47 protein-coding genes, 1 tRNA gene and 1 pseudogene (1 of these 49 running past the window's edge) are annotated in these 44,712 nt (G+C 58.7%); 29 read left to right on the top strand and 20 right to left on the bottom strand.

Going from position 1 to position 44,712, the window contains the following annotated elements:
• The 4 genes from GH784_RS12145 to GH784_RS12160 all read left to right on the top strand — a co-directional run.
• Positions 1–560, top strand: partial view of a dipeptide ABC transporter ATP-binding protein gene (locus GH784_RS12145; protein ID WP_153793432.1) — the 3' portion only. It extends 1,180 nt beyond the left edge of the window; the window shows 560 of its 1,740 coding nt (coding positions 1,181–1,740); the start codon falls outside the window, past its left edge; its stop codon occupies positions 558–560.
• The gene (locus tag GH784_RS12150; RefSeq protein WP_025595260.1) at positions 557–1,636 is read left to right on the top strand and encodes an LLM class flavin-dependent oxidoreductase; all 1,080 of its coding nucleotides are present in this window, start codon (positions 557–559) and stop codon (positions 1,634–1,636) included. The genes GH784_RS12145 and GH784_RS12150 overlap by 4 nt, the downstream gene beginning before the upstream one ends.
• Before the next feature lie 192 nt (positions 1,637–1,828).
• On the top strand, positions 1,829–2,932 hold the full coding sequence (locus GH784_RS12155) for an LLM class flavin-dependent oxidoreductase (protein ID WP_003518064.1): 1,104 nt from the start codon (positions 1,829–1,831) through the stop codon (positions 2,930–2,932).
• A gap of 112 nt (positions 2,933–3,044) precedes the next feature.
• Entirely contained in the window at positions 3,045–4,226 is a 1,182-nt protein-coding gene (locus GH784_RS12160; protein WP_025595261.1) for an acyl-CoA dehydrogenase family protein, read from the top strand.
• Between the two features lie 25 nt (positions 4,227–4,251).
• Here the strand turns inward: GH784_RS12160 and GH784_RS12165 are convergent, their stop codons facing one another.
• Positions 4,252–5,772, bottom strand: coding sequence for an MFS transporter (locus GH784_RS12165; RefSeq protein WP_025595262.1), 1,521 nt, complete (start codon positions 5,770–5,772; stop codon positions 4,252–4,254).
• 142 nt (positions 5,773–5,914) lie between these two features.
• On the opposite strand from GH784_RS12165, the gene GH784_RS12170 reads away from it, so the two are divergent.
• From GH784_RS12170 to GH784_RS12190, 5 genes and pseudogenes are all read left to right on the top strand, one after another.
• Complete coding sequence (locus tag GH784_RS12170; RefSeq protein WP_003518061.1) at positions 5,915–6,772, top strand: LysR family transcriptional regulator; 858 nt, start codon at positions 5,915–5,917, stop codon at positions 6,770–6,772.
• Between the two features lies 1 nt (position 6,773).
• A pseudogene (locus GH784_RS12175) lies at positions 6,774–7,259 on the top strand (aromatic-ring hydroxylase C-terminal domain-containing protein); the annotation flags it as partial.
• Positions 7,260–7,404: 145 nt separating this feature from the next.
• Entirely contained in the window at positions 7,405–8,187 is a 783-nt protein-coding gene (locus GH784_RS12180; protein WP_060642179.1) for a pyrroline-5-carboxylate reductase, read from the top strand.
• Positions 8,188–8,230: 43 nt separating this feature from the next.
• Complete coding sequence (locus tag GH784_RS12185) at positions 8,231–9,076, top strand: PhzF family phenazine biosynthesis protein (protein WP_153793433.1); 846 nt, start codon at positions 8,231–8,233, stop codon at positions 9,074–9,076.
• Between the two features lie 27 nt (positions 9,077–9,103).
• A complete protein-coding gene (locus tag GH784_RS12190; protein ID WP_019566599.1) occupies positions 9,104–9,700 on the top strand; it encodes an NUDIX domain-containing protein in 597 nt (198 codons plus the stop codon).
• A gap of 145 nt (positions 9,701–9,845) precedes the next feature.
• On the opposite strand, the gene GH784_RS12195 is transcribed toward GH784_RS12190, so the two are convergent.
• Both GH784_RS12195 and GH784_RS12200 read right to left on the bottom strand, forming a co-directional pair.
• A complete protein-coding gene (locus GH784_RS12195) occupies positions 9,846–10,769 on the bottom strand; it encodes an SMP-30/gluconolactonase/LRE family protein (RefSeq protein ID WP_025595266.1) in 924 nt (307 codons plus the stop codon).
• A gap of 35 nt (positions 10,770–10,804) precedes the next feature.
• On the bottom strand, positions 10,805–11,518 hold the full coding sequence (locus GH784_RS12200) for a GntR family transcriptional regulator (RefSeq protein ID WP_003518055.1): 714 nt from the start codon (positions 11,516–11,518) through the stop codon (positions 10,805–10,807).
• A gap of 106 nt (positions 11,519–11,624) precedes the next feature.
• Here GH784_RS12200 and GH784_RS12205 point away from each other — a divergent pair, with 106 nt between their 5' ends.
• From GH784_RS12205 to arsH, 14 genes are all read left to right on the top strand, one after another.
• Positions 11,625–12,677, top strand: coding sequence for a Gfo/Idh/MocA family protein (locus tag GH784_RS12205; protein WP_013761993.1), 1,053 nt, complete (start codon positions 11,625–11,627; stop codon positions 12,675–12,677).
• Positions 12,670–13,686, top strand: coding sequence for a Gfo/Idh/MocA family protein (locus GH784_RS12210; protein ID WP_025595268.1), 1,017 nt, complete (start codon positions 12,670–12,672; stop codon positions 13,684–13,686). The genes GH784_RS12205 and GH784_RS12210 overlap by 8 nt, the downstream gene beginning before the upstream one ends.
• On the top strand, positions 13,683–14,756 hold the full coding sequence (locus GH784_RS12215; RefSeq protein ID WP_025595269.1) for a Gfo/Idh/MocA family protein: 1,074 nt from the start codon (positions 13,683–13,685) through the stop codon (positions 14,754–14,756). Before GH784_RS12210 ends, GH784_RS12215 begins: the two co-directional genes overlap by 4 nt.
• A 22-nt stretch (positions 14,757–14,778) precedes the next feature.
• Entirely contained in the window at positions 14,779–16,047 is a 1,269-nt protein-coding gene (locus GH784_RS12220; RefSeq protein ID WP_025595270.1) for an ABC transporter substrate-binding protein, read from the top strand.
• A gap of 57 nt (positions 16,048–16,104) precedes the next feature.
• A complete protein-coding gene (locus GH784_RS12225; RefSeq protein WP_003518048.1) occupies positions 16,105–17,073 on the top strand; it encodes a carbohydrate ABC transporter permease in 969 nt (322 codons plus the stop codon).
• On the top strand, positions 17,066–18,109 hold the full coding sequence (locus GH784_RS12230; RefSeq protein WP_003518047.1) for a carbohydrate ABC transporter permease: 1,044 nt from the start codon (positions 17,066–17,068) through the stop codon (positions 18,107–18,109). The genes GH784_RS12225 and GH784_RS12230 overlap by 8 nt, the downstream gene beginning before the upstream one ends.
• A 23-nt stretch (positions 18,110–18,132) precedes the next feature.
• Positions 18,133–19,212, top strand: a complete 1,080-nt coding sequence (locus tag GH784_RS12235) for an ABC transporter ATP-binding protein (RefSeq protein WP_112492825.1) — start codon at positions 18,133–18,135, stop codon at positions 19,210–19,212.
• A gap of 38 nt (positions 19,213–19,250) precedes the next feature.
• Positions 19,251–20,975 carry an L-arabinonate dehydratase gene (gene araD / locus GH784_RS12240; RefSeq protein WP_003518044.1) on the top strand — a complete coding sequence of 575 codons (1,725 nt, stop codon included), beginning with the start codon at positions 19,251–19,253 and terminating at the stop codon, positions 20,973–20,975.
• Between the two features lie 15 nt (positions 20,976–20,990).
• On the top strand, positions 20,991–21,788 hold the full coding sequence (locus GH784_RS12245; RefSeq protein WP_153793434.1) for an NAD-dependent epimerase/dehydratase family protein: 798 nt from the start codon (positions 20,991–20,993) through the stop codon (positions 21,786–21,788).
• A 34-nt stretch (positions 21,789–21,822) separates the two neighbouring features.
• A complete protein-coding gene (locus GH784_RS12250) occupies positions 21,823–22,542 on the top strand; it encodes a ribonuclease activity regulator RraA (protein ID WP_003518042.1) in 720 nt (239 codons plus the stop codon).
• A 261-nt stretch (positions 22,543–22,803) separates the two neighbouring features.
• Entirely contained in the window at positions 22,804–23,160 is a 357-nt protein-coding gene (locus GH784_RS12255) for an ArsR/SmtB family transcription factor (RefSeq protein WP_003518041.1), read from the top strand.
• A complete protein-coding gene (arsB, locus tag GH784_RS12260) occupies positions 23,160–24,218 on the top strand; it encodes an ACR3 family arsenite efflux transporter (protein ID WP_111788747.1) in 1,059 nt (352 codons plus the stop codon). Before GH784_RS12255 ends, arsB begins: the two co-directional genes overlap by 1 nt.
• 2 nt (positions 24,219–24,220) lie before the next feature.
• Entirely contained in the window at positions 24,221–24,646 is a 426-nt protein-coding gene (gene arsC, locus GH784_RS12265; protein ID WP_003518039.1) for an arsenate reductase (glutaredoxin), read from the top strand.
• The gene (gene arsH, locus GH784_RS12270) at positions 24,621–25,349 is read left to right on the top strand and encodes an arsenical resistance protein ArsH (protein WP_003518038.1); all 729 of its coding nucleotides are present in this window, start codon (positions 24,621–24,623) and stop codon (positions 25,347–25,349) included. Before arsC ends, arsH begins: the two co-directional genes overlap by 26 nt.
• Before the next feature lie 4 nt (positions 25,350–25,353).
• On the opposite strand, the gene arsK is transcribed toward arsH, so the two are convergent.
• From arsK to GH784_RS12285, 3 genes are all read right to left on the bottom strand, one after another.
• Entirely contained in the window at positions 25,354–26,565 is a 1,212-nt protein-coding gene (arsK, locus tag GH784_RS12275) for an arsenite efflux MFS transporter ArsK (RefSeq protein ID WP_153793435.1), read from the bottom strand.
• Positions 26,552–26,923, bottom strand: coding sequence for an ArsR/SmtB family transcription factor (locus GH784_RS12280; RefSeq protein WP_112178648.1), 372 nt, complete (start codon positions 26,921–26,923; stop codon positions 26,552–26,554). Before GH784_RS12280 ends, arsK begins: the two co-directional genes overlap by 14 nt.
• A 141-nt stretch (positions 26,924–27,064) precedes the next feature.
• Entirely contained in the window at positions 27,065–27,988 is a 924-nt protein-coding gene (locus GH784_RS12285) for a LysR family transcriptional regulator (protein ID WP_153793436.1), read from the bottom strand.
• A gap of 112 nt (positions 27,989–28,100) precedes the next feature.
• Here GH784_RS12285 and GH784_RS12290 point away from each other — a divergent pair, with 112 nt between their 5' ends.
• Genes GH784_RS12290 through speB form a run of 5 tightly spaced genes read left to right on the top strand, consistent with a single transcriptional unit; the run spans position 28,101 to position 32,017 of the window.
• Complete coding sequence (locus GH784_RS12290; RefSeq protein ID WP_153793437.1) at positions 28,101–28,943, top strand: transporter substrate-binding domain-containing protein; 843 nt, start codon at positions 28,101–28,103, stop codon at positions 28,941–28,943.
• Between the two features lie 19 nt (positions 28,944–28,962).
• Positions 28,963–29,613: an amino acid ABC transporter permease gene (locus tag GH784_RS12295; RefSeq protein ID WP_003518032.1), complete on the top strand. Its 651-nt coding sequence runs from the start codon at positions 28,963–28,965 to the stop codon at positions 29,611–29,613.
• Complete coding sequence (locus GH784_RS12300) at positions 29,610–30,260, top strand: amino acid ABC transporter permease (protein ID WP_142851562.1); 651 nt, start codon at positions 29,610–29,612, stop codon at positions 30,258–30,260. The genes GH784_RS12295 and GH784_RS12300 overlap by 4 nt, the downstream gene beginning before the upstream one ends.
• A 1-nt stretch (position 30,261) precedes the next feature.
• Positions 30,262–31,044 carry an amino acid ABC transporter ATP-binding protein gene (locus tag GH784_RS12305; protein WP_019566613.1) on the top strand — a complete coding sequence of 261 codons (783 nt, stop codon included), beginning with the start codon at positions 30,262–30,264 and terminating at the stop codon, positions 31,042–31,044.
• Positions 31,045–31,063: 19 nt separating this feature from the next.
• The gene (gene speB / locus GH784_RS12310) at positions 31,064–32,017 is read left to right on the top strand and encodes an agmatinase (protein ID WP_019566614.1); all 954 of its coding nucleotides are present in this window, start codon (positions 31,064–31,066) and stop codon (positions 32,015–32,017) included.
• Between the two features lie 210 nt (positions 32,018–32,227).
• Here the strand turns inward: speB and GH784_RS12315 are convergent, their stop codons facing one another.
• The 6 genes from GH784_RS12315 to GH784_RS12340 form a co-directional block, all read right to left on the bottom strand.
• Entirely contained in the window at positions 32,228–32,902 is a 675-nt protein-coding gene (locus tag GH784_RS12315; RefSeq protein ID WP_003518022.1) for a 4-carboxy-4-hydroxy-2-oxoadipate aldolase/oxaloacetate decarboxylase, read from the bottom strand.
• Positions 32,903–33,003: 101 nt separating this feature from the next.
• Complete coding sequence (locus tag GH784_RS12320) at positions 33,004–33,840, bottom strand: ABC transporter substrate-binding protein (RefSeq protein WP_019566615.1); 837 nt, start codon at positions 33,838–33,840, stop codon at positions 33,004–33,006.
• A 30-nt stretch (positions 33,841–33,870) separates the two neighbouring features.
• The gene (locus tag GH784_RS12325) at positions 33,871–34,632 is read right to left on the bottom strand and encodes an amino acid ABC transporter ATP-binding protein (RefSeq protein WP_003518020.1); all 762 of its coding nucleotides are present in this window, start codon (positions 34,630–34,632) and stop codon (positions 33,871–33,873) included.
• The gene (locus tag GH784_RS12330) at positions 34,629–35,387 is read right to left on the bottom strand and encodes an amino acid ABC transporter permease (protein ID WP_003518019.1); all 759 of its coding nucleotides are present in this window, start codon (positions 35,385–35,387) and stop codon (positions 34,629–34,631) included. The genes GH784_RS12325 and GH784_RS12330 overlap by 4 nt, the downstream gene beginning before the upstream one ends.
• Positions 35,384–36,091, bottom strand: coding sequence for an amino acid ABC transporter permease (locus GH784_RS12335; RefSeq protein WP_003518018.1), 708 nt, complete (start codon positions 36,089–36,091; stop codon positions 35,384–35,386). The genes GH784_RS12330 and GH784_RS12335 overlap by 4 nt, the downstream gene beginning before the upstream one ends.
• Complete coding sequence (locus tag GH784_RS12340) at positions 36,088–36,867, bottom strand: SDR family oxidoreductase (RefSeq protein WP_003518017.1); 780 nt, start codon at positions 36,865–36,867, stop codon at positions 36,088–36,090. The genes GH784_RS12335 and GH784_RS12340 overlap by 4 nt, the downstream gene beginning before the upstream one ends.
• Before the next feature lie 210 nt (positions 36,868–37,077).
• Between GH784_RS12340 and nac the strand changes: the two genes are divergently transcribed.
• Positions 37,078–37,983 carry a nitrogen assimilation transcriptional regulator NAC gene (gene nac, locus GH784_RS12345; protein ID WP_153793438.1) on the top strand — a complete coding sequence of 302 codons (906 nt, stop codon included), beginning with the start codon at positions 37,078–37,080 and terminating at the stop codon, positions 37,981–37,983.
• 45 nt (positions 37,984–38,028) lie between these two features.
• On the opposite strand, the gene GH784_RS12350 is transcribed toward nac, so the two are convergent.
• The 8 genes from GH784_RS12350 to GH784_RS12385 all read right to left on the bottom strand — a co-directional run bounded on the left by GH784_RS12350 (position 38,029) and on the right by GH784_RS12385 (position 44,412).
• Entirely contained in the window at positions 38,029–39,234 is a 1,206-nt protein-coding gene (locus tag GH784_RS12350) for a pyridoxal phosphate-dependent aminotransferase (protein ID WP_065703391.1), read from the bottom strand.
• A gap of 49 nt (positions 39,235–39,283) precedes the next feature.
• Entirely contained in the window at positions 39,284–40,051 is a 768-nt protein-coding gene (locus tag GH784_RS12355) for a 5-oxoprolinase subunit PxpA (protein ID WP_013761974.1), read from the bottom strand.
• 30 nt (positions 40,052–40,081) lie between these two features.
• Entirely contained in the window at positions 40,082–41,077 is a 996-nt protein-coding gene (locus GH784_RS12360) for a 5-oxoprolinase subunit C family protein (RefSeq protein ID WP_025595281.1), read from the bottom strand.
• Positions 41,074–41,781, bottom strand: a complete 708-nt coding sequence (gene pxpB / locus GH784_RS12365; protein WP_025595282.1) for a 5-oxoprolinase subunit PxpB — start codon at positions 41,779–41,781, stop codon at positions 41,074–41,076. Before pxpB ends, GH784_RS12360 begins: the two co-directional genes overlap by 4 nt.
• Positions 41,778–42,206, bottom strand: coding sequence for a hypothetical protein (locus GH784_RS12370; RefSeq protein WP_025595283.1), 429 nt, complete (start codon positions 42,204–42,206; stop codon positions 41,778–41,780). Before GH784_RS12370 ends, pxpB begins: the two co-directional genes overlap by 4 nt.
• Positions 42,203–43,591: an acetyl-CoA carboxylase biotin carboxylase subunit gene (gene accC / locus GH784_RS12375; RefSeq protein WP_025595284.1), complete on the bottom strand. Its 1,389-nt coding sequence runs from the start codon at positions 43,589–43,591 to the stop codon at positions 42,203–42,205. The genes GH784_RS12370 and accC overlap by 4 nt, the downstream gene beginning before the upstream one ends.
• Entirely contained in the window at positions 43,591–44,025 is a 435-nt protein-coding gene (locus tag GH784_RS12380; RefSeq protein WP_060642168.1) for an acetyl-CoA carboxylase biotin carboxyl carrier protein, read from the bottom strand. The genes accC and GH784_RS12380 overlap by 1 nt, the downstream gene beginning before the upstream one ends.
• A gap of 310 nt (positions 44,026–44,335) precedes the next feature.
• A tRNA-Met gene (locus GH784_RS12385) sits at positions 44,336–44,412 on the bottom strand.
• Positions 44,413–44,712 lie beyond the last annotated feature (300 nt).

A 44,712-nucleotide genomic window follows, 5' to 3' on the forward strand; every position in this document is an offset into this window, starting at 1 on the left:
ACCAGAACCCGTTTACCTCGCTTGATCCCACCTGGAGTGTCGAACAGCTGGTGCGCGAGCCGCTTGATCGTTTCAAGATCGGAACCCGTGCGGAACGGCTCGAAACTGTTCGTGAGGCTTTGGCCAATGTGGGCTTGAGCGAACACCTTCTCAACTGCAAGCCGACGGCCCTTTCGGGTGGCCAGCGCCAGCGCGTTGCCATTGCAAGGGCGCTGGTTCTCCGACCGGATGTGATCGTGCTCGACGAGCCGACCTCCGCACTTGATGTCAGCGTCCAGGCAGACATCGTCGATGTGCTGCTCTCGCTGCAGGCGAAGCTCGGCCTGACCTATGTTTTCGTCTCCCATGATCTGGCACTGGTACGCCAGCTCGCCCACACCGTTTCGGTGATGCAGCGCGGGCGTATCGTCGAACATGGAACGGTCGTCGATATCTTCGACAATCCGCAGCACCCCTATACCGCGTCGCTGCTGGAATCGATCCCATCCGGTGCCGCAGCCATCGCCCGTGCGCCACAGCCGCTGCCCCGGCGGGTTCACGATAAGGAAAAGATCGCATGACCATCGCTGCACCCATCGATACTGCGTCCACGTCCTTCCGCCCCAAACAGCGGCTCGGCTTCAATACCCGCGTATCTTTCAGCGACGATGCCGGGCCGGCGCAGGGGCTGCGTGAGGGTATCAAACTGTTCAAGGCTGCCGAACAACTGGGCTACCAGTCCGGCTGGGCCTATCAGCGGCATTTCGATCACTATCTGTCCTCACCGCTTCCGTTCTTCGCCGCTGCCGGCCAGCATACCCGGCATATTACGCTCGGTTCTGCGGTCATCCCCATGCGCTATCAGGATCCGATCCTGCTTGCCGAGGCGGCCGGCACGACCGACCTTTTGATTGATGGGCGACTGGAACTTGCCATTTCGACCGGCGCAAACGCCGCCTTTGACGCGGTATTCGGCACGGTCGACACCGATGCCCGCACAGAGGCCAGACGTCGTCAGGCCCGCTTCCTCTCGGCAATCGCTGGCGATGTCCTGCACCGTGTCGAAGGCGGCCAATCCAACCCGGAGGGCACGGCACTGCGTGTCACGCCGCATAGCCCGACACTGCGTTCGCGCATCCGGCAGGGTGCAGCAAGCATTGCTTCGGCTGTGCAGGCGGCGGAACTCGGCATCGGCCTTATCTCGGGAACCGTCCAGCACGATCAGGCAGAAGGCGAGAGCTTCGGGGAATATCAGGCCCGCATCATCGAGGCCTTCCGTTTCACATGGCGCAAGACATGGACAACGGAACCGCCTCCGGTCGCCGTCGCCGCCTCCATCCTGGTTGGCACCACGGCCGAGCTTCGCGAAAAATACGCCGCCTATGATCTGGAGCGGCGTACCAAGGGTATTGCCGCGTCTCGCCCCAAAGGCGCTCTCGAACAGGCAGCCCAGCCAGCGGGGTTTCAAATTTCGCCCGTTTTCCAGGGCACGCCCGATCAGGTGCTGGCATCGGTATTCAACGATCCGGGCCTTGCAGCAGCCGATGAGGTCGTGCTGTTTTTGCCGCCTGCCTTCGGTCTCGCCGAAAACATACAACTGCTGACCGATCTGGCGGACACGGTGGCTCCGAGCCTGGGCTGGTCGCCCACCTTTTAACCGTTAGGGCACCGAGCGATTGCCACTTCGTGGCAGCGACTTGAAGACGGAAACGCGGCGGCGGTTGCTGGTCCTATATCGAAGGCCGTCACAGGGAATATTTTCTACATATTCGATAGAAAAAGAAAGACCTGTCTTCCTCGTTCCTGCGCCGCGCCCTAACATGCTTGCATTGAACCTGAAGGAGCGCCCATGTCCGCGGAATTTATCAGCGTAAGCTTTCCCAATGCATCGAACGATCTAAACCCCGTTCCAGACGCACCTGTGGATCCTGTTTTTCTGGAGCGCTATGCCCGCGCCCTTGATGATTACGGTTTCAACTATACGCTGATCCCTTACTCCTCATCGTCTTTCGATCCTTTCACCCTGGGCGCCACGGTGCTCGCGCACACGAAAAACATCAAGATCATCGTCGCCCTGCGGCCGAACACGGTTTATCCCACAGTTGCGGCCAAGTCGCTCGCGACGCTCGATCAGTTGAGTGGTGGACGTGTCGTGGTGCACTTCATTGCCGGCGGCAGCGATGAAGAACAGGCGCGTGAAGGCGACTTCCTCAACAAGGAAGAACGCTATGAGCGCCAGGAGGAATATATCCGCATCCTGCGCCTGGCCTGGACCTCGAAAGAGCCCTTCGACTTCGACGGAAAATATTACCAGTTCAAGCAATTCCGCAGCGCGGTGCGGCCCACAAACGGGCTTATTCCGATTTCGCTCGGCGGCTCCTCGGACGCCGCCTATCGCATCGGTGGTTCGCTCTGCGATATCTTCGGCCTGTGGGGAGAGCCGCTTGCCGAAACCAAACAGCAGATCGAGCGGGTCTATGCGGAAGCCGCAAAGGCGGGCCGCACGGATCGCCCCCGGATCTGGGTCACATTCCGGCCGATCGTCGCCGAGACGGACGAGCTTGCCTGGGAAAAGGCTCACAGAACTCTGGATCGGTTGAACGAGAACCGCCAGAAAGGTGTAACACGCGCACCGCTCAACGCGCCGCGCCCGGCCAATGTCGGTTCGCAACGGCTTCTGGAAATCGCCGCACGCGGCGATGTGCATGATCGCGCCCTCTGGTATCCGACGGTCACCGCCACCAATGCCAGCGGCGCCACCACTGCGCTGGTCGGTTCGCCACGCACCATTGCGGATTCCATCCTCGACTACATCGATCTTGGCGCTGACCTGATCTCGATCCGCGGCTACGACAATTACAACGACGCGGTGGATTATGGCCGCTACATCCTGCCGCTTGTCCGCGAAGGCATTCGCGAACGGGAAGACGCGAAGAAAAAGACCGCTGCATAATGCCGCGATCCGGCCCGGTCGCCTGACCGGGCATTTTTTTGAAGTGCAGACGGAGCCAATCGCCCCTGATGGGGAAATGGTATTCCCCACAGCCAGAGAGCCTCGACCACGCATGTCTCATGACCCAACTGTCCTAGACGCAACCGCTCGCATCCTTGAACAGGCCGCACCGGATGCGGACCAGACTGGCCAGTTTCCCTGGACGGGTATCCGTGCCGTTCACGAAAGCGGCCTCCTCGAAAGCACGGTTGCGACACGTTATGGCGGCCAAGGAGCGACGCTTGCCGATACCGCCCACATTCTCGCGGCACTTGGCCGGGGCGATCCTTCCGTGGCGCTGATCAGCGCCATGACGATCTTTACCCATCTCGCCCAGGCCGCGAAAAACCACTGGCCCGAAGATCTCTACCGGCGGCTTCTGATGGACGCCAAACAACGGCCGTTGCTGCTCAATGCCGCGCGTGTCGAGCCGGAGCTGGGGTCGCCGGCGCGCGGTGGCCTGCCCGCGACGCTCGCCCGCCGGACAAACAATGGCTGGTCTATCACGGGCCGAAAACGCTTCGTGACGGGCGCATATGGTCTCACGCATTTCCTTGTCTGGGCGCATACTGACGAAACGCCGGCGCGGGTGGGAACATTCGTGGTGCCGAACGGGTTGCCGGGCATCAAGGTCATCGAGAACTGGCAGAGCCTCGGCATGCGCGCTACGGGATCGCACGATGTCGAATATGCCAATGTCGAAATCCCGGCGGAAAACGTCATCGACCTCGTCGATCCATCGGTCGCCCAGCAGGACAACCGGGCGCATGCGGCACTCACGCTGGCTTTGACAGCGCTTTACCTCGGCGTAGCAGAAGCCGCTCAGGCCAAGTTCATCCGCTTCGCGCATGAGCGTGTGCCGGCCAATCTCGGCCATCCCATCGCCCGCACGGAACGTTTCATAACGCTTTCAGGCGAAATCGATCTTCTGGTCTCCGGCGCCCGCCAGATCATTTTCGGCACGCTCGAAAACAACAATGGCGATGCGGAAGGATTCATCAGGGCAAGGCTGCTTGCCGGCCGGCAGCTGCGTGATGCCGTCGAGATCGCAGTGCGCGGCATCGGCAATCCAGGTCTTGGTAGCGAACTGGGCCTCGAACGACATTTCCGCGACATCCAGACGGTGCTCGTCCATGCGCCGCAGGAGGATACGTCGATTGCGATTTTGGGCCGCTCCGCCTTTGGCCGCTGGAGCCGCGAGGAGACTGCGGCCGCCCAACCTTCGGCAGGACTGCAAATCCTGAAATCCGCCTGACTATCGTCCCAGCGCCCGGGCACCACTAACCGTGGGCAAGCTTTCGCGCCGGGCCGAAAACCACAAAGCTCAGAGCGGCGAGCAACCAGACACTGATGCCAGCATAAAGCATGACCAGACCGAAACCGTCCGCGAGTGCCTGATGGACGAGTGCATCCGAAACACGCTCCACCGACGATCCCGCGGTTCCCGCCGCGATCTTCTCCGCGAGCGAACGCAGGGCGGGCAAATCCGCGCCGGACGGCAGGTTGGCCCTAAGCGACGACCAGACGCCCTCAACCAGAATGAAGCCCATGATCGGGATGTTGATGGCAAGCGAGATCATTCGCGCGCTCATGTCGATGCCGGAGGCCATGCCGGAACGGGCAGCGGGAACGGCACCGGTTGTCGTATTGGTGACCGGCGTGTTGGTGAGGCCAAGCCCGACACCGGACAGGATGCAGCCGGGCAGCATGGTGAGCCAGCTCGCATCTGCGACACTGCTGCCAAGTTTCATCAGCATGAAACCGAGACCGATGGTGAACAGCCCGGCCGGGACGACAAGACGGGGTTGATAACGCAGCGACAGACGCTCGGCCAACGGCGGTACGACCAGCGCTGGCAGCGTATAGGCAAGCAGACCGAGACCGGCGGTGACGCTGTCATAACCAAGGCCCGCCTGAAACCAGATCGGCAGATAGATCATGAACGGCCAGAAGCTGATGTTCATCGCCGCCGAGCCGATAATCGCGCCGGAAAATGGCCGGATGCGAAATACGGAGAAATCGAACATCGGCCTTGGAGTGAGCTTTTCGACGATCACGAAGGCGATAAAACTCGCGACTGATAGACCAAGGATCAGAAGTGCCTTTGAACTGGCAAAGCCGAGTTCCGGTCCTTGGGTGATGAAAAACGCAAGGCAGAACACGGCAACCGAAAGTGTGGCGATACCGGCAAGATCAAGACGGGTCGCATCCGGATCACGCGATTCTTCCACACCGCTTGCGGCAAGGAACAGTGTCAGGATGCCGAGGGCCACGTGAACGAGGAATACCCACTCCCAGCTCCACAGCGCAACGATGGCTCCGCCGATGATCGGCCCGAAACCCAGCCCGACGCCGGAGACAATACCCCACCAGCCGAAAGCCATTCCACGCTCGCGGGCCGTGCGGAACTGATGTGACAGAATGGCGATCTGGCATACCAGCATCGCTCCACCGCTTAGTCCCTGAAGGAAGCGTGCGCCGATCAGCACCGCCACGCTTTCAGTCATGCCGCAGGCGAGGGAGGAAATGGCGAAAGCGACGATGGTCGCGATGAAGACGCGTTTGCGACCGAAGCGGTCGGCCAACGCGCCGGTTGCCATCAGCACCATCGTCACGCCGATCGTATAGGCGTTCATGATCCACTGCAGCTGCCGGAAATCCGCGTGCAGCACCTGCTCGAGCGTCGGCAGGATCGCCGGCACGCTGGAGATTTCCAGCCCGAACATCAGAGCGGAGAGACAGACGGCAGCGAGCGCAATGGTACTTCTACTCCGGGTTGGGGCGGTAACGGCAAGGGTCATTCTTCAGCCTTTCGTGGTTCGGACTGAAGCATCAGAAGACATGCACGCTTCGATCCGTGTTTTGCAGAGTCCAAGGCAAATTAGTGAAAGCTTGACCATAACTGAATTGGATGCTTGGATATTTCAGAGACAACAAATTTGGATGATTAAAGTGACCACTCTGGATGTGGATGCCGTTCAGGCTTTCGTCACCATCGCCGATCTGCAGAGCTTCACCCGCGCTGCCGAAACGCTCGGAACCACGCAGGGTGCCATCAGCGTCAAGCTCAAGCGACTGGAAGACCGGCTCGGCCAGCGGCTTCTTGAGCGGACGCCGCGTTCGGTGCGGCTTTCCGCGCAAGGCGCCGTGTTTCTAACACCAGCCCGCGAATTCCTTGCCGCGCACGATCGCGCCATGGCAGGGCTTTTTTCCACGCGCCGACGCTTTGGCCTTGGCATCGCCGCCCATGTTGCCGGGCCGGAAGTGCCAACGCTGCTGGCGCGGCTCAACGCGCACGATCCGGGACTGACGATAGAAGTGCGGATGGACAATTCCCGCACGTTGCTGGATGCCTTCGACCGCGGCGAGATCGATGCTGCAATCATCCGGCGCGAGGATGACAGGCGTGATGGCGAAGTGCTCGGGCCAGAGCATTTCGGCTGGTTCGCAGCCCCGCAATTCGAGCATCGTCAGGGCGAGCCGCTGCGACTGGCAGCGCTTTCGCCCGCCTGCGGTGTACGTGACATCGCCGCTCGTGCTCTTGATTCCGCCGCCATCGCGTGGACGGAAGTCTTTCTTGGCGGCACCTCATCGATGGTGACCGCGGCCGTTTCGGCAGGTCTCGCCATTTCGGCATTCTCCTGCCGCCTGGCGCCACCCGGTACAATCGAGGTCAGCCAGCGTTTCAGCCTCCCGCCGCTGCCTTCCACCGAGATCGTGATGTTCTCGACCCTTACCGACAGCAGATCCCGTGAGGCGCTGCGCACACTGGCCGCCGCTTTCCGGGAGCATCGGCCGTGACTGTGAGCGACACCCAGTGGGTGCACAGGTCCTTGACTGGTCGCGCGCCCAGGTCGCACTGATGCGCCCAAGCCGGAGTACACGGGCGCTGGAAGCCATCATCCGCGATCTCATCGAGACCCGCGACGGCGCGACATATTTCGCCGAGCGCGTATGGGGCATTTCCCTCCGCTACGAGCTAGGCGGCAACGATCCGCTGGTGGGCTGAAGCGTTCCGGACTTCGCACTGGCGGACGGGAGGAGCACCGGCGAACTTCTGAGAGAGGGCAAAGGTCTGCTTTTGAATTTTAGCGTGGACGCATCGCTTGAAGCGCTGGCAGGCCGCTGGAACGGCCGGATTTCCTATGTCGCCGGCAATGCCATCGATCAATTGGGCTTGAGCACAGTCCTGGTGCGCCCCGATGGTATCGTCGCCTGGGCCACGGAGTCTGCTCCGGACAAGGAGAAATTCGCAAGGGCAGCAGCCCGTTGGTTCGGAGAGATTTAACGGGTATGTGAGGTGGCCGATCCGGTTGCCACGCCATTTCTTCGGCAGATATGCCAGCCCCCGGCAATCTAGAGATTGTTTCATTGCCTTCCTGCGTCAGCCGTACCGATGTATCGTTCCTTCCTATCAATGCAATGGAGTCATCATGTCCCTTCCCCAGAAAATCGGCTTTATCGGAACCGGCGCTATCACCGATGCGATGGTGCGGGGGCTCCTCAGCACGCCTGCCGCCGTGCCGCATATCATGGTGTCCCAACGCAGCGCGGATATCTCGGCCAGGCTTGCCGCCGATTTCCCGCAGGTGATCGTCTCCAGCGACAATCAGGCGATTGTCGACGGCTGCGATACCGTCGTTCTGGCCATCCGCCCGCAGATCGCCGAGGACGTCATCCGGCCGCTGCGGTTTCGCGAGGGGCAGAAAGTCATAAGCGTCGTTGCCGCAACCGGTCGACATGCACTGCTTGACTGGATCGGCGCGGATGTGCGCCTGACCCAGGCGATCCCGCTGCCTTTTGTCGCCCGCCGCAAAGGCGTCACGGCCGTTTACCCCTCCGATGCGGATACCGCCGCGATCTTCAACGTGCTCGGAAATGCGGTGGAATGTGAAACAAAGGCGGAATACGACCTTCTCGCCGCCGCAAGCGCCCTGATGGCAACCTATTTCGGCATTCTGCAACAGACGACGGAGTGGTTGGCGGAAAACGGCCTGCCGGAAGAAAAGGGCCGCGCCTATCTTGCACCCCTCTTCGCCGGCCTCTCCGAAGTGGCGCTGCTTGCCGGCAAGGACACGGACTTTACCGATCTCAGCCGCGAATTCGCCACCAAGGGTGGCCTGAACGAGCAGGTTCTTCAGGACTTTGACGGCAATGGCGGTTCGAGCGCATTGAAGCGGGCATTGAGCCGCGTGCTGGAACGGATTACGCAGTAGACAGTGCGCGCCGACAATCGATCCGAACTGAAAGAACGATGCAATGACCTTTACAATCCATATGATCGATGTATTCGGCTCCGGCCCGCTTTCTGGCAATCCGCTGGCGGTCGTCATGGGTGCAGACACCTTGACCACGGATGACATGCAGCGATTGACGCGGTGGTTCAATCTGTCCGAAACCACGTTTCTGCTGCCGCCCACCCACCCCCAGGCTGATTACCGTGTCCGGATATTCTCACTGGACCGGGAGATGCCTTTTGCCGGACACCCTACGCTCGGCACTTGCCATGCCTGGCTTTCCGAAAACGGCCTGCCCAAAAGCGAAACGGGCATCGTTCAGGAATGCGGTGCCGGTCTGGTGACGATCCGGCACGCGCATGGTCGACTTTCCTTTGCCGCTCCGCCCCTTATCCGTTCAGGCGCGCCGACACCCGCAGAGCTGGAAGAGGCCCGGCTGCTGCTGGGAATAGAGACACGCGACATCGTTGATGCCGCATGGATCGACAATGGCCCCGGCTGGTTGGGGATCAGGCTGGCATCGGCTGAGAAGGTGCTTGCCCTTGAGCCGGTCCGCAGCTGGCCCGGCCGCATTGACATTGGCGTCGTTGGTCCGCACGCAAATGGCGGCGAAGCCGCCTTCGAGGTTCGCGCCTTCTTCAGCGATCATCTGGGCGCCATCGCCGAGGATCCGGTCACCGGAAGCCTCAACGCCTCGCTGGCGCAATGGCTGTTTGCGACAGGCGTGGTCGCGGAAGACTATGTCGCCGCCCAGGGCACACGTCTTGGCCGTCAAGGCCGCATTTACCTGACCCGCGATGATACCGGCCAGATATGGGTCGGCGGCGAGACACGCACGCAAGTCGAAGGCCGGCTGCACGGCCTTTGAAAAGACAGATAATGACGAGGTGACTTGATGAATAGCAGTGTTTACCGCCCGATTTCGCAACGCGTATTGGCGGATGATTGGGGACGACTGACCAAATATGAGTATGAACTTCAGCTAAGGGACGGAAGCTGGCAACGGCAGACCCGGGAGGCGTATGATCGCGGCAACGGAGCGACATGCCTGTTGTACAACCCCGCAAACGACCATGTTTTGCTCACCCGCCAGTTCCGTTTGCCGGTTCTCTTGAACGGCGGCCTCGAGTCGCTGATCGAGACACCGGCGGGGCTGCTGGAAGGCGCTGAACCGGCAGCGCGCATGCGTGCGGAACTGATGGAGGAGACCGGTTATGAGGTTTCCGAACTCACCCATCTGTTCGATATCTATATGAGCCCCGGATCGGTCACCGAATACCTCGCCTTTTTCTACGGCGAATATGCCGAGAACCATAAAGTGGGCACAGGCGGCGGCTCCGCGGACGAGGGAGAAGACATAGATGTGCTGGAAATCGCTCTGCCAGACGCTATGCAGATGATCAGCCGCGGCGATATTCGCGACGCCAAGACCATCATTCTGCTGCAGCACCTCACCATCCGGCTTTTGCAGGAAAAGCACGGAACACGCTGATCTCGACCGCAATATCTACCAATGCGGAAGCGATGCTGATTACGGCCAGACTACAGGATCAACAGGACGAATTTGCCTGACGTAGACTGGCCGAAACCCATCACTTGCGTTGGGCAACAAAGATCAAAGACTTACGATTTGGGCTTCACCTGCCATCCTCAAAACGGAATGCGGGAAAGCCCTTGATGCCGGACGGAATGACCCAAACGCCACCGGAAAGAGGTACCTCGCTCAGCCTGTCTTGCGTCATGTTATGGCGGTGCGATGTCACGAAAAGCGAGCCGAAATCCGGCCCGCCAAAGCAGGGCATCGTTGGATGCGGAACAGGCATCCTTACCGTCCCGATCTGTTGACTGCCGTCTTCCGAGAAAATGTTCAAAACGCCGGCAGAGACACCCGCGCTCCAATATCGGCCGCTTATGTCAAGACATCCACCATCGGGCCTTCCGGTCTCTTCCTGCATTTGTGCGACGAGCACACCTTCATCAAATACACCGTTGGTTTTGTCGAAATTCCGCCTGCGTATCCATTTCTGCACGGAATCGCTTTGCCACATGACGGAACCGTCCTGCGAAAAAGCGAGGCCGTTGGGACATGTCAGTCCGGTCTGGATACGTTCGGCCCCATTATTCGTAATACGCCAGAGCTCTCCATGGGGCTGCATCTGCGAGAGCGGGACATTGTGCATGGTACCAACCCAGAAAGCTCCATCCGGACCGACACGTCCGTCATTCAGCCGGCAGGCGATGCCTTCAGGTGCGGGAATGGAATGAAGTGTGCGCCGCGCGCCGCTTTCCGGATTGAGGATGAGTATATCCATTCCGCAAGCGGCAATCAGATCACCGCTCTGACAGAGCCCAAGACTGGAGACGGTTTCCGGGAACGTCCATTCACGATACTGGACGCCGCCCAGCCCAGCTGAACGTAGCTTCTTGCCAAGAATGTCACACCAGAACAGGACCTGACGTCTTTCGTCCCACACCGGGCTTTCCGCAAGAATGCTGATTTGGTCGCACAGGAGTCCTGCCTGATCGATCGCAGGCGCGTTGTCGAAATTTGCTGTTGTCATTTTCTGTCTGAACCGTTGAATTGCGCAGCGTGGCGTTATTCGAAATATTCCTGATGTGCTTCGAAGATCTGCGACAGAATGCCGAGGACGCGGCGGAGATGCTGGCGCAGATAATCCACCGCGCTCTCCTCCTCACGCGCCTTTATTGCATTGTAGACGGCCTCATGCTCCGTCAGCAGTCTGGCCATGTGTGCTTCGTCGGTAATCGCCAGCGCTCGCAGGCGGTCTAGCCCAGCCTTTTCCCGGATCAACAGGGTCTCCAGCCTTTCGAGGCCGGTTGCGGCGGCAAGGGCGCTGTGGAACTGGTCGTCATGGATACGGAAGGCCTTTTTGTCGCCAAGCTCCATCGCCACACGCTGGCCTTCCAGCGCATGCAGGATTTCCTGGTCCGCTTCGGCCGGGATGCCGGTCTGGCAGAGCCTGCGGGCAGCGGCAACCTCCAGCGCCTCACGAATGAACTGCGCGCTGCGGATATTTTTGTCCGACAGTCTCGAGACATAGGTCCCGCGGCTCGGCAGGGTGACGATCAAACCGTCATCTCGCAGCCGGCTCAACGCCTCGCGCACCGGGGTGCGGCTGGAGTTGAAGGACTGGCCAATCTCGTTTTCCGACACGGCCTGGCCCGGAAACAGCTCCCTCGAAAGGATGGCAGATTTCAGCGCCGAATAGATCTGGTCCACAACCGGTCGGTTGAAATCCAGTCGTTCCATCATCGGCACCGTGCCGCCTGTCATCGGGATCTTTGGCATACGCTCTCCAAATGTCTTTCTCTATAACCGGTATACCGGAACACTGGTGTGTTGACAACCGGCATACCGGTATGCAATTGAATGGCCATGGGAAGGAGGCTCCCGAATGCAAAATATCAAGACCTGCGTCATCGTTGGTGCCGGAATGGTAGCGAAGACGCATGTGCTTGCCTGTGCGGCAAGCCCTGAAAAAATCCGCCTGAAAGCGATTGTTGACGGTGGCTCCGGCCGCGCGAAAGCGCTGGCTGCCGAAGCGGCAAAACACACCGGTCACCACGTTGCCGTATACGCGTCAATCGAGGAAGCCGCGCGTGACGGCGATGTCGATTTCGCCATCATCGCAACGCCGCCCAATGCCCGCGCCGATATCGTCGGTCCGCTTGCAAAAGCCGGCAAACACATTCTTCTCGAAAAGCCTGTCGCCCGCAACACGCGGGAAGCGGCCGATCTGGTAGCGCTCTGCCGCGATGCGGGTGTAACGCTCGGTATCATTTTCCAGCACCGCATGCGCGCCGCATCGCAAAAGGCGCGCGAACTGGTCGCATCCGGCACGCTCGGCGAACTAGGCCTTTGCGAGATTTCGGTGCCGTGGTGGCGTACCCAGGCCTATTATGATGAGCCGGGACGCGGCACGCTTGCGCGTGACGGCGGCGGCGTTCTGATATCGCAGGCAATCCACACGATCGATCTGGCCCTGAGCCTTGCAGGCCCCGTGGCCCGCGTGCAGGCCATGGCGGCAACGACGCGTTTTCACAAGATGGAAACCGAGGATTACGTATCGGCCGGCCTTCGTTTCAAAAACGGGGCCGTCGGCTCGCTCGTCGCGAGCACCGCAAGCTTTCCCGGTGCGCCTGAATCCATTCTTCTCCATTTCGACAAGGCAAGCCTGCGGCTCGCATCCGGCCTGCTGCATGTAGACTGGCGCGACGGCCGCCAGGAAACCTTCGGTGGTGCCGCTTCCGGCACCGGCGGCGGCGCCGATCCCATGGCTTTCACGCATGAATGGCATCAGGGCGTTTTCGACGATTTCGTCGACGCCATTTCTTCAGGGCGCCCGCCGGTCGTCACCGGTGAAGCAGCTCTTTTGTCTCACAGACTGATCGACGCGATCATCAACTCAGCCGAAACCGGCAAGGAAGTGGAACTGCAGGATGAGTAAACCAATCAAGTTCGTGGCTCTCGGCATAGAGCACAGGCACATTTTCGGCATGGCGCAGAACATGCTGGATGCCGGTGCGCAATTCGCGGGCTGGTGGACGGAAGGCGAGCCGGACGTGGTCGAAGGTTTCGTAAAGCGCTTCCCGGACGTGCCGCGTGCTGCCTCCAAGGAGGATTTGCTGGCTGACCAAACCATCGATCTCGTCATCATTGCCGACATTCCGTCCAAGCGTGCCGATCTTGCCATCGCTGCCATGGAAGCGGGCAAGGACGTCATGTCCGACAAGCCGGGCTGCACCACGTTCGACCAGCTTGCGCGCCTGCGCCAGACCGTTGCCAAGACCAAAAGAATCTGGACCGTCGATTTTTCCGAGCGCTTCGAAGTCCCGAGCGTCACGAAAGCCGCCGAGCTGGTTGCACAGGGTGCCATCGGCCGCGTCATCCAGACGGTTGGCCTTGGTCCGCACCGCCTGAACCGACAAATTCGCCCGACATGGTTCTTCGAACGCGAGGCCTATGGCGGCATTCTCACCGATATTGCCAGCCACCAGATCGACCAGTTCATGTTCTTTACCGGCTCCACCGAAGTTGAGATCGTATCTGCCACCGTTGCCAATTACGCCAACCCGGGCGATCCGGGCCTGCAGGATTTCGGCGAAGTCGTGCTGCGCGGCGACAAGGGCCATGGGTATATCCGCGTCGACTGGTACACACCCGATGCACTGCCGACATGGGGTGATGGCCGCCTGACGATCCTCGGTACCCAAGGTTACATCGAACTGCGCAAATACGTCGATGTCGGCAACACCGAGGGCACAGACCGTCTGATCCTCGTCAATGGCGACCGTTGCGAATATATCGACGCATCCGGTGCCGGCCTGCCCTACTTCGCCCGTGTATGCGACGATATCCGCAACCGCACGGAAACTGCCATGACGCAGGAACACGTCTTCAAGGTTTGTGACCTCTCGCTTCAGGCGCAGGCCAAGGCTGAAGGAACCGCAGCATGATCGGCGTCGCCATTATCGGCGCCGGTATCGGCGCACAGCATCTGAGCGGTTATCTGGCGCTGCCGGAGCGTTTCACCGTCAAGGCGATCTGCGATCTTGATGTGGAGCGGGCACGGGCGGTGGCTGGCGAAGGTTCTTCCATCCGCATCACGGCGGATCTCGAAGAAGTCCTCGCCGATGAAAGCATTTCGCTCATAGACGTCTGCCTGCCGCCGCATCTGCATTTCCCCGTAATGCTGAAGGCCCACGCGGCCGGCAAGGACGTGGTCTGTGAAAAGCCGCTGGTGCGTTCGCTGGAGGAAGCAAATGCGCTGATGGAATCTGTCAAGAAGACCGGACGGCGCGTCTTTCCGGTTTTCCAGTATCGTTTTGGTCCCGCCCTACGGCAGCTGCGCGCCCTCATCGACGCCGGACTTGCTGGCAAAGCCTATGTGGCAAGCTCGGAAGTTCACTGGAACCGTGGCGCGAGCTACTACGACATTCCCTGGCGCGGCACCTGGAAGGGTGAATGTGGCGGCGCGATCCTCGGTCACGCCATCCATGCCCACGACCTTCTGTGCCATGTCCTAGGTCCGGTGGAACAGGTCTTCGCCATGGCCGACACCCGGGTGAACAGGATTGAGACGGAAGACTGTGCCGCCATCAGCTTCCGCATGAAGAGCGGCGCGCTCGCCACCAGCTCGGTCACGCTTGGTGCAGCCGACGACACGTCCCGTCTGCGGTTCTGCTTCGAAGGCTTCACGGCCGAAAGCGGAACGCTGCCCTATCGTCCGGCGGAAGATAAATGGCACTTTACGGCGCGGGCGCCGACCACGCAGGACCAGATCGACGCCGTCCTCGCAACGGTTAAAGATGGCGAAAACGGCTTCACCGGTCTTGTCGAGGCGATTGCCAATGCGATGGAGGGTCGCGCGGGCAAGGAAGTGACGATTACGGACGGCTTGCAGTCCATCGAACTCGTAACCGCAATCTACACATCGGTACAGGAAGGCACGGCCGTTCGCCTGCCGCTGACCGCTGACAACGAGCGGCTCAAGGGTTGGGCTCCGCGCGCGTCCGCCACGGCATAATCATCTAAAGGGAGGAAACCAGATGAGCAGAAAATACAGCCTGGCGTTTGCCTTGGCCCTGGGGACGGCATCTCTTGCCGGTGCCGCTGAGGCACAGGAAGTTCGCTTCACCTGCGCCTATGACGGCAACGGCTGCGAGGTCCTGAAGGACATCCTGTCGCGTTACGAAAAACAGCATCCTGACGTCAAGATCGTTACGGATATCGTGCCCTACAAGGCGCTTCTCGAAGGCCTGCCGGTGCAGCTCGCCGGCGGCAGCGGCCCGGATTTCGCAACCGTCACCGATCTTGGCGGCCTCAATCGCTATTATCTCGACCTGACGCCCTACGTGGATGCGAAGTACTGGCAGGACAATTTCGGCGATGTGCTGAAATGGTATCGTAGCGGCCCGGACGACAAGGGCATCTATGGTATGCAGACGCAGCTTACCATTACCGGCGCCTTCATCAACCGCACCTTGTTCGATCAGGCGAAAGTCGCCGTTCCCGGCAAGGATGCGACTTTTGACGACTGGGCGAAGGCAGCAAATGAAGTGGCCAAGGCCACCGGCTCGCCATACCCCATGGCGATCGACCGCTCCGGTCACCGTATCGCCGGTCCGGCTATTTCCTACGGTGCGAAACTTTTCGACGCCGACGGCAAGCCGATCCTGGTCGACGAGGGCTTCACCACTTTCGTGAAGAAATTCGTCGAGTGGAACAAGGACGGCACCATGGCGCGTGACGTCTGGGCCGGTCAGGGTGGCAACACCTACCGCGATGCGGCGCAGGAATTCATCAACGGTCAGCTCGTCTATTATTATTCCGGCAGCTGGCAGACAGCGCGCTTCGACAGTCAGGTCGGCGATGCTTTCGACTGGGAAGTCGTGTCGCAGCCATGCGGACCGGCCGCATGCACCGGCATGCCAGGCGGAACGGGTATCGTGGGCTTCAAGCAGACCAAGAACCCCAAGATCGTCGCGGATATTCTGAACTTCCTCGCGCAGGACGAAAATTACCTCGATTTCACCGTCCGTACCCGCAACGTCCCGGCTCACAAGGCCGTCGGCGCAAAGCCTATCGACTACACCGGCGCAACCCCGGCGACCCAGAAGGCCATGAACGCGTGGCTGGATCAGGTCCCTGGTATCAGCCCCATCGCCTACGCCTATCAGGGCTACAAGAACAACCGTGCGATGTTCAACATTTCCGTCCAGCGCGTCACGCAGGCGATTGTTGGCGAAAGCACGGTCGACGACGCCATGACACGTGCGAAGGCCGATCTTGAGGAAGCGTTGAAACAGGCGAAGTGATCCATCGCCTTCCGGCGCGGCCTTGCCGCGCCGCGCCGGATCGAAGGAGGACCATCAATGTACAGACTTCTTGCGCCCGTCATGGGCATCATAGAGCTGCCTTTCGCCCTCTTGCAGAAAATGCTCGGGCATCGGCGCATCGCATGGGTGTTTCTGACACCCAACCTCCTGTTGTTTGCGGTCTTCGCGTTTTTGCCGATCGTTCTCAACATGGCTTATTCAGTGACAGGCAGCGAGCATATCCTGCTGTCGGAACGCCCCTCCGTGGGCGGCGAAAACTTCTCGGTCCTTCTCTCGTGCCAGAACTATTTCGATCCCAATTCCTGTCAGCGCGATCTTTTCTGGCGCTCCGTCTGGAACACGCTTTTCTTCGTGGTGCTGCAGGTCGGGTTCATGGTGGGCTTCTCTCTGATTACGGCGGTCGTGCTCAACCGTGACATCAGGGCACGCGGTTTCTTCCGCGCCGTCTTCTTCTTTCCCGTGCTGCTTTCACCGGTGGTCGTGGCGCTGATATGGAAGTGGATATTGCAGCGTTTCGGCGTCCTGAACGCTGCGCTCGATTCCCTCGGTATCGGTTCGGTGGACTGGCTGCTGGAGGCCAACCTTGCCTTTGGATGGTCGGTATTCCTGTCCGTCTGGGCGCATATGGGCTTCTACACGCTCATCCTGCTTGCCGGCCTTCAGGCCATTCCGCGCGACGTCTATGAGGCGGCACAGCTGGACAAGGCAAGCCCGTGGCGGATTTTCCGCCGGATCACAATGCCGCTTCTCGCCCCGACCATGCTCGTGGTTCTCGTATTGTCCCTCATCAAGGGCGTACAGACCTTCGATGAAGTCTTCGCATTTACCGGCGGTGGGCCGGGTTCTGCGACGACCTTCATCATTCAATTCATCTATCAGACTGGTTTTGCCGGAACACCCCGCAACTTCGGACTGGCCGCGGCCGCGTCGCTGCTGCTTGCCGTGGTTCTCGTGGTGCTGACTGCCCTGCAATTCCGGGCCAACAGGAGCAAAGTCGATGGCTAGGATTGGCGCATTTCTAACCCGCACACGCGGCAGAAACGGCAAATTGCACTGGACCGACTGGCTGTCCTACGCCTATCTCGGCGTTGCCGTTCTGATGATGTTCGGACCCGTTCTCTGGCTCGTTCTCTCCTCCTTCAAGACGGAAGCCGACCTCCAGCGGTTTCCGCCGCGCCTGCTTCCCTATGCGCAGGAAACCGTGGTCATTGACGGTCAGGCCGCACCTTTGCCGGCCTTTGTCGACAAGGAAGGCCGCAAGCTCGGCATGATCAGGCGCGTCGGGCTCGTCGCCCAGGTGGTGGATCCGGCAAAGCCCGGCGAAGTCATGAAGATGCCGTTCAACGAGCTGCGCCCGGCCGAGAAGGTGGCACTGGCGACGGAGAACTACACCGAGCTTTTCCAGCGCTTCAACTTTCCGCTTTATTTCTGGAACTCGACCTTCATAACGGTGACGTCGACCGTCATCATGCTGATCGTGAACTCGATGGCGGCCTTTGCACTGTCGAAATACAGCTTCAAGGGCAGAGGCGTGGTTCTGGCACTCGTCGTCGGAACGTTGATGATCCCGCAGACCGTCGTGCTCGTTCCTCTTTTTCTCATCACCAGCCAGCTCGGCATGATCAACAGCCTGTGGGGTGTGATCATTCCAGGAGCGGCCACACCGACAGGCGTATTTCTGCTGCGCCAGTACATGCTGACCATCCCGGATGAAATCCTAGATGCGGCACGCATGGACAAGGCCAGCGAATGGAAAATCTACTGGCGCATCATCCTGCCACTGTCTGCACCGGCGCTAGCGGTGCTGGCCATCCTCGCCATCATGTGGCGTTGGAACGACTTCCTGTGGCCGCTTATCGTGCTGACGCGCAACGACAATTTCACCCTGCAACTGGCGCTCAACTCCTTCCAGGGAGAAATGACGACAGAGTGGAGCAACCTGCTGGCCATGACGGTGCTGACATTGGCGCCAATCGCGCTGGTCTTCATGTTCCTGCAAAAATATATCGCCACCGGCATCGCATCGACCGGCGGAAAATGATCCTCAAGGGAGGGAATGACACAATGGCAAGTATAGAGCTTCGTCAGGTCAAAAAAACATATGGCGCCCTCGACGTCATCAAGGGTATCGATCTCGATATCAAGCACGGTGAGTTCTGTGTTTTCGTCGGCCCGTCCGGTTGCGGAAAATCGACGCTGCTGCGCATGATCTCCGGTCTTGAAGAGCTGAGCGGCGGCGATATCGTCATCGGCGGCGACGTGGTGAACGCGGTTCCGGCTGCCGATCGCGGGCTTGCCATGGTGTTCCAGTCCTATGCGCTCTACCCGCATATGACGGTCCGGGAAAACCTGTCCTTCGGCCTGGAAAATATCGGCACGCCGAAAAAAGACATCGTCGAGAAGGTCTCACAGGTGTCCAAGATGCTGCAGATCGACCAGCTGCTTGAGCGGCGGCCGAAGGATCTGTCGGGCGGCCAGCGACAGCGCGTCGCGATCGGTCGCGCTGTCGTGCGCGAACCGCGGGTTTTCCTGTTTGACGAGCCGCTGTCGAACCTCGATGCGGAACTGCGCGTGGATATGCGCGGCGAGATCTCCAGCCTGCATCGGCGTCTTGGCAATACCATGATCTATGTGACCCACGATCAGGTGGAGGCCATGACGATGGCCGACAAGATTGCCGTGCTGCGCGCCGGAAAGCTCGAGCAGTTCGGCGTTCCCCTCGATCTTTATAATCGCCCCGCAAACCTTTTCGTAGCAGGCTTCATCGGTTCGCCGAAGATGAACTTCTTCGCCGGCGAAATAGTAGCAGACGGTCAGCCGTCCCTTAAAATCGCGACCGGCGAATTGATCCCGTTGCCGCAGAGCGGCTTTTCCTACGCACCCGGCCAGAAGGTCACGCTCGGCATTCGCCCCAACCATGTGCAGCCCACACCGGATGGTGCGGTGACCATGTCCGTGCGCACGGCAGAGCAGCTCGGCGGGGAATCCTATCTCTATGGCAACCTCGGTGACGGCAGCCACGTCACCCTGCATCTTGCGGGGCAGACATCGACATCGGCTGGCGAAGTCATCCGCATGTCGGCGCCGCTCCAACATATCCACCTCTTCGATACGAAAAGCGGGCTGACGCTGAAGCAGGACTAAGCCTCCGTCGCCACGCCCCGTAAAGCAGGACCTTTGACATGACCGACAAAAAACTCCGTTCCTCCCGCTGGTTCGCGCCTGACGATCTGCGCAGTTTCGGCCACCGCTCACGCATGATGCAGCTTGGCTATTCGGAGGAGGATTTTGCCGGCAAACCCGTCATCGGCATTCTCAACACCTGGTCGGAGCTGAATACCTGTCACTCGCATTTTCCCGAACGTGTGAAGGATGTAAAGCGCGGCGTCCTACAGGCAGGCGGCTTCCCGGTCGAGATGCCCTCGCTTTCGGTCGATGAGAGTTTCACCAAGCCGACCTCCATGCTCTATCGCAACATGCTCGCCATGGAGACGGAGGAAATGATCCGTTCGCATCCGCTGGATGGCGTGGTGCTGATGGGTGGTTGCGACAAGACCACCCCCGGCCTCGTCATGGGAGCGATCTCGGCCGGCGTGCCGATGATCTATCTTCCGGCCGGGCCGATGCTGCGCGGCAACTATGCCGGCAAGGTGCTGGGCTCCGGCTCCGATGCCTGGAAATACTGGGACGAGCGCCGGGCCGGTAACGTGACCGATGAAGAATGGCGCGGCGTGCAGGGCGGCATTGCCCGCTCCGCCGGCGTCTGCATGACCATGGGTACGGCATCGACCATGACGGCAATCACCGATGCGCTCGGTCTCACTTTGCCCGGCGCTTCCTCTATCCCGGCGGTGGACGCCGAACACCAGCGCATGTCGGCAGGCTGTGGCCGTCGCATTGTGGAAATGGTGGCCGAGGAGCTGACCCCGGATCGTATTCTGACTGCGCCCGCGTTTCGGAATGCGGCCATCGTTGCCATGGCGACCGGTTGTTCCACCAATGCCGTCGTGCATCTGATTGCCATGGCGCGCCGCGCTGGTGTACCGATGACGCTGGACGAGCTGGACGAACTCGGCCGCGTGACGCCGCTTATCGCCAATGTCCGCCCCTCCGGCAAAGATTACCTGATGGAGGATTTTTATTATGCGGGCGGTCTGCGAGCCCTGATGAAGCAGATCGAAAGCCGTCTGGACTGTTCCGTGCTCACCGTCACCGGCCGCAGCATGGGCGAAAACCTCGAAGGCGCGCGGGTCTATAATGACGACGTCATCCGCTCGCTGGATAACCCTGTTTACGCCGAAGGATCGCTTGCCGTTCTACGCGGCAATCTCTGCCCGGATGGTGCTGTGATCAAGCCCGCCGCCTGCGATCCGAAACTCCATTTCCATGAAGGTCCGGCGCTGGTCTTCGATAGCTACCCTGAGATGAAGGCGGCTATCGACGATGAAAATCTGGATGTGACGCCCGATCACGTTCTGGTTCTGCGTAATGCCGGCCCGCTTGGCGGCCCAGGCTTTCCCGAATGGGGCATGTTGCCCATCCCCAAGGCGCTGATCAAGAAGGGTCACCGCGATATGGTGCGCATTTCCGATGCCCGCATGTCCGGCACCTCCTATGGCGCCTGCGTTCTTCATGTCGCGCCGGAAAGCTTCGTCGGCGGGCCGCTTGCCCTGCTGAAGACCGGCGATATCGTGCGGCTCGACCTGCCCCAGCGCCGTCTCGACATGCTGGTCAGCGAAGAGGAGATCGCCCAGCGTCGGGCCGCATGGCAGGCGCCGCCGCCGCGTTACGAGCGTGGTTATGGCTACATCTTCTCGAAACACGTTACCCAGGCGGATGCCGGATGCGATTTCGATTTCCTGCAGACGGATTTCGGCCGCACCGCTGGCGAACCCGACATATTCTGAGACGGAGCGCGCAAAATGATGAAACGTTTGCTGATTACGGGCGCCGGCGGCAAGCTGGGCAGCATGTTGCGCGGCAGGCTCGGCCATCTCGCGGAGATCATCCGCCTTTCGGATGTGGTTGATATGGGTGCGGCGGCAGCGAATGAAGAGATCATCCGCTGCTCTCTGGAGGACGGTGGCGCCGTCCATGCGCTGGTGAAGGATTGCGACGGCATCGTCCATCTCGGCGGCATCTCCGTCGAAAAGGCTTACGATCCCATCGAGGCCGCCAATCTGCGCGGTGTCTATAATCTTTACGAGGCAGCAAGGCTTGCTGGCATGCCACGCATCCTGTTTGCCTCCAGCAACCACACCATCGGATATTATCCGCAGGGTGAGCAGCTATCGCCGCAGACGCCGTTTTTGCCGGATGGCCTTTACGGCGTCTCGAAGATTTTCGGCGAGGCAATGGCGAGCCTCTACCATTCCAAATTCGGACAGGAAACGGCCATCGTCCGCATCGGCTCCTGCGAAGAGAAGCCCACCAACTGGCGCATGTTATCCACCTGGCTCAGCCATGACGATCTGGTCTCCCTGGTAGAGTGCGTATTTCACGCGCCAAAACTCGGTTACCCGGTCATCTGGGGCGTCTCTGCCAATGACGACAGCTGGTGGGATAATTCCCACGTCGATTTTCTCGGCTGGCAGCGGCGGGATAATGCCGCACGCTTCCGGGCCGATATCGAACGGGATGTCCCTCGCCCTGATCCGGATGCCGCAATCGCGAAATACCAGGGCGGCGTTTTCATAGACGAACCGATCCACAAAAACTGATGTGCAGACACTCACGCTATTCGAGGAGAATAAGATGAATACAGAAACCAGGGAAAAATTGATGACGGTTTCCGTCGCCACCCTCGCAACCGCACTCTACAAGCGCGGCCTGCGCAACCAGGTCATTCAGGGTGTGCACCCGCTTGGCCACAAGGGCGCGAACATGGTTGGGCCCGCTTTCACGCTGCGTTACATGCCCGCCCGCGAAGACCGCAACCAGCTGGTGGAATTCCGCAACCCCGCACATCCCCAGCGCGTCGCCATTGAGACCTGCCCGCCCGGCCACGTACTGGTCATGGACAGCCGCAAAGACCCGAGCGCCGCATCCGCTGGTGATATTCTCATCACCCGCCTGATGGTGCGCGGTGCTGCCGGCGTCGTTACGGATGGCGGTTTCCGCGATGCTGCAACGATTGCGGAGCTGGATATTCCAGCCTACCACACCCGACCATCCAGCCCTACCAACCTCACCAAACACGAAGCAATTGAAATCAACGGCCCGATCGGCTGCGGCGATGCCCCGATTTTCCCCGGGGATATCATTGTCGGTGATGCGGATTGCGTCATCGTCATCCCCGCCGGAATTGCCGACGAAATCGCGACAGAAGCGGTGGAAATGACCGCTTACGAGGATTTCGTGGTCGAACAGGTGAAGGGCGGCGCAACCATCATCGGTCTTTATCCCTGCACGAAGGACGAACACCAGAAAGCTTTCGCCGTATGGCGCGAACAGAGAGACCGTTCGGGCGCGTGAGCCGAACAGAACGCTTGCCGGTTTCGTCCGCAATGCCTTGAAGCAAGCCTGCATGGGTGGCGTCCCACTCATGCAGGCGGACTCGCATGTACAATAATACCAAGTCGCCGAAGCGACTGGGCCGACGACTTTTTCGCACTAAAAACCGGCCCGAAATGGGTTTCTGTCGATAGTCGTAAAATGATCCCCTGGAGTTTGTGGTGTTTGGTAACACCCGCAAAAACACATTGACTATGCCTATATTTCCATTAATCTGGATATATGGAACAAGAACAGGCTATTCTCGCTTTGGCGGCGCTTGCGCAGCCAACCCGTCTCGAAACTTTTCGGCTTCTTGTGCGGCACGCACCGGAAGGCTTGCCGGCGGGTGACATCGCGCGCGCGCTGGTGGTGCCGCAAAACACCATGTCCGCGCATCTGAATGTTCTGTCACGCGCGGGCCTCGTATCATCGCAACGCCAGAGCAGAATCATCATGTATCGCGCGCAGATAGAACAGCTTCGCGACATGACGCTGTTTCTCCTGAAAGATTGTTGTGGTGGATCGGCAGAGCTTTGCGCTCCGCTGATCGCCGAGTTGACGCCCTGCTGCACTCCACACGCGGGAAAGTCCGCCTGATGTCCACATTTGAACGTTACCTAACCGTCTGGGTGTTTCTGTGCATCATCGTCGGTGTCGCCCTCGGCCATTTGCTGCCCGGCGTCTTCCAGCTCATTGGCGCGGCCGAGATTGCCAAGGTGAATATCCCGGTCGCAATCCTGATCTGGCTGATGATCATTCCGATGCTGCTGAAGATCGATTTCCGCTCTCTCACGCAGGTCGGCACCTACTGGCGGGGTATCGGCGTCACGCTGTTCATCAACTGGGCCGTCAAGCCGTTCTCGATGGCGCTGTTGGGCTGGCTCTTCATCGGCTGGCTGTTCCGCCCCTATCTTCCCGCTGACCAGATCGACTCCTATATCGCGGGACTGATCATTCTTGCCGCAGCGCCCTGCACTGCCATGGTCTTTGTGTGGTCTAACCTGACACGCGGCGAACCACTGTTCACGCTCTCGCAGGTCGCACTCAACGATGCGATCATGGTCATCGCCTTTGCTCCCATTGTCGGCCTTTTGCTTGGCCTGTCCGCAATCACCGTTCCGTGGGACACGCTCGTCCTCTCCGTTGCCCTCTATATCGTCGTGCCCGTCTTCCTCGCGCAGTTCATCCGGCACCGGCTCATGGCGGACGGAACGTCACGGATGCTCGATCGCATTCTCGCAAGGCTGCAGCCGATTTCGCTGCTAGCGCTGCTTGCAACACTGGTTCTTCTCTTCGCCTTCCAGGGCGAGCAGATTATCGCCCAACCGGCCGTTATTGGCTTGCTTGCAATCCCCATCCTTATCCAGGTCTATCTGAACTCCGGGCTCGCCTATCTTCTGAACCGGATGAGCGGCGAACGGCACTGCATTGCCGGTCCGTCGGCACTGATCGGTGCAAGCAATTTCTTCGAACTCGCAGTTGCGGCCGCTATCAGCCTGTTCGGTTTTCAATCAGGCGCAGCACTGGCAACCGTTGTCGGTGTCCTCATCGAGGTTCCGGTCATGCTCTCGGTCGTCTGGATCGTGAACCGCTCGAAGGATTGGTACGAGGCGGCCCCAGCCGTTTCCCGAAACACAATTACCGAAAGGCAATGAGCATGGACGTCACCATCTATCACAACCCGGATTGCGGCACTTCGCGCAACACCCTCGCACTCATTGAGCACGCCGGTATTCAACCCACTGTGATCGAGTATCTGAAAACCCCGCCGAGCCGCGAGCAACTCGTCAAGATGATCGCCGACGCCGGGCTGACCGTCCGCGAGGCGATCCGCGAGAAGGGCACGCCCTATACGGTGCTTGGACTTGGATATCCTGAACTGACCGATGACCAGTTGATCGATGCCATGCTCGAGACGCCAATCCTGATCAACCGGCCATTCGTCATCACCCCAATGGGTACGCGGTTGTCGCGCCCCTCGGAAGTGGTTCTGGATATACTTCCGGCAGACGCATTCAAGGGGCCGTTTACCAAAGAAGACGGCGAACAGGTCCTCGATGATGAAGGAAAGCGCATTGCCTGACACATTCCCCGCACTTGAGGGCCAGAACCTGCACGCGATTGATCTCGATGCTCTGCGTCCGGCCTTTTCGACACATAAGCCCCGCATTCTGATCCTCTACGGTTCGCTACGCGAGGTATCCTACAGTCGTTTGCTTGCCTTCGAAGCAGGGCGGCTGCTCGAACGGCTTGGATGCGAAGTTCGGATATTCGATCCGAAGGGCCTGCCTTTGCCCGACGAAGCACCGGTGAGCCACCCGAAGGTGCAGGAATTGCGTGAGCTCTCGCAATGGTCGGAAGGGCAGGTTTGGGTAAGCCCCGAGCGCCACGGCGCGATGACCGGCATCATGAAGTCGCAGATCGACTGGATTCCTCTCTCACTCGGATCTGTTCGCCCGACACAGGGCAAGACGCTCGCCGTCATGGAGGTTTCCGGCGGCAGCCAGTCCTTCAATGCCGTGAACCAGATGCGTATCCTCGGGCGATGGATGCGGATGATCACCATCCCCAACCAGTCGTCGGTCGCAAGGGCGTATCAGGAGTTCGATGCTAACGGACGGATGAAGCCGTCTCCCTATTACGACCGGGTGGTGGATGTCTGCGAGGAGCTGGTGAAGTTCACCATCATGACCCGCGATGCCTCGGCCTATTTGACCGACCGCTACAGCGAGCGGAAGGAAGAAGCAGTCGAGTTGGAGAAGCGGGTCTCCCTGAAGTCGATCTGACGACCTAGGTTGTTGCGGTGGCTGGCCGCCGACAGGATGCTGCCACCGCAACGAATGCCGTGATGCTGACCGCGCCGAGACATGCGTTTCCAATGAGTGACAGGCTCAGGCCAAAGTTTTCCATGGACGCCGCGAACGCGAAGGGTGCCCCGGCTCCGAGCGCCAGTCGAGCTGCCGCCATCTTGCCCGTGATCGCGCCATACCCTTCCGATCCGAACAGATAGAGTGGCAGGCTGCCCTGCGCGATGCTGTTGATGCCTGACCCAAGCCCGAGGCAGATTGCGAACGCGACTGCCCCCGGTAGCCAGTCTCGCGTTGCCAGCAAGATCAGGATGCCGAACACGATCAGCACCGCCGACAGGACGGCGACCGCTGGCGGCGACAGGTTCTTTCCGAAGACCATGTTGATCAGGCGGCTTGCGACCTGTGCCGGACCGAACAGAGATCCTATAACTACTGCCGCGCCACCTAGCCCGATGGAACCGAGCATCGGCACCATGTGCGCGAGGATCGCGGCAAGCGTAAATCCGAGAAGCGCGAAGGCGAACGACACCATGATCATGCTTCGGCGGCGCGCATCGTGGGGGATTGCTCCGATTATGGCTTCGCGAGGGACGGCCGCATCCGCATTCGGTCCGGTCTTGCCGACGCGCATGATCCAGACGTGTAGAGGCATGCAAAGGAACAGATTCAGCGCTGCAAAGACCAGATAGATTTCACGCCATGACATCCATTCGGAAAGCGCGGCCGAGATCGGCCAGAAGATCGTCGATGCGAACCCACCGATCAGCGTGAGGTAGGTGATGCTCCGGGATGCGGTTCTGGGATCGCTTTCAACGAGCGTCGCGAATGCGGCCTGATACTGCACCATTCCGGACGATACCTCGAGCAGGATGATGGCAACGGCGAAGATTGCGACTGACGGTGACCAGGCACAGAGCGACAGCATCAAGGCCGCAAGGCTTGAGCCGACCGTCATCACAGTGGCGGCTCCGATCCTATCCATCTGCCTGCCGATATAGGTTGCCGACAGACCTCCGATGAATAGCGACACCGAGAAGACGCCAAATACCTCCGCCAATGTCAGGCCGAGGTCTTCCGCCATGCCGGGGGCAAGAATACTGAAACTGTAATAGAGAGTGCCGTAACCGATGATCTGCGTGAGGCCAAGCGCTGAGACGATGCCAGCAGGTACTTTCGAATTATGCAACGACATTGCCCCCATCGGAGGAAGTGCCGGCCGGACTGGCGCATCCATCGCTTCGCTCGACATTCTCCAGAATCGCCGGATGTTCGGCACAACAGTCTTCTACCAGGAATTTCACAAGCTCGGCCAAAGTGTCGTAGCTGGCGCTGTAAAGGATAGACCTCGATATTCGTCGTTGCGAGACCAGGCCAGACCGCTCCAGTTCCTTGAGATGAAACGACACGTTCGTCGCCGAGACGCCCATGCGCTCGGCGATTGCACCGGCGGCCAGTCCGTCAGGACCGGCAACGACAAGTGCTCGAACGATCGCCAGGCGTGTCTCCTGAGAGAGGGCAGCAAATGCCGAAAGAGCCCGATGCTGATCCATACTTCAATAATCCTTGAACTATTGAAGTATGGATAGCGAACGGCGATGCCATCGGCAAGGCAATTTCTTCCCGAGATCACACTTGCCCCTCTGGAACATACGTCGGCGTTCGCGGCGACGGGGCTATGAGCGGCGTATGCTCTACGCCCTGCGCGCGTTCTTGTGAAACGCCTCTGATGCGAAACCGGCGAGTTTGCGAATGAAGAAATCGAGCACCGTCGAAGGCTTTTCAGCGGACCGCGTGGCAATAACGAAGGTGGACTGGATACGGGTCTTTGCTGCCATCAACGGCCGGAAAATTCCTTTCTGGACCCAATCATCCGCATAATGATCAGGCAGATACCCAACATAGTGGCCGGACATCACGAACATCGCCTGCGCCTCCATGTTGGAGGCCGAAGCGCGCGCCCGTGCCTGCGGAAAATATTGCAGCTCACGCATATTGGCATAGGGCCGCACGACAAAATCGAAGGATTCGATGCGCTCGACGGAAAGTTCGGCATCGGGAAGATGAAAGAGCTGGTGTCCCTTCGCGCAATACAGTGAATGCGCCTCTTCCCTGAAGCGCGAAAGCTTCAGGCCCTGATACGGCAGCGTTTCCGGTAAAAGTGCGATGTCGAGGCCGCCATTGGCAATTTCCGACAACAGGGCGTCCGGCGTGTCGATTACCAGCTCGATACGTGCTTCCGGCGCCTTTTCGCTGATGCGGGCGATGATGCGGTGAATGGGCAGGTCGTGATCGGTAATCGTGTTGTCCACAAGTCCCAGTCGCAACGTACCGGTAATACGGTTCTTGAGCGTACCGATATCGCTTTCGAAGGCGTTCAGCGCCAGGAACAGCACTTTCGAACGCTCATGTACGAGCGCGCCGCGATCCGTCAATTCAAAACCGGATCGCCCTCGCCGACACAGCTTGAAACCGAGCCTGTCTTCCAGCGCCTTGATATGGAAACTGACAGCGGACTGGCTCAGCCCGAGCGTGATTTGCGCGCCTAGAAAACTCTTGTGCTCCACGACGGCGCGGAAGACGGCGAGAGAACGAAGGTCGGATTGCGCGAGCTGCATGGGAACCGTTACATCAATTTTACAAATATAAACTCCATCAGTTTCCTATTTTTCTGGAATAATGTCCATGGTTTCCTCCTCCCCAATTACAAACCAATAAGGGAACGAAACCATGCAAAACCTGCCCACTCTGAAATCTCTCGCACTCTGCGCAGCTTTCGCCGTCAGCCTCGGCGCATCCGCCCATGCCGCCGATCTTCTGGAAAAGATCAAGGCCGATAAAGTTTTCACTGTCGCAACCGAGGCCCGGTTTGCGCCGTTCGAATTTGTCGAGGACGGCAAGATCGTCGGTTATTCCGCTGACATCATGCAAGAAGTCATGAAAGCCTTGCCGGGCGTTGAGCTGAAGCGTCTCGATCTGCCCTGGCAGGGCATCCTGCCAGGCCTTGCCGCCAGCCGCTTCGATTATGTCGTGACCTCGGTCACCGTGACGCCCGAACGCATGAAGGCCTACAAGCTCTCAGCACCCGTTGCAGATGCGACGATGGCAATCCTGAAACGCAAGGGCGATGCCGAGATCTCCAAGCCGGAAGATATCGCGGGTAAGCCCGTCGGCTCGCAGGCGGGCTCCGCGCAGCTCAAGGCGCTTGAGACGTTTTCCGCCGAACTGAAGGCCACCGGCAAGGATGCCACGACGGTCTCCAGCTACACGGATTTCTCAGAAGCTTATGCCGACCTCGGTGCCGGGCGCCTGCGCGCCGTCGTCAACTCGCTTCCAAACCTTCTGGAAGCTGCACGCCAGCGGCCGGATGCTTTTGAAGTCGTTCTGCCGACCTTCGGACCGAAGACCTATTTCTCATGGGCGGGCCGCAACGATACTGACAGTGCGACGCTAAATGCCTTCATGGACAGTGAATTGGCAAAGCTCAATGCATCCGGCAAACTGGCCGAATTCCAGAAGAAATGGTTCGGCGCGCAGATGGAACTGCCCGCCGCTCTGCCGGCGACTGAGTGACCGGCAGGTCGAACCGGTCATGGACAAGATATCTTTTGCCATCTGGCCGGTTCTTCTGGACGGCCTCTTCACCACGCTGACCGTCAGCCTTTCAGCGCTTCTCCTGGGAGCGCCGCTGGCCCTTCTCCTCGCGGCCTGCGGTCGCAGCGGCCGCCTGCCCCGCCTGGCATCCGGTCTCTACATCTCCTTCTGGCGAGGCACGCCCATTCTAGTCCAGCTGCTGATCGTCTTCTACGTCCTGCCACTTCTGGGGCTGGATCTGACGCCGGTTGCTGCCGCAACTTTGGCGCTGGCGCTAAACACAGCCGCCTTCCAGTCGGAGATATACAGGGCAGGCCTGCAATCCATTCCAAAGGGAGAGCGGGAAGCCGCCGCCATGCTCGGCCTTTCCGCAGGTCGTACATTCCTGCACATTGAAGTGCCTCAGGCCTTCAGAACCATGTTGCCGGCACTTGTCGGCGAGATACAGGCTCTCGTGAAGAACTCCTCACTCGTTTCGGTCATCGCCGTCACCGACTTGACGCGCCGCGCCCAGCAATATGCGGCCACCACCTTCCGGCCACTCGACGCCTATCTCTCGGCTCTCCTGCTTTATGTCGCGGTTGGAGCGCTGCTTGCGGGAATAGGCCTCCTTGTCGAACGGCACCTGACAAAGGGAGCGACGCGATGATTTCCGGCTTTCTGAACGATATTCCTCTCTATGCGGCCGGTTTGTTCACAACACTGACAGTTTCCGTTGCGGGTATCGCACTGGCCATCATCATCGGTATCGTGCTGGCTGCGGCGCTACGGTCGCGGTACATGGCCATCTCCCTACCGGTAAGGCTTTATGTGGAGTTTGCCCGCGGCGCGCCGCTCGCGCTGATCCTGTTTCTTTTCTATTATGGCGGCCCGCAATTGGGGCTGATCCTCAGCCCCTATGCCGCCGGCATCGTCGGTCTCGGCCTCTATGGCGCTGGCCCCTTTGCGGAGATTTTCCGCGCCGGTTTCAATGCCGTTCCAAGAGGCGAGATCGAAGCGGCGGGAATGCTGGGCATTACCTCCGGCGACACCTTTCTCCACATCCAGATGCCGCAGGCGCTGGCACTGACGCTGCCGGCTTCCGTCGGCCAGGCCATTAATCTCGTCAAGGAATCCGCCGTTCTGTCCGTCATCACGCTCAGCGAGCTGACCAAGGTCGCCGGTACGATCAGCTCGATCACCTTCGCGGTCGTAACCCCTTATCTCACCATTGCCCTGCTCTACTGGGCAATCGTCGAAATCCTGTCGCGGCTCGGCCTCTATCTCGAACGCCGCCTTTCCACCGAAGGCTCCTGACATGAGCGAACGAACAGTTGTTATTTCCGCGCGCGGCTTGGAGAAAAGGTTCGGTGACAAGACCGTTCTGAAAGGCATCGATCTCGACATTCATATGGGTGATGTCCTGTGCATCATCGGACCTTCGGGATCGGGCAAGAGCACGCTTCTGCGCTCGCTTGCATTTCTCGATCCCTATGACGCGGGTGATGTCGATGTCTTCGGCCGCCTGATCGGCTGGCGTGAAACCCCGCTTGGCCGCGAACGCGCCGGTCCGAAAGAACTGGCAGAGACGCGCCGCCCGCTTGGAATGGTCTTTCAGCACTTTCATCTGTGGCCGCATATGAGCGTCATCAAAAACGTGACATTGGCGCTCAGGCTCGTCCATGGTCTTCCCCAGGCCGAAGCGATAAAGCGCGGCCGCGCCATGCTGGATAAAGTCGGGCTTGCCGCTTTCGCTGACCGCCGACCCGACGGCCTGTCCGGTGGGCAGAAGCAACGCGTCGCCATCGCCCGCGCACTGGCGGTGAACCCTCGCGCCATGCTGTTCGACGAGCCGACCTCGGCACTCGATCCCGAACTTGTCGGTGAAGTGCTTTCCGTCATGAAGACGCTCGCGGCGGAAGGAATGACCATGGTCATCGTCACGCACGAAATGGGTTTTGCCGCACATGCGGCCAACCGTGTCGTCTTCATGGATGACGGCAAGATCGTTGAGGAAGGCGCGCCGCAGACGCTTTTCAGTAATCCGAAGAGCGAACGCCTTTCCCAATTTCTGCAAACCTGGCGCAAGCGCGCACTTTGATATCTGAAAGGACATCTCTATGACTGCCCACGGCTATGACGGCGGACGATTGAACCTGCCATTCGTCGGTATTTCCACCTTTGCCAAAAGTCCCTACGTCGAAAACTGGGACGCGATCGATGCGGATGTGGCGGTCCTCGGTGCCCCGTTCGATTTTGGGACGCAATGGCGCCCCGGCGCCCGCTTCGGGCCGCGCAGCATCCGTGAGGCCTCCACCCTGTTTTCCTTCGGCCACGCGGGCGCCTACGATCACGAGGACGACGTCACATATCTGGAAGGCGTGAAGATCGTCGATATAGGCGACGCCGACATTGTTCATACCGATACGGTGAACAGCCACGCGAATATTGAGTTCGGCGTCCGCAAGATCCTTAAAGCCGGCGCACTGCCTGTGGTGCTTGGCGGAGACCACTCCATCAACATCGCCTGCATCAATGCCTTCAGCGATCAGGAGCCGATCCATCTGGTGCAGATCGACGCGCATCTGGATTTCGTCGATGAGCGTCACGGCGTCCGCTTCGGACATGGCAGCCCCATGCGCCGCGCCTCGGAAAAACCGTGGGTCACCGGAATGACCCAGCTCGGTATCCGCAACGTCTCCTCCACCGCAAAGGAAGGATACGACTATGCCCGCTCCCAGGGCTCGGATATTCTCTCCGTGCGCCAGATCCGCAAACTCGGCGTGGACGCCGTAGTGGAGCGCATCCCCGCGGGCAAGCGCTATTATCTTTCGATCGATATCGATGGCTTCGACCCGTCCATCGCGCCAGGAACCGGGACCCCGAGCCATGGCGGCTTCATCTATTACGAGGTACTGGAACTGATTGCAGGTCTTGCAAAGCGTGGCGAGATCGTCGGCATTGATCTGGTCGAGGTCGCGCCTGATTACGATCACACCGGCTCCACCGCCATTCTGGCTGCGCAGATTCTGCTCAACACGATCGGACGCATCTTCATAGCTCGGAACGCATAAAAAACCGCGATCCGCCGGTCCTGGATCCTTGGCCACGCAGCGCGCAAGAAGGGCCGCCCTTGGGGCTTCCTGGAGTTCGATGGTCTCGTCAGACGTGAAGCCAAAAGCCCTCCACGGGGGGAGGGCTTTTGTTTGCATTGATTGTAGCTATGGTTGCGTCGGTTTTAAAAGTCCGAAACGCCAAACGCGCCTCGCTGCACCACGCAAAAATCAGATATCGACGACAAGCCCCTTTGCCTTCAGGACGGGCTCCAGATTGCTAACCTCGATAACGGATTTGCCCTGCTTGTAAGCTTCAATGAAGCCCGCTTCAGCATCTTCGCGAATTTGCGAAAGACGTGCCGATTCCTGAGCGTCAGCACGACGCACAACCACCAAACCGTCCGCATCGCCAACAATGATGTCGCCGGGATTGACGATCTCATCGCCAATGATGATCGTATCGTTTACTGCGGCAATCGTTTCCTTGACGGTACCCTTGATGCAGACGCTGAACGAGAATACAGGGAAGCCAAGGTCTCGAAGCTGCAAGGTGTCACGCACACCGGTATCCGTCACCAGACCACCGATCCCCTTTGCAAGGCAGGCATTTGCCAGCACGTCGCCAAAGGAACCAGCCTCTTCGTACTCACCAGCTGAAACCACGATGATGTCGCCGGGCTTGGCGTAATTAATGGCCAGCTGCAACATGATGTTGTCACGCGGCGCGCATTTGACGGTAAAGGCGGGACCACACAGTTTCATGCGGTAGTCGACAGGCTTGATGCGGGAGGAAAGTGCGCCCCTGCGACCCTGTGCCTCGTGGATGGTTGCCGGCGAAAACTTCGAAAGGGCTTCGATGTCTGCCTTGCTTGGCCGTTCTGCTATATCTTTAATGTGGATCATAAAACCTCCCACGGTAAGGCTGGCGGCGGGAACGTCCCGCCACTCGCATTGAGTTTAATTGTCATGTGTCAATCGTTGCCGTGGCTTGAAGCCAGGCGGGATCAGGGGATCGGGTCGAATTTCAGCTCGGAGAGCGGGACGACCTTGTCCGTACGGGTCATTTTGTATTCGGTATTCGGGCCAAGCCACTTGTCCCAGATTTTGTTTATCTCGCCGGAGGCGTCGAGTGTGCGCAGCACTTCATTGATTTTCGCTGTCAGGGCAGGATTGTCCTTTGCCATGCCGACACCGATCGGCTGATAGAGCATCGGCTCCTCGATCATGCGCATCGGTTTGCCCTTGGTCTTCGATTCATTGACGAACTTGGTGGTGGTCATGGTGTTGGCCACCATACCCCGCGCCTTGCCCTGCTGAACGGCAAGATAGGCAGAGGCAGTATCCTGGAAGGTCAGCGGCTCGGACTTGTTGAGCTTGATAGACATTTCAGAGGTCGAGCCCTTGGTGGAGGCGACACGCTGGCCTTCGTAATCCGACTTCTTCTTGCCGGCATCATCAACCGGCACGATGAGCATTTCCTTGGCGAGATAATAGGGATCGCTGAACTGAATCTGCTCGGCGCGGCTTTGTGTGTAGGCGAGATTGGCGACAGTGATATCGACGCGGCCAAGCTTGACTTCCGGCACACGGGCTTCCACCGACACCGGTTTGACTTCGGCCTTCACGCCCAGTTCCTTGGCGATCGCGTTGCAAAGATCAACGTCAAAACCGGCCATTTCACGGGTCTTCGGATCGGGTGCCGCGAATGGCACGACATCAGCAAAGGTTGCGCAACGAAGCACCTTGTTCGCCATGATCGTATCGAGTTGATCAGCCGCCGCTGGTGACGCGAGAGCGGTTCCAGCCAGTGCAACGGTAAGTGTCAGGCATTTCCAGTTCATGGTCAGTTCTCCTCTTATGATTGATTGGTATCAGTGGCGCAGATCGGAAAGGAACCGCTGCGCGCGCGGATGGCGTGGTGCTGTAAAAAACTCTTCCGGCGTCGCTTTTTCGAGAATTTCGCCGGCGTCGATGAACCAGATGCGGTCGGCAACTTCACGGGCAAAGCCCATTTCGTGGGTCACGCAAAGCATGGTCATGCCCTCTGCCGCGAGCCCCTTCATGACGGCCAGCACCTCTCCAACCATTTCCGGGTCGAGAGCGCTTGTCGGTTCATCGAACAACATGACGGGCGGCTCCATGGCCAGCGCACGCGCAATTGCCACGCGCTGCTGCTGACCGCCGGACAATTGCCCCGGATAGGCGCCGGCCTTGTCGGATAGGCCTACCCGATCCAGAAGCTTCAAAGCTTTCTGGCGGGCAACATCAGGTGCGACGCCTTTCACCCGGATCGGGGAAATCGTGACATTTTCGACAACAGACAGGTGCGGAAAGAGATTGAAATTCTGGAACACAAAACCAACTCTGCTGCGCAGAAGATTGAGTTCCTTTGTCTTGGTTGCCGCGTGAATATCCTGCCCATCGAGCGTGATGGATCCGCTGTTGATCTCTTCGAGACGATTGACGGTACGGATCAATGTGGATTTGCCGGAGCCGGAAGGGCCGCAGATGACGATAACCTCGCCCCGCGCAACTTCGGCGTCGACATTCTTCAAAACCTCGTAGTCGCCATAACTCTTGCAGACATTGGAAATGCGGATGGTCTGCTGTGTTGATGATGCCGTGTTTGTCATGGCTGCTCCGTTATGATTTTCGCCTGCGCCTGCAATGCCTGTTGCCGGCGACCGACCACACCGGCACGGCGTTTGGCGATACGCCGCTCGACGGCATTTGCGAGATACGTCAAGCTCCAGCAAATGGCGTAGTAGACAACCGCGAGGATGAGGAAGACCTGGAATGGTTGGGTCAGAAGCTGATTATTGACCTGACTTGCCGCAAAGGTGAGGTCGGGTACGTTGATGACGTAACCGAGCGTCGTATCCTTGATCGTGGCGACGAATGTCGAGATCATGCTGGGGATCATGTTGTAAAGCGCCTGCGGCAAGATGATGAAGCGCATTGCACCGAGATAGCTGTGGCCAAGCGCTCTCGCCGCATCCATCTGCCCCGCACCAAGAGCGACAATACCCGCTCTTACGACTTCGCTGAGAAATGCGCCCTGATAGATGACAAGCGTCGTCAACATGATGACGAAGCTCGGCACGTCTGCGCCGGTCCACAGCGGAACGAGGAAATAACTCCAAAGGATGAGCATGAGCAAAGGCACGCCGCGCGTGACATAGACCAGCCCCGTTACCGGCCACCGCAGGAGCCGCCACTTGGACAGGCGCGCCATCGCCATAAGGATGCTGACAGGAAAGGCCAGTGCGATGGCAAGGGCAGACAGGATGATCGTGTTCGCAAGCCCTCCAAGCGGGCCGTTCGGATATTGCCCGATCAGCAGCAGCAACCAGTTGTCATGAACGATGGTAATCATATCGCCGATCATCCGCGTGCCCTCCACGCCGGATCAAGGCGCATCGAAAGATACGCACCGGCACCCATGATCAACAGCGAGAAGAAGAGGTACAGAACAGTTCCGACAAGATAGATCTCGAAGGTCTGGAAGCTGAGATTTTCAATTTCCTTGATGGCATGGGTCAATTCGGAAGCGCCGATAATGAGGGCGAGGCTGCTGTTCTTGAACAAGGAGACACTGTGATTGATGAGCGGCGGCAGGGCATTGCGCACGCCTTGCGGCATGATGATGAAGCGCATCGCGGAGAGATAACCGTGGCCCAATGCCTTGGCCGCTTCCATCTGTCCCGGGCTGACGGAGCGCAGGCCTGAACGCAGATCCTCACTGAAATAGGCTGCCTGACAGAGACCAAGACCCACCACGGCAAAGATCGCTTCGGCATTGTGACCGATCAGCCAGTCCGTCAAACCTGAAGGCAGGAGCGTGAATATCCCGAAGTACCACAGCATCAATTGCACGAGTGTGGGCACATTGCGGTGGTAGGAAACATAGGCCGCCACGGCGCGATCAGCAAAACGCGACGATGAAAACCGCACGCATAACAGGACCAGCGCAAGCGTCATGGCGAGAGACCATGACCCGATAAAGATGACGAAGGTCATCTGCAATCCGTGCCAAAGCATTGCAATATATTGCGGGTCGCTCAGGATTGCCGACAGGTCGAAACCGCTCACGGCTTTTGTTCCTTCGCTGCGTCAGCTTGCGCCACAGTCTGCGGTTTGGCCGTCTGAAGTCCGCCCATAACCTGCAATGTCGGGGTAATTTCCATATGGCCGATATTCATGGAAACTGGCGCGGCAACGGCAAAGGCTATCGCGTCGGCAATATCTTCCGCTTTCGGCAACTCGAAACCATCGATGAAGCGCTCGCGCACGCTCGGATCGTTGCCGTGAACGTGAGTGAAGATATCCGTCGCCACGCGGCCGGGGCAGATCTCCGTTACGCGGACGCGTCTGCCGAATGCATCCAGCCTCAACTGGTTCGAAAGCATGGCGACACCAGCTTTAACGGCATGATAGGTCGAGTTGCCGCCGAAATTATAGTTTCCGGCGATGGACGAGATATTGACGACATGCCCGCGATCACGCTCCACCATGCCCGGAACAATCAGCCGGCAGATGTGGAGAACGGCACGGAGATTCACATCGATCAAAAGGTCGATATCCTCCGCATCAGCCTGAAGGAACTTCTTCGGCCTGTCGACGCCGGCATTGTTCACGAGAATGTCGAACTGCACCTTGTTTGCAAGATCGGCAATTGCAGCGCGATCGGTAACGTCGATCGCGTGCGGTATGCAGCCGGTGCGTTCGGCGAGTTCATTCAGGGCGCCGGCGCTGCGGGCAACCGCGTGGACTTCAATGTTTTCGCGGCAAAACCGCTCGACGACAGCGGCACCGATACCGGATGAAGCACCGGTGACCAAAGCGGTCTTGTAATCGGAGAATGGCATTCTGATCCCCTTTTTTGTTACCATCAACACTAGCGAAGCTTTCCCTGCTTGCCTAAGACCGATTATTTTTGGAGTAATAAGTAAGTTTTATGGAGACCCGCAAACAGGCAATTAGAGACGGGATTCCGGGATGTTCTTGTTCCAGGCAGAAGCTTTCCGCTCTGGCGCCCAGATTGCAAAACGCGTGCGAGCCTGTAAGCTGCGCCAAGCATGGATATAAGACGTCTCAAATCATTCATCGTCATCGTAGACAGTGGCAGCATCACGCGCGCCGCAGATATTCTGCATCTGGCGCAACCGGCACTCAGCCAGCAACTAGCCGCGCTTGAAGATCATTTCGGCCAGAAATTGCTCATACGCAGCCAGCAGGGCGTGACGATGACGGATGCGGGGCATGCCGTTTACCGCCATTCACAGATCATATTGCGCCAGATGGAACAGGCGCAGGTTGACGTATCGGCGGCGGGTAACTCAATTGCGGGACGCGTCTCTGTCGGTCTGGTCCCATTCAGCAGCGCTGCAACGCTTTCCGTGGAGCTGTTGGCGGAAACGCGGAAGCGACATCCGGGGATATTGATCCACCTGACGGAAAGTGTGGGACAAACCTATAGCCAGATGATCATGAATGGACGTCTGGAACTGGCTTTGATCCATGGGGTCGGACCAATCAAGGGCGTAAAATTCGAGCCCATGCTCAGCGAAGAATTTTATCTTGTCGCACATCGCGATTTCGCAATCGAAGCGGATTCAAAACCGGTGCCGATCGCCGCGCTTGATGGCATGCCCATGCTGATGCCACCCGCGTATAATTTTGTCCGGCGCGCTGTAGACACGGCATTTACCCGAAGCCGGATCAATCTGAAGGTCGTCGCGGAAGTGGAAATCGTCAGGACGCTTGCCCGCGCCGTTGCCAGTGGTCTCGGCGCAACCATCATGCCAAAAGCGATAGCCAACCGGATCGTCTCGGAAACGAGCGAACCACTTATTTGCCGGCTGCTGTCGCCACGGATCGAAGAAACACTGTCGCTCTGCATGTCCGACCAGAATTCGCTGTCTGAGCCGGCTTTTGCCGTCAAGGACATCCTGGTGGAACTGACGGAAAAATTGAAACTTTAGAATATCCTTTGGCCCGGCAACCGAGCCAAAGGATCGTTTTCAGGATCAACGCATATCCTGGCAGAACTGCGCAATGCGGGCGCAGCCTTCGCTCAACATCTCCATGCTCGTTGCATAGGAAATCCGGAAGTATGGGCTCATACCATAGGCGGCGCCCTGTACCGTTGCCACGTGATGCTCATCAACCAGCGCCATCACAAAATCCACATCGCCTTCGATTTTGCGTCCGCCCTTGGTGGTCTTGCCGATAAGCCCAGACATATTGGGATAGAGGTAAAAGGCGCCTTCCGGCTTATGGCAGCGCAAACCGTCAATCTCGCCGAGTTTGCTCAGAACAAAATCGCGACGGTCGCGATAGATAGCGGCGCGTTCTTTAAGAAGATCCTGGGGACCGTCCAGCGCTGCAATGGCTGCCGCCTGCGAAACAGTGGCAATGCCACCGCCGTTCTGACCGTTTACATTGCTTATTGCGGCGATAAGTTCCTTCGAGCCGCTGGCGCAATAGCCCAGACGCCATCCCGTCATGGCGTAAGCCTTCGACACGCCGTTCATTGTCAGAACGCGGTCATAAAGCCGCGGCTCCACATCGGCAATTGTGCCGAATTCGAAGCCATCATAGACAAGATGCTCGTAAATATCGTCAGTCAGGATCCAGACATGGGGATGACGCAGCATAACCTCTGCGATTGCTTTCATCTCCGCACGGGAGCAGGCGGCGCCGGTGGGGTTGTTGGGAAAATTGAGAATGAGCCACTTGGTACGTGGCGTAATCGCAGCTTCCAAATCTTCGGCACGCAGTTTGAAACCGGTTTGTTCGACGCACGGCACAGCGACGGGAACACCCCCTGCGAATTTGACGATATCCGCATAGCTGACCCATGACGGGGTGGGAATAACGACCTCGTCGCCCGGATTGCAGGTTGCAAGCATGGCGTTGAAAATTACCTGTTTGCCGCCTGCGGAAACGATGATCTGGCTGGCATCGTAGGTCAGATTATTGTCCCGCTTGAACTTTCTGGCGATCGCGGCTTTCAGCGCAGGCGTGCCATCCATCGGTGGATATTTCGTCTGCCCGCCAAGGGCTGCTTCGTGCGCGGCCTCGATTGCGTGAGCAGGCGTCGGGAAGTCCGGTTCACCTGAGGAGAGGCTGACCACCTTGACACCCTGCGCGGCCAGCTCTCTGGCGCGTTGGGTCATGGCAGCGGAAGCGGAGATGGAGACGTTTTTCAGGCGGTCTGATGTAGAGGGCATCTGCATGATCTTTCAGTAAGATTTAGAGAACGGGCCAACCAGAGGCCCATTAAGACGCGAGTTCTGCGGCAGGCGCGAGCGTTGCGCCGGAGGCGCTGATTTCACTACGCACGATACGCGCCAGCTCCAGTGAACCGGGCGTATCACTGTGGACGAGAATGGAGCGAGCCGGCATTGTGATGACCGTGCCATCAATGGCTTCGACCGTGCCATCGGTCAGGAACCGGCGGACACGGGCGCGCACCGATGGTTCATCCTTGACCAGCGCGCCGGGAAGACCCCGCGCTACAAGGCTTCCCTTGGCGTCATAGGCGCGATCGGCCAAAAACAATGCCAGGGTCTTCAATCCAGCGCGTTTTGCCGCTCTCTCGATTTCGCTGTCCGGCGTTACGAACACCACAAGCTTCGGATCAACTGCAGAAATGGCATTCATCATCATATCGGCAAGCGCCGGGTCGCGATTGACCATATTGCCCATGGCCGCATGAAAACTGAAGTGCCCGACTTCGACGCCTTCGCTTTTGGCAATCGCGATCAAGGCCCCGAGCTGATAGAGCATCTGCTGTCTCAACTCATCCGGCTGGAAGGGCATTTCGCGTCGGCCGAAGCCTGCCCTATCAGGCAATCCCGGATGTGCGCCGATGCCGACGCCATTTTCTTTGGCAAGGCGAACCATTCGCGCCATCGTATCTGGCTCGCCGCCATGAAAACCACAGGCAATATTAGCCGACGATACGATCTTCATCATCGCTTCGTCGTCACAGAGCCGGTAAGGACCGAAGCCTTCGCCCATGTCGGAGTTCAGATCGATCTTCATCGTTTCCTCCCTTTGCTCCCTGGTTGTCCGTCAACCCATCGCATTCAGCGCTCGCTTGACCATTTGTGAGGTCTGGCGAACATCATCGACGTATTTCGCAACTGCCCGCTCGGCCACACGCGCTTCCTCGTGATTGGACCTCACGAATTTGATCTTCCCACCCGCGCGTGCCTGTCCTAACCGCCACAGGTCGGCTTCGATCACGCCGGCAATCTTTGGATAACCGCCCGCCGTATTTGCATCGCTCATCTGGATGATCGGCTCGCCACCTGGCGGCACCTGTACAACGCCCGGCATCACACCGTGGGAACGCATTTCGATGGCTTCGGTCGGTTTTATAGGATCACCCGACAGCCGGTAACCGGTCCGGTCGCTGCGGGAGGATATGCGCCAGATCTGGCTCCAGAATTCCTCGCCATCATTGGCAAACAGCTTTTGTTCACCGGCCGGAATAGCACGTATCGGCAAAACGCCGTCCACTACAGGCGGGAAAATATCGCTTAAAGCCACGGAAGGCTCAACTACACCAAGCCCGTTTGATGGCAGTGGTAACAGATCGGCGGAAGCCCCTATTTCGAGCCTGTCACCTTTTGCAAGCGGTCGCCCATCGTGACCGCCGAAACTGCCGCGCAGTGCCGTGCTTCGAGATCCCATCAAAACCGGAACGTCCAACCCGCCCGTAACCGCGACATAGGCGCGGGCGAGTTTCGGCGGCTGCCTCAGTTCCAGTATCTGACCTTCCTTGCCGATATGAGCGCACCAGGAAAGCAGCTCTTTCCCGTCAAGCAACGGGCGCCCATCCGTCCCGGTAACGGCAAATGTTGCTGTTTTCGTAAAACGCAATTTGAATGGAAAAGTCTGGACCTCGATGACGGCAGCATCTGCGGCATTACCGGTCAGAATATTGCCGATCTTAAGCGACAGAGGATCCATGGCACCGCCAGCAGAAACCCCGATGTCACGGTAACCGGGGCGACCGAGGTCTTGCACGGTGTTGAAGGGGCCGGTTTCGATAATCTCGATCATAGCTCGATCCCTGTAGGTATGAAGCGAACCGTATCTCCGGGTGCCAAAAGAGCTGGCGCAGAAGAGGCGGGATCGAACATCTGCAAATCGGCGTAACCGATGGAATTCCACCCATTCGGTCCGGTCAACATCGCCACACCCGTCTGCATTCCACCGATCGTCACGCAACCCTTTTCCATCTTGATCGATGGCACAGTTTTTCGGGGCATATAGATGCGCGCATCAAGACCATGCAGATAGCCAAAGCCCGGCGCGCTCCCAAGCGCGAAGACGCGGTAGGTCGCCTCATGGTGAATCCGCACGACTTCGCGGTCGCTCAGCCCTGAAAAATCACAGATGGCTGGAAGGTCGGCAGCGTATTCGCCCCCATAATGTACCGGTATTTCAACTGTCTTCCCGACAATATCCAGACTGGCTGCTTTATCCCAGGCATCGAGCAACTGAGACACGATGGACTCTGGATCTTCAGGCGTTTCCTTAAAAATCGCCAGAAGGTTCGTCATGCCGGGAATGACTTCCGCAACACCTGCCCAGACTTTTACCGTTTGCGAAAGCGCCCAGATCCAGCGTTGTGCTGGCAGATCAAATTCGCCGGATGCTTCGAGCAAGAATGACCGGGAGCCTATGAACGAAACGCGCGCCTGGCCTTTGATGACGGGCTGGATTTCGTGACGAGGTGCTAGAGTGTTCGATGTCGCAATCATGATTGAAGCTCGATTTCGAACAGCGGATCACCAAAACCAACCAGAGCATCCTGCACGGCAAGCTGATTGACGAGCGAACCGTTACGACCCGCGACAACGGGGATGAGAATGTGGTCGATCCGGATAAATCCAATCACGTCATCTGCAGCAACCAAACGCGGAAGATTTTGCATTTTTGCAGGCAGAGCAGGCTTAGAAGAGCAGAAGAGACCGGCAATCGGCGCTTTTACCACCACTTTCGAAACAGCGCCCTTTGGTGAGCAAACAGTGCCGGCGACGGAAATTGCAGATCTTGCCGAAGCAGAAACAATAATGCGTACCTGACCCTCAGGCGTCGTGATTTCCACGCCATCCACGCCTGCATCCGTCAGCATATCGGTCAAAGCTGTGAGTAAGACAGGGTCGCTAAAGTCGGGCCTGCTCATGCCGCGTTCCGTTCTTTTAGCCATTGTTCAAGATAGTGAATGTCTGTTTGGCCCTGCGCAAAAGCCTCGTCCTCAAACAGGGCGCGCAGGAGCGGAAGATTGGTCGAAATACCCTCCACCCGTGTACCCGCAAGCGCTTGGCGCATCCTAACCATGGCTTCAGCACGGGTCGGCGCATGTACGATCAACTTGGCGATCAAGGAATCATAATAGGGTGACACCCGGTAGCCGACATGGATATGGGTATCGACGCGAATCCCCTCTCCTTCCGGCAGCACAAGATTGGTCACGATGCCTGCCGAGGGGAGAAACTTATCAGGATCTTCGGCATTGATCCGGCATTCGAAAGAATGTCCGTCGCAGATAACATCTGCCTGCCGCAAGTCCAGAGGCTTACCCTGCGCCGCCTTGATCTGGGCCTGAACGATGTCGATGCCGCTCGTCATTTCCGTGACGGGATGTTCGACCTGCAAGCGCGTATTCATCTCGATGAAATAGAACTTGCCGTCTTCAAACAGGAATTCGAAAGTTCCCACCCCGCGATAGCCAATCTGTCGGCAAGCCTCGACGCAAGCCATACCAACCGGCTGGATCACATCGACCGAAATTCCAGGCGCTGGCGCTTCTTCGACCACTTTTTGATGACGACGTTGCATCGAACAGTCGCGGTGACCAAGCCAGACGGCATTGCCGTGCGTGTCGCACAAGACCTGTATCTCGATATGACGGGGATGCTGGAGAAACTTCTCCATATAGAGGACAGCAGAGCCAAAAGCCTGCCTCGCCTCCTCCCTCGTCAAGGTAATGGCTTCATGAAGCAAGGCAGCTTCCTGCACCACCCGCATGCCACGCCCGCCACCACCGCCCGCAGCCTTGATGATGATTGGATAGCCGATCTCATTCGCGATACGCTCAACCGTTTCAGCATCCTCGGGAAGCGCTGTATCCGGTCCCGGTACACATGGCACACCGGCCGCAATCATTGCCCGTTTGGCAGCGATCTTGTCGCCCATCGTGGAGATCGACCTTGCGTCCGGACCGATGAATACGAGACCGGCATCTTCGACAGCCTGAGAAAAGGCGGCATTTTCGGACAGAAATCCATAACCGGGATGGATCGCACCCGCACCCGTCAGACGGGCAGCGATTAAGATAGCATTCTGATTGAGGTAGCTCTTGGCAGCATTCGCCGGGCCAACACAAAGGAAGGTATCAGCCGTTTGGCCATATGGAGCCTGCCTGTCCGCCTCAGAGCAGATGGCCACGGTCTTCAAGCCCAATTCGCGGCAGGCGCGCTGAATGCGTGCAGCAATTTCACCCCGGTTGGCAATCAGGACCGTGTCGAAACCCGGTATATCCGATGTGGTGTTGAGACCTTCCGCCACTACGCGATCTCCGCCAGCAAATCATTGGCCTCAACCTCGCCACCATCAACCTCCGTCAGATAGGTGATCCGGCCAGCGCGTGGCGCAACAATTTTATTGAAGACTTTCATGGCTTCGATGATGAAGAGGGCCTGCCCCTCCTCGACCACATCTCCAGCCTCGACAAATGAAGGTTGTCCCGGCGCGGAAGCGCGATGCAAAACCCCAAAAATCGGGGCATGAACGGAAGTGGCCGATGTGGCGGCAGGAAGGATCGACTCCGACCGATCGATCAGGGCGTCATCCTCGGCTTTGACCGGGACATTGCTGCCAGTCTCTGTTCGAGGTGCGGTTTTGAATATCCGCACAGTTACGCTTTTCTCTGTCACCATGAGTTCGGTGACGTTCGTTCGTCCGACAAAATCAATCAGCGTCTTTATCTTTGGCAGGTCCATAAGCGTACTCGGCATTGTCCAAAGCCACCCGGTAATCCCGCACGATCGGGGTCACTTTCGGCTGCCTTAGACCTAGCACGATAGGCTGTTTGATGGGGTCAGAAGAACTTTTGATGGAGGTGTTCAATGAATAGGGGCCGTGAGCCCGTTGAGTTCGCGAAGCTCGAGTGTGCGTAATGGATCGACCGCTGCACGCCATCAGAGCCCCACGGGGCTGTACCACCAGCAAGTCATTTGCGGTATCCAAGGCTCTAAACGCAAAGTGCCCTCCGGGATGGGAGGGCTTTGTTGTTGATAGTCTTGAAGATATTGGTTGCGGGGGCAGGATTTGAACCTGCGGCCTTCAGGTTATGAGCCTGACGAGCTACCGGGCTGCTCCACCCCGCGTTACCAGCGTAAATCCCTATTGGATTTATCGCGACCAGCGTAAATCCCTATGGGATTTATCGCGACTGCATCACAGGGACGCTGTGATGTATAGTTCCGGAGCAAATTGCCGAAGGCGATTTGTCTCCTTTAAGGGACGCACGTTGCGTTTTCCTTATGTTTTCATGTTACGCAATGCAAAAAGGCCGCTTTGAGCGGCCCTTTGTATCGGCTGGGCCGAAGAGTTTGCTTGAGAAGATATTTGTTGCGTTTTGCAGACCTGGCAGCGACCTACTCTCCCGCGTCTTGAGACGGAGTACC

This window comes from Agrobacterium tumefaciens (assembly GCF_009649785.1).
In the GTDB taxonomy this organism is placed as follows: Bacteria; Pseudomonadota; Alphaproteobacteria; order Rhizobiales; family Rhizobiaceae; genus Agrobacterium; species Agrobacterium tumefaciens.

Coding starts and splice junctions, on each gene's coding strand:
- GH784_RS12210 (WP_025595268.1), top strand. CDS start 12,670: ATGAGTAAACCAATCAAGTTCGTGGCTCTCGGCATAGAGCACAGGCAC.
- araD (WP_003518044.1), top strand. CDS start 19,251: ATGACCGACAAAAAACTCCGTTCCTCCCGCTGGTTCGCGCCTGACGAT.
- arsB (WP_111788747.1), top strand. CDS start 23,160: ATGTCCACATTTGAACGTTACCTAACCGTCTGGGTGTTTCTGTGCATC.
- arsC (WP_003518039.1), top strand. CDS start 24,221: ATGGACGTCACCATCTATCACAACCCGGATTGCGGCACTTCGCGCAAC.
- arsH (WP_003518038.1), top strand. CDS start 24,621: ATGATGAAGGAAAGCGCATTGCCTGACACATTCCCCGCACTTGAGGGC.
- GH784_RS12360 (WP_025595281.1), bottom strand. CDS start 41,077: ATGATCGAGATTATCGAAACCGGCCCCTTCAACACCGTGCAAGACCTC.
- GH784_RS12160 (WP_025595261.1), top strand. CDS start 3,045: ATGTCTCATGACCCAACTGTCCTAGACGCAACCGCTCGCATCCTTGAA.
- GH784_RS12340 (WP_003518017.1), bottom strand. CDS start 36,867: ATGCCATTCTCCGATTACAAGACCGCTTTGGTCACCGGTGCTTCATCC.
- GH784_RS12195 (WP_025595266.1), bottom strand. CDS start 10,769: ATGACAACAGCAAATTTCGACAACGCGCCTGCGATCGATCAGGCAGGA.
- GH784_RS12350 (WP_065703391.1), bottom strand. CDS start 39,234: ATGCCCTCTACATCAGACCGCCTGAAAAACGTCTCCATCTCCGCTTCC.
- speB (WP_019566614.1), top strand. CDS start 31,064: ATGACTGCCCACGGCTATGACGGCGGACGATTGAACCTGCCATTCGTC.
- GH784_RS12285 (WP_153793436.1), bottom strand. CDS start 27,988: ATGCAGCTCGCGCAATCCGACCTTCGTTCTCTCGCCGTCTTCCGCGCC.
- GH784_RS12290 (WP_153793437.1), top strand. CDS start 28,101: ATGCAAAACCTGCCCACTCTGAAATCTCTCGCACTCTGCGCAGCTTTC.
- GH784_RS12305 (WP_019566613.1), top strand. CDS start 30,262: ATGAGCGAACGAACAGTTGTTATTTCCGCGCGCGGCTTGGAGAAAAGG.
- arsK (WP_153793435.1), bottom strand. CDS start 26,565: ATGTCGTTGCATAATTCGAAAGTACCTGCTGGCATCGTCTCAGCGCTT.
- GH784_RS12370 (WP_025595283.1), bottom strand. CDS start 42,206: ATGAGCAGGCCCGACTTTAGCGACCCTGTCTTACTCACAGCTTTGACC.
- GH784_RS12255 (WP_003518041.1), top strand. CDS start 22,804: ATGGAACAAGAACAGGCTATTCTCGCTTTGGCGGCGCTTGCGCAGCCA.
- GH784_RS12250 (WP_003518042.1), top strand. CDS start 21,823: ATGAATACAGAAACCAGGGAAAAATTGATGACGGTTTCCGTCGCCACC.
- GH784_RS12155 (WP_003518064.1), top strand. CDS start 1,829: ATGTCCGCGGAATTTATCAGCGTAAGCTTTCCCAATGCATCGAACGAT.
- GH784_RS12165 (WP_025595262.1), bottom strand. CDS start 5,772: ATGACCCTTGCCGTTACCGCCCCAACCCGGAGTAGAAGTACCATTGCG.
- GH784_RS12320 (WP_019566615.1), bottom strand. CDS start 33,840: ATGAACTGGAAATGCCTGACACTTACCGTTGCACTGGCTGGAACCGCT.
- GH784_RS12180 (WP_060642179.1), top strand. CDS start 7,405: ATGTCCCTTCCCCAGAAAATCGGCTTTATCGGAACCGGCGCTATCACC.
- GH784_RS12295 (WP_003518032.1), top strand. CDS start 28,963: ATGGACAAGATATCTTTTGCCATCTGGCCGGTTCTTCTGGACGGCCTC.
- GH784_RS12315 (WP_003518022.1), bottom strand. CDS start 32,902: ATGATCCACATTAAAGATATAGCAGAACGGCCAAGCAAGGCAGACATC.
- GH784_RS12225 (WP_003518048.1), top strand. CDS start 16,105: ATGTACAGACTTCTTGCGCCCGTCATGGGCATCATAGAGCTGCCTTTC.
- GH784_RS12280 (WP_112178648.1), bottom strand. CDS start 26,923: ATGGATCAGCATCGGGCTCTTTCGGCATTTGCTGCCCTCTCTCAGGAG.
- GH784_RS12325 (WP_003518020.1), bottom strand. CDS start 34,632: ATGACAAACACGGCATCATCAACACAGCAGACCATCCGCATTTCCAAT.
- GH784_RS12380 (WP_060642168.1), bottom strand. CDS start 44,025: ATGGACCTGCCAAAGATAAAGACGCTGATTGATTTTGTCGGACGAACG.
- GH784_RS12355 (WP_013761974.1), bottom strand. CDS start 40,051: ATGAAGATCGATCTGAACTCCGACATGGGCGAAGGCTTCGGTCCTTAC.
- GH784_RS12235 (WP_112492825.1), top strand. CDS start 18,133: ATGGCAAGTATAGAGCTTCGTCAGGTCAAAAAAACATATGGCGCCCTC.
- GH784_RS12200 (WP_003518055.1), bottom strand. CDS start 11,518: ATGCCAAAGATCCCGATGACAGGCGGCACGGTGCCGATGATGGAACGA.
- GH784_RS12190 (WP_019566599.1), top strand. CDS start 9,104: ATGAATAGCAGTGTTTACCGCCCGATTTCGCAACGCGTATTGGCGGAT.
- GH784_RS12220 (WP_025595270.1), top strand. CDS start 14,779: ATGAGCAGAAAATACAGCCTGGCGTTTGCCTTGGCCCTGGGGACGGCA.
- GH784_RS12230 (WP_003518047.1), top strand. CDS start 17,066: ATGGCTAGGATTGGCGCATTTCTAACCCGCACACGCGGCAGAAACGGC.
- GH784_RS12330 (WP_003518019.1), bottom strand. CDS start 35,387: ATGATCGGCGATATGATTACCATCGTTCATGACAACTGGTTGCTGCTG.
- GH784_RS12215 (WP_025595269.1), top strand. CDS start 13,683: ATGATCGGCGTCGCCATTATCGGCGCCGGTATCGGCGCACAGCATCTG.
- GH784_RS12150 (WP_025595260.1), top strand. CDS start 557: ATGACCATCGCTGCACCCATCGATACTGCGTCCACGTCCTTCCGCCCC.
- GH784_RS12300 (WP_142851562.1), top strand. CDS start 29,610: ATGATTTCCGGCTTTCTGAACGATATTCCTCTCTATGCGGCCGGTTTG.
- pxpB (WP_025595282.1), bottom strand. CDS start 41,781: ATGATTGCGACATCGAACACTCTAGCACCTCGTCACGAAATCCAGCCC.
- GH784_RS12205 (WP_013761993.1), top strand. CDS start 11,625: ATGCAAAATATCAAGACCTGCGTCATCGTTGGTGCCGGAATGGTAGCG.
- GH784_RS12185 (WP_153793433.1), top strand. CDS start 8,231: ATGACCTTTACAATCCATATGATCGATGTATTCGGCTCCGGCCCGCTT.
- nac (WP_153793438.1), top strand. CDS start 37,078: ATGGATATAAGACGTCTCAAATCATTCATCGTCATCGTAGACAGTGGC.
- GH784_RS12245 (WP_153793434.1), top strand. CDS start 20,991: ATGATGAAACGTTTGCTGATTACGGGCGCCGGCGGCAAGCTGGGCAGC.
- GH784_RS12170 (WP_003518061.1), top strand. CDS start 5,915: ATGATTAAAGTGACCACTCTGGATGTGGATGCCGTTCAGGCTTTCGTC.